Below are 41,160 nucleotides of genomic sequence, written 5' to 3'. Positions count from 1 at the left end.
GGGGGGGGGGCTTGAATATACAAGAACCTGATTTTCCCCTGTCACTCAAAGGAGTTTTCACTGTGAAGAAGATTGCAGCCGCGGCCCTCGCCGCAACCATCACCGTCGGAGCGCTCGCGCCGACAGCGGGCGCCCAAATAACTAACCAAGGGTTTGTATTCCCCGTAACGAATACAATGGTCGGTGGCACCTGTCTGATCAAGGGTGTACCAGGCTCCCCAGCCCCATACACGCCAGATCAAGCAGCTGCACAGATCCCGATATTTGCCGAAGACGCATCCAAAACCGACAACGGCCAATCCACAAGTCCCAGAGAGCTCCGCGCCAAGTTTTTCGCCGGAGTTTTGAGTGGCAACGAGGCAGCCATAAATGAATACAGCGTCGGACTGGCAGAATACGTGCGCGCCCTGGAGGCTTGCGCTGCAAAGAAGGACTACAAATCGGACGCAGTCATCACCCAGTCATCGAAGATGACTCCCTCTGAGCGTGCAGCGGCGTTCTGGACTCCGCTGGCCGTGAGCATCGTTGCTCTCCTCGGCACGGTCGCGTTGCCGGCACTCAAGCCGATGCTGCCAGCCAACATCGCTGCAATGCTGCCGTAACACCATCACGGCCCCGAGCAGCACGAGCCGAATGTGAGTACCTAATCTCCTAAGGTTTCTCGGAATCTGAAAAACCTTGGTAGATTAGGCACCTTTATTCTCGTAATTGCTGGTCAGGGCCATGATTTACCACGGCACCGACGAGCCAGCCGGGACCTCCCAGTGCTTCGGGATCACGCCCTTGATCTCGGGCGGGGTCTGCGGTGGCAGCAGGTCCACGACTCGGCGGCCACCGCTCGGCCCCGGGAGCACCGACGTATCGACGCCGCGCTGCGCATCAACCGTGTTCGCACGCGCATCACCGTAGGTGAGCACCGCGACTGTGAAGCCGTTGCCGTAGCTGACGGTCGCAGTGGAGCTACGGCGGTCATCGGCCCAGCCGAACTTCGTGCCCTGGACGCCGGGCAGCCTCGACGTGCCGTAGTTCTGCGGGAAACCATCCACAGCGACGGGCGCAGCATTCGCCATGCCGCGCAGCAGCGGCGCGGCCACCGGATCATGCCGGATGGCCTGCACAAACCTCGCGACGTCCACCGCCGACGTACTCGCCACTCCCCAGTTCCCGCGCCGTTGAGTAGCGCTCAATTTGAAGTCGCGCGCGATCGCGTCAATCGCCTGCGGGTACGCAGCATCGAGCACGCTCGCGATGCCATCGTTCGAGGTGCGCACCATCTCCCCCACCAGCGCGCGATGCTGCGGCGCCCCATGGTACAGCACCCAATAGCCCAGGTAGAGCTTGCTCAGGCTCAGCGCCGGCCGCGCCTCCCACCCATTTCTCGACGCCTCCACTGCCCCACCCGCATGCACCACAGCAACTGCGGATCGGGGCGAAGCGGCGTCGCCACGCACGGAGATCGCCGAAGCACTCGGCGCTGCCAAGATTGCGAGCACGAACGCCACAAACAGGGCAATGAACTTCTTCACAGGGGCCTCCTGAAAATGCTATTTCCAGGAAGTGTAGCCAGAAGAGTCAGAAAAATGTGAACAGATCTGCATATGCAAATCTGTTCACAAAATCTCTAAGGGCCTTTTGCGGCACCCTCTACCCGTGGGTTAGACGTCGCGGGCGATCAGGTCATCGAGGGCGACCGGGGACAGCAAGTACGGCGGAACCTCCAACACCGTGTAGGCGCCGGACTTCCCGTCCTCCGCGAGGCGGGCAGCCGCACGCGCGTACGCGACGGCGACGGCGCCGGTGAAGTCGGGGTTGCTGGAGAGTTCCAGGGTGTACTCGACAAGCTGGTGGTTCTCGCCGACGCCACCAGTGGTGATCACGTGACCGCCGTGCGGCATGCCGGAATGCTCGCGGACGAAGGTGGCGTCGTCAATAAAGTTGACCTCGACCTCGTAGCCGACGAAGTAGTCCGGCATCGTGCGGATGGTGTGCTCGATGGCGGCGGTGTCGGCGCCATCCTCCGGCACGATGTAAACGACGCGCTTGTGGGCGGACTTGCCGTCGAGACCCTCGGTCTCGCCGCGGCGCGCGCGATCCAACGCATCCGGCGCAGGAATCGTGTACTGCACACCCTTCGCGACGCCCTCAATCCTGCGCACCGCATCCGAATGCCCCTGCGACAAACCCGGGCCCCAGAACGTGTGCTGCTGCGCATTCGGCAGAATTGCCTCCGCCATCGCGCGGTTCAACGAGAACATGCCCGGGTCCCAACCAGTGGAAACGATGGACACCGTGTTGTGTTCGCGCGCGACCTCGTCCATCGCCTTGCGGTGACGTGGGATGTCACGGTGGTTATCGTAGGTGTCCACGGTAGGCACGTACTTCGCGAACTCCGGCGCCTGCTCCGGAATATCCGTCGCCGAACCCAGGCACAGAATCGCGACGTCGATTTCGTCCTTGTACTGGCCAAACTCCGCCACCGGCAACACGCGGGTGTCCGTGTCCAGCTTGCTGCGGCGCGAGAAGATCGCCGACAACTCCATATCCGGCTGCAGCTTCACCAGCTGCTCCACGCTCTTGCCCAAGTTTCCATAGCCGACAATGCCAACACGCATAATGCGCCTCCCTTTCCTCGTGGCCCTTTGGGCTCGTGGCTTCTGGGCTGTTTGCCCATAAATTACGGGCCTACTTTACTCGCACATCGGTTGTGAGGGAATGCGCACGACGGGTTGGTGGCAGGTTGGTGGCTTGCTGGTGGCTTGCTGGTGGCTTGGTCACAGGGAGCGAGTGCCAAAGGACGCAATTTCGGTTTTAGAAACGTGTGTTTTCCCAGGTCGTAAATTTTCGGGTGCGTCCTTTGGCACTGGCTCCGCTGGCGATAGTGTTTCTGGCAGTTTGCTGTGCACCAGAACCCGGGTTTTTGGCGGGGCTGGAGGATAAAAGGCCAGGTCGCTGATTGTGCGAGATGGAATTTGGTGCACCCGGCGCCCTCACACCGAAAGATATAGAAAGAGATAGAAAGATATAGAAACAATTCGTTGACCTGCACGAACGTTCAGAACTACACTTTCCCAGCACCCGATACCTTTCCGATATCTTTCAACTCCCAAAATTGGCTCCGAAAAGAATTACCTGGGGAATGTACAATCTGCCACATGGTCACGGAATCAGCTTGGGACGCGCTCCCCTCGTATGTTCGTTTAGCGCTGGAGGCGATTCATGATGGGGCAACGGCGGACTCGCAAGAGTCGTTGATTTTGGAGTTCAAGGAGGATCCCACTGCTCGTGAGGGGAACGGTGCGAGGGCGAAGCTCGTCGAGAAGCTGTTGAATGAGGCTATTTGTATGGCCAACAGCGAGGCGGCGACGGGACACATTGTTGTCGGCGTTGCGGACCGGACTCCTGGCGCGGGCGCATTCACTGGCACTGAGCTGGGCGAGGAGGACATTGCCCGGCGGATCTTCAATGGCACGAAGCCGAACATGAATGTGCAGGTGACAGCGGTGCATGCGTGGGGTGCTCGGCTTGTAGTGATTCACGTGCCGGAGGCTCGTGCACTGTACACGCGGGGTGATGGTGCGGCGAAAAGGCGGACGGCGGACTCGCAGTTCTCGTGCCAGCCGATGACAGAGGAGCTACGCCGGGCGATCGATGCCGCGCGGCGAGACCCTGACTATTCGAACGACCCAGCCGATATCACTGTCGATGACCTGCAACTTCCCGTCATCGAGGAGGCTCGGCGGATGCTGCGGGAGCATCGCCGCTCGCGGGGCTCGGACGCGGCAATCCCTCAGACCACCACTGGCCTGCTTCGAGAACTCGGACTCATGCGTGACGACGGCCAACTCAAGCGCGCCGCCGAAATCCTCCTCGCCCAACCAAACCCGACAGACGTGGTGGTCCGCCACCTGTGGCGCAGCATCCCAGGGCAAGAACCGCAGGCCACGCTCATTTCAGACCCTCTGCTGCTCGCGTTGCCACGCCTGCGACGACTGATTGCGGAAAATGGTGACCGCGAAATTGAGAGGGTGCAATTCGATGACGGTGAGGAAGTCGCCATCAGTAGGTTCCCGTCGCAGGCAGTCGACGAGGCCGTCTCGAACGCATTCATTCACCGCGACTGGCGCCTGCCCGGCCCAGTCGTGGTCGAGCAAACGAACCGCACGCTCAAGATCACTTCCCCGGGACCTCTCCCACCAGGAGTAACAGTTGACACATTATTATCGACGCCCTCAGTCCCACGAAACAACCGGCTCATGGCAGCGATGCGCACGCTCGGCCTCGCGGAGGAAAGCTCGCGCGGTTTCGACCGCATGTGGGCCACCATGATCCGCACCGGCCGCAGCGCCCCGGAGGTAACCGCAACCGAGGCAAATGTGCAGGTGGTGCTAGCAGCGCAGCAGCCAGATACCAACTTCATCAAGGGCTTGCGGAAGCTTTCGGAGCGTTTCGGCGAGGAGGTCGTCGATAGTGTTGCGGCGCTGATTGTGCTCTGGCACCTCAACTCCGCGCCGCTCATTACAGCAACAACGGCTGCACAGAAAACCCAGCTCACTACCCTCGAGGTACATGAGCTTATGGACGACCTCGTCGCCCGCAGCCTTCTCGACCCCGTCACCGACGCCGACGAGTGGACCCTCAGCAGCGAAGCCCGGAAACTCCTCAACCTGGGACAACCCGGCGACCTCGCCACCGTGAGCGTCCAGGAATGGATCGAGGCCAAACTCCACGACGGTGCCGCACTCCAATCCGCCGACATCGCCGACCAGACCGGTGTCAGCGTCGCCGAAGCAGGCCGGATCCTTCGACACTTACGCAGCCTCGGGCGCGCGAAGATCGACCCGGATGGTCCTCCGCGCGGCCGCGGCACCCGTTGGATTCGGGCGTAGAAAGAGATAGAAAGATATCGAAACAATTCTCTGACCTGCACGAACGGCCAGAATTGCCACTTCTCGGCGCGTGATATCTTTCCGATATCTTTCAGAGCCTTAAAATGGTCCTAAAAAGAATTACCTGGGGTTTTACCTACCGGGGTGGAGGAGCGATTCTGAAACGTCCAGGTCGCAAACAGTCCACAATGGAATTTGCTGCACGGCACCGACCGTGCCCACTATCTTAAAACCGAATCAATAACCGTTGCGAAATTCGGGCAGCCCGAGCGCTCTAGCATTACGACGGTAGTCGACCGGTCCGCCGCTTTGACGCCCTTTACCTTCTCCCAATAAGCCTCGTTTTCCTGCGCTACCCTCTTACAAAGCCCTGGGAACGCCTCAAAAATGTGGCAAAAGAAATCATCCGGAGTCAGCACGTCAAACAGAAACTGCTGTGAGTCGACATAGTCAACGAGTCCCCTGTCGCTGGTGACGACGTACTGGACGTTGCCAGCCACGGCAGCGCTGAGAACGTGATGATCATGAATGTCCGCGTACCCATAATTACCAACAACAAAACCGGAGATTTCCCATTCCGCCAACGCACCGCGAATTCGCTTGGAGCGTTTTGAAATAGCACCCTCGGGAGCGTGTGGGTTATTTCTGCGCAAATGATACTGAGCTTCGGCGATAATATCCTCGGTCCACACTGGAAAGAATGGTGGCTCGACATCTTTATCAGAGCCCAGGAAGAGAAGGAAGCACCAGTCGGTGAGAGTGCGCGAGTACCAGATGTTAGCGTCAAAAAGGACTGGAATACTCACAGGCCTTCGATCTCATTATCGAGCTCTCGAATCGCATCGAACTCGTGCCGTGCGCGCGCACGGCACCGCTGCAAGTATGCGACGACGTCTTCCCTATGAAGCCGCGTGTGCGACCCGACTTTGAAGTAATCGATTTCGCCTTCTCGAATCCGTTTCATCAGAGTCGGCCGAGAGATCCCGAGATACTCAGCGGCCTCAGTGGTGGTGAGTATCTCGGAGGGGCGGGAAAGCGCGACGCTCTCTCCGCGCGCGACCCTGGCCAAGATGGACTCGATAAAAGAGGCTAACGCGGGTGGAAACGTACCGCGCACGGCATCATGAAACGTTTCGGGGTTAGCCACGACCTGGCTGGCCTGCTGCTCGACAGCTTGAGTGACCTCAATTGCCGGATTAGTTTTCGTTGTCACAGCGCTTCACCTCCAGAGGGTTTACACTTATAACTGTAACATCCACACCATAAACGTGCAACCCGCCGTACTACGCCACCATTTGCCAGACCGTGACACAAATAATCACGATGCCCAGACCGAACACGAAGATCGCCTCCGGCTGGTTGGCGTAATGACGGAAGGCCGTCGCATGGCGGAAGAGGAGCATCGGCACGATGTAGACCAGCAAGGTAATGAAGATTCCGCCGACGACCGAGATCAAATCAAGGATTGACGGGTTGAAGATGGCGACCGCGACCGTCGATACGAAAACGAAGATGTAGATGCCCGCGCGGACCACACGCGGATTCCACCGCTCCGTCGCCTTCGGCGCGACCGCGCGTAACAGGTACTGCGTGCCCTCCTCCGTGCCAAGCATGTGCCCAAAGTACGACGACGCAATCGCACACAGCGCGACCACCGGAGTCACCACCGCCATGAACGGAGCATTCGTCGTGTTGGCGAAGTAGGAGAGGACCGGAATGTTCTCCTCGCGCACGGCGGCCATGCCATCCGCGCCGAGGGCGAGCGTGCAGGACCAGACGAAGAACATCGTGAAGCTGACCAGGAGCGTACAAGTGATCAACTCAATTTTCGACACCTCTTTCTCCGTACCGGCAACATCACCGTCATGCGACTTCTGCACATCCAACGCCGACTGCGACACCGCCGCCATATGCGAAAAGGAAAACACCAGCACAGGCAGCACAAACAGCATCGCCTTCCACAGCGGCACATCCGACTTGTACGCCATGAAGCTCTCCAGATCCCAGTACGGAATCAGGTACAGAGAGACGGCAGCGAGCGCCACGATCAGCGGGTACACCAGCAGATTCGCGAACCACAGCGTCGCCTTCTTACCGAGGGCGTACGCGCCCGTCATCACGCCGACGCAAATCGTGGCCAGCAGCCAACGGTCCACGTGCGAGCCACCCATCTGGTTCACAATGAAACTGTCCATGGTGTTCGTCACCGAAACGCCGTAAATCAGCACAATCGGGTAGATCGCCAGCCAGTACATCAGCGCCGTTGCCAGGCCGCGCTTCCGGCCGGCCAGAGACGTGATGACCTGCAGCACGTCCAGGCCCTTCACCGGCGACGCCGACACAATCCTCGAATACATCCGGTGCGAGAAAAACACCATTGGTCCAACCAGGATCGTCGCAAGGAGGAGGGGCCAGAAGCCGAAGGAGCCGGCGTCGATAGGAAGGAAGAGGATTCCGGCGCCGACCGCGGTACCGAACAGCGTAATCGCCCACGACCAGGTACTACCGTCCGGAGACGGGGCTCGCCGCGTGCGGCGGATCTCGCGCTTGTCCGCCGGGGTGAGGTTCTCCAGCTCGAACTCGTCAGCGGCAACCTCCTGGTGCTCGCTGCTGAAAGGTACGGGGTCCGTGGCGCGCTCGCTCATGAAATCCTCTCTCGCTCGACAATAATGTGACCCCACACACCTTAGCCGATGAATGAAATTGAGCTAACTTATCGACGGCCAGCTGCGCGGAGGCTTGGGCGGAAGGTGTCGAAAACTGTCCTTAGCGATTTTGTGAACAGAATTGCGCCTCGCTATCGGAGTGCCTCCGGAACGTGCTGTACCGCCACCACATCCAAGCCAAGCACAGCCAGCACGGCCTCAACCTTATCCAGCCGGACAGAACGTTTTCCCTGCTCAAACTCTCGAATGAACCGTTCCGACACCATCGACAGGTCGGCCACGTCCGCCTGCGTCAGGCGCATGGCACGGCGTTGCTCGCGAGCCTGCTCGCCGAGACTGCGGGGCGTGGGGGACATGGGGGCCTTTCAGTGTTGTGATTCTGGAGGGGTTTCGGCCTTTTGGAGTTTCGGCACGATCGTGCCGTTTTGAAGTATATTGTGCGGAATAGTGGTGCGTAAGAGGCAGTTTCGGCACGATCGTGCCGGTTTCACGGAGTTTGGTCAGCATCGCATTCACGAGGAAAATCCAGAAACATATCGCACGTTTGTTCCATATCGTTTGGGGGTGGCAGGATCCGTTTGTCCTTTGCAAAGTTAAGATAAAGGCATATAGTTCATTTTCAATTTTCACTTGCCCTACTCGAAAGGAGCGATCATGACCGCCCCGCTCGTTGAAAATCTGTCGAAAGAAGCTGCACGTCATGAGCTTGCTGAACTCAAAAAGTCGATCGAATCCCTTTCTGGGGACTCGTTCGAAGAGTTTGAAGAGCGTGCGGACAACTACAATCTCACACCCCGTGAATTCGCCGTGTGGGAGCGTGTTTCGGAACTGCGCTGGCTCCTTGGCGATGACTAAAAACGCTGAGCAATTACAGGCCCTGGTCGCCGAGTTCAGCGCAGACCTCGCCGCTACGGTGGAAGCCTTCACCGGACAGCATTTTGAGTTTAGTAGCAAAATAGTTGAGAACGGCAGCATTTCGATCCGCCTAAAGCAGATAGAGGACCGTGTAGGCATCATTCCTCTATCTTGGAACGGGCACGTAATACTCGGATTGCGTCCGACGTTTAAATGCACCTGGGATTCAACTCACAGTTTCTTGGCCGTGGAGAACTCCAGCTTCGCTGTTCACGCTCAAGCAAAATCAAACGACGAACCGCTTTTCAGAGTTGAGTACGACCGCAACAAAAGCAACAGACCGAGTTCGCACTTCCACGTTCACGCGCATCGGGACGAAGTAGCCCACCTTCTAGGCCTAACAAAGAAGTTGGATTCAACGAACGATCAGAAGATAAAGAAATTTACTTCGGAATTCCCTCGACTCTCAAAAATCCATTTCCCTACTGGTGGGCACCGTTTCCGCCCGTCATTGGAAGATGTCTTAGAGAGCCTCCGCCAGGAGTTCAACCTCGATACCTATCTAGGCAGATGGAAAGCGCACCTAAATAAGTCACGCTTGAAATGGCGAAAGATCCAAACAGCAGCCGTTATACGCGACTGTCCTCAAACGGCATACGAGATACTCGTGAATGAGTTCCAAATGCCCGTGCCCGAAAATTGGGAATGCCCGTCGGATAACGACGCCAAAATCGTTCGAGATTGAACGGAAGAGGTTAGAGGGCGGGGCGCCGGTAGATGAACTCGTGGTCGCGGTGATTGCCGACCTTGAAGAAGTACTCGCCAGCCTTGGAGAAGCCGTAGCGGTGATAGAAACGCTGCGCCCCAAAGTTTTGCGACCAGACCCCAAGCCACGCGGTACGCGGACCAATCCAGTCGAGGACGAGCTCGATGAGGGTGGAGCCAAGGCCGGACTGTTGGTGGTCGGCAAGGAGGTAGAGGCGTTTGAGTTCGCGGTCTTCGGGGAGGACGTCGGGGTGGGGGAGGCTGCAGGGCCCAGCGAGGGCGTAGCCCACGAGGGCGCCGTTGCCCTCGACGACCCAGGTGGCGTGGTCGGGGTCGGCGAGGAGAGTTTTGTGTTTCTGCAGGTCGTAGGCCTCGTTGAGGAAGGCTGCGAGGTCGGTGGGGTCGTAGAGGTGGCCGAAGGTCTGCGTGAACGTGGCGGTGGACAGTTCGACGAGGGCTTCGGCGTCGTCGGGCCTGGCGCGGCGGATCGTAGGCATGGGAACAGGATAGGGGAAGGGATAGGCGTCACGAGCAGAGTCGGGAATTTGTGAACAGAATTGCAGATGGGAGTAATGCGTGCTTAAGGGACATTAGGGCACAGCGGAAGACGTTTGGTTGGACAGTGGGACGTCGATAAGCAAGAGTCCCTGCGGTACCGTGGGCTGCGTGACTGATGCACTTGCGCCGAAGCCTGAAGACCTTTCGATCGACGCGCCGTCGGAGCTGCGCGAACAGGGGTACGACGCGGTGGCCGCTGGCAAGGCTTCGTGATCTAGGAGGATTATGCGAATTTACACACTCGGGTTTTCACACAAGAGCGCGGAGGAGTTCTTCGACATTCTGCGCGAGTCCGGCGTGCGGCGCGTGGTGGATATTCGCCGCTCCAACACGAATCAGCTCGCCGGGTTTACCAAGAAGGACGACCTGCGCTACTTCCTGCGGGTCATCCTGGACATGCCGTACACGCACGAGCTCGCTCTCGCGCCGTCAGCGGATCTGATGCACGCGTATCGGCATGACGAGGTTGGCTTCGATGAGTTTTCGAAGCAGTTGCGCGAGGAGTACGACGCTGGGGAGGTTTCGTCCCTGGACCGCTCGCTTTTTGACGACGCCGTGCTGCTTTGCTCCGAAGCAGACCCCTCCACCTGCCATCGGTTAGTTGCCGCCGAGTACCTCGCCGAAGTTTGGGACGACGTGGAGATCGTGCACCTTTAGGGGCTATGTTTGGGCTTAGCTGTCCTGCTCGCCGTGGCGTTCGCCCGTAAGCATGCTGAGCAGCAAAATGTTGCCCGCCGACAGAGCGTTATCCGGGCAGTACACCGCGTGTGGCACATACGCGCGCAGGTGGACAACTTCTCCCTGCTTGAGCGGGAAACGCTCGCCGCCGCACTCGAACTCGAGGGACCCGTTGAGGCACTGCACGGTGATCGGGTGGGCCGCCTTGTGAGCCGGCAACGTCTGGCCAGGGCAGAAATTGAAGACGATAAGGTTCGCGCCGTCGCCCTGCAGCAGTCGCTTGACCCCTGGCCGCGCGTTGTCTGGCCGCGGAGCAACGGCGTTGATCGTCTGGATGCAGGTGGCGCGGTCGATCGAGCCTGTCGAGTCTGCAGCACCAAACACTTCGGGGCGGTTGACGGGGAGGTCATCTTTTGGCTGAGACATCGTTGATCCAATCTGTGGGGTATCGGGGGTGGTGGTGTCTGGGCGTTTACGCACCATGTTATCGGCTCAGTCCGCAGAGTGTGGCGTACGCAGGATGACTCGTTGGCGGGGCTGACGTTTGGTCAGTGGATGCATCTTCTCCCCAAGCCTCATGCGGGAGAACGCAATGCTCGCGTAATTCTTTGGAATGAGGCGCTTGAACCGAACCTCTCGCCCTATGGCCGAAGCTCCAGTAATCGCAGGCGTTTCCAAAGCCAGGCGCTTGCGGTCAAAGAACTACGCAACCGAGCTACTCATCGACGCCCGCTAGTCAAAATTGAGTCAACACGACCCACCGTAGGTGATGATGGGGCCGAATCGCGCCAACTGCACTGCGATCAACCGGATTCTACGGCGCATGGCGACGACTACGCTCACCCGCCCCAAACCGTGCTCCCCACCGAAGCGATGTGGACTCAAGCGAGTTCACCGGGCGGTGGATCGTTGGCCCCGCTATGTTGCATGCCGCGATTATCGACGGCACGCTCGCCCAGTGGGTGCGGAGACTGGAGGCCTTCTGAAGTAGTTGCCTCCAGCGGAGTCGGGATTTTGTGAACAGAATTGCAGATGGGAGTAATGGGGGTTGAGGCACTACACAGTCGCTGCTCAATTCAGTTCACTAGTATCCCGTTTTCGGTTGGGGCAGGGCAGGGGGTTAGCGGTTCCGGTTCAGGAAGCGCTCCGCGGCACTGCTTCCCTCTACGGCGGTGAAGGCTTTGCCGGGCTCGGAGGAGCACCAGTCGTAAAGGATGGCAGAGGCGGCAGCTAAACCGAAGATCACTGCGGCGACCGTGCCGATACGCTGGACGTTCGGGTCAGAAGCAATCTCCTGGAACCTCCGGTTCGCTTCCTCTAATTGGGCGCGGAGGGCGGCGGAGGGGTCGTCGTTACGCGGAGTGCGACCATTGCGACCGCGATCTGGCGAATCCTGCTGGAACGCTGCCTGAATATCCGCATTGATGCGTGCGAGCTGCTCATTCAGCGCACCGGCGTACGGGCGGGCGAGCTCACCGCCAACCGCCGCGAGCACACCCACCGGCACGAAATAGAACAATGGCGACGCCAACGCGTTAGCGAAGCAGCGCTCGGCAGTCTTGCCAGGCGCGGTCGGGGTCGACGTTGCGGTGACGGTCGGCGTGGGATCCTGCGGGTCCGCCGGAGCAACCGGAGTCGTGGTGACAGTGGTCGTGACGGTCTCCGTGGCCTTTTCGGTCGTTGTGGTGGTCGTCGTAGTGGTCTCGGTTGCTGTGGCCGTTACGGTGGTCGGGGTGGTCTCCTTGGTGGTCACCGTGGTTGTTTCGGTGGTCGGCTCAGGGACCTTCTTCGTAACGGTGGTCGGGGTGATCTCCTTGGTGGTCACCGTGGCGGTTTCGGTGGTCGGCTCAGGGGCCTTCTCCGTCGTCGTCGCGGTCTCAGTCACCGTCGTTGGAGAGCAATCGCAGTCTGCGGTCGTGGTCGCGGTGGTAGTTGCCGTCGTCGTCGCAGTCGTCGTCGCCGTGGTCGTCGCCGTGGTGGTTGCGGTCGTCGTTGCCGTGGTGGTTGCGGTGGTAGTCGCCGTCGTAGTTGCCGTCGTAGTTACGGTGGGCGTTGGCGTCTCGGCAGGCGAGGTCGGGGCTTCCGGCGCTGAGATTTGGGTCTTGGCGGTCTCACGCTTGATTGGGTTCATGATGACGCCGCCGACGTAGCTGCTGTAAATATCCGACGGGTACACCTCCGTCATCGAACAATGACGCTGGTTATCGTATACGGGCTGCTCGATGACTACGCGGCTACCGCTAGGAAGGAACACCTGCCCAAGCGTTTTGTTCAGGTCGGCGCGATTGAGGTTCAAACCCCAGTCGTAAGTTTGCTGCCAAGTCGTGTTTTTATACTGCTCATTGCGCTTCTCCAACGTTCTCGGGTCTGTCAACCGTCCCTCAGCGTCGAACTCACCAGCTTTGCCGGTGACCTTCTTGCCGTCGGCGTCAAAAATGGTAATGGTGGCGTCGCCAAGCTGAACATTGGCTGGGTCGGTGACGCCGAGGAAAAGCTCGGTAAGCCAGGCGCCGTATTCACCAGCGTGGAGTTCGTATTCCGTCTTGGCAATCCAGGTGCACTTGCCGTCAACTTCCTGAGGCGAAACAGTACGCTTACCCGGGACAGCGTCGAAAGAGAACTCCGGATTAATCAGCGCTTGGGCAGCGCCAGAAAACGTCAAAGTCTCACCCGCGGGAGCATCTTTCGTTGCTTTGACGGGGACGGTGATCTGGAAGTTGCCTTTCTCGCCCATAGCGCCACGAAGGTCTACTTCGTACGACCCTGACGGGAGTTGATTAAACGCCAGAGTGCCCAAGGACTGGCCATTGATGTTTACTGCCGCTTGGTCGGCAAGCTCGATGCCGTCTGGCAGCGTTACCTCAACAGTGAAGCCTAAAATGTTGGATTGACCAGGTTGAGCAGCTGCGTCCCCAGCAGGAAACGGCGCCTCCGCTGTTCCCGAAATCGTTATATTAAACGTGTCACCAGCTTTGACCTCGTCCGCCTTATCCGTTTCGACCTTCACGTCCACAGCCGGAATCTTCGCCGCGTCTGTCACATCGGGGCTCGGCTGCATGCCTGCAGTGTCTTGCTTCTCCACATACGCGCCCGCCACCGGGCCACCCACCGCAGTAATTGACCCGCACGCAATAGCGATGGCACCACACAGCGCAACCAGTTTCTTCCGGTTCATTTTCTATTTCTCCACAAATCTGCACAACGCCGAACACAGGCGACTTACACGGATAACAATAACCCTTTGCAGACGGTTTTAATAGAGCTTTAATTATCGACGCCTCTCCGCACCCCGGGTGCCCAGTGCGCTCCGCATGCTACTTCGGTCTCGTCGACCAATGCTGGTCACGGAGTTTTCGGCCCATTCTGAGTATCTGGGCCGATTTCGCGGTTCGGCGATCGGCGAATCGGAGACATGAGGGCAGAAGGGGATTAGGCAGTGGGTGGGGGATGTGCTTCACGCACGGAGTCGGGAATTCGTGAACAGAATTGCAGATGGAGAGCGACGGGAATGGGGAGATAAAAGATGGCCCCGATTGCTCGGGGCCAGAGCCTATTTGCCTTGCAGCTCGAGGTACTCGCCATAGACAAGGATGCCTCGCGGACTCGAGACAGTCCGCAAGCTCTACGAACTCTCGTGTCCGCGTGGCTGTCTCTAAAGCTGGTTTCTTCTAGGAATGAAAGTTCCGATATGAAGGTTCGACCCGGAAAGAACGCCCGTCTTTCCGGCGCTGCAATAGATCTGCGATCGTGTCCACATCGTTCGGCCGCATACCAAGTTCTTTACATTTAGCGCGAACTTGCTCAACCGTTACAGGTTTCCACCTATCAGGACGATTCATCATGTCCGCTTTTAGCTTGTCTACTTCATTCCATTTCAACCCGCTGGAGTAACCGGCTGCCATCCTTGCAACGTACTCCAGAATGCGATCAATCCCATTAGGCAGAGGCTCAGCATGAGTCGTTTCTTCTTCGTCTGGTACGTAGGGCGTTGTTCGATCATGAAGTAGCAAGATGGGCTGATTGTCCTCAATCCACTCTTGGGTTTCCTCTGTGTTCCACTCGATCACAACGAGCGCATCTGCATCGATACCCCACAAGTCATTCAGGTGCTTACGATCAGGCCACGCAAACAGCACTCGTCCTCGCTTCTACAGAGAAGCCTTTGCACCACCGGCCTTCCGGACTCGGGGTTTGTGGCAAAGGGTGCTCTACTGTGGCGATCGGCTTTCCATCCTGAGCCGGAAACTCTAACGAGGTTTTCCCGAAGTTCGGAGCCTTTTTCAGGTGCAGTTTCGTCACTCGAACACATCAGCGCAATCGCATGCAGAGGTGTCAGAAGTGCGCGATACTCTAAAAAGGTATCAATTCTTTCACGTCACTCTAGAAAGGTCTCTCCATGGCCTCCATCTTCCGCACTGTCCCGTGGGACGTGCAGCAACTTGTCAATGATGTTCACTCTGGAAGGATTCAACTTCCAGATCTCCAGAGGCCATTTGTCTGGCCCACGTCGAAGGTTCGTGACCTTTTTGATTCGATGTACCGCGGCTACCCAGTAGGCGAGCTTATGTTTTGGGACGTTGCTGCCGACGGTGAGTCTCGATCAATTTCAGGTGACGCGGATTTCATCGGCCAGCACCAAATTATCGACGGCCAGCAGCGCTTGACCAGTCTTTATGCCGCAATAAAAGGCTTTCCTGTCCGGGACGTTAACTATAACGAGAAGCGGATCCGTATTGCGTTCAATCCATTTAGTGAGAAGTTTGAGGTTCGTACACCACCTATTGCCAAATCCCCGGAGTGGGTCGAAGACATTTCGACCTATTTCGCCAGCTCCTACAAGGCAAGAAAAGCATTCTTCAAGAGGTATGAAGAATCCGGCGGAACTCTCAGCGATGAAGAAGAAGAGGCAGTTCATGATGTCTTTAGCAAACTGTCTGGGCTAGAGAAATACCGGTTCAACGTCGTTCACCTTCAGAGCGAGGCCGACAAGCGCCTCGTTGCTGACGTCTTCGTTCGCATCAACTCAGAAGGAGTTCGACTGAAGGCATACGACTACATTCTGACGTGGCTCAGCGTCTTTTGGCCTGAAGGCCGTGAACAAATCGAGGAGTTTTCACGCAACTCCCGTATGTCCCCAGCTCATGCGAGCTCCGCACTGGGGAAAGAAATTCAGTGGACGGCTCACAACCCCTATATTGCCGTTGAGAACGGCCACCTTGTTCGTGCAATGGTTGCTGTCGGGCAGCGACGAGGCCGACTGCAAGATGCGTACGCCGCTCTTCAAGCAAAGGATCGTCACACCGGCCGCGTGAACTCTGAGCGTCAAGAACACGAATTAGGGCTCCTCAAGGACGCTCTTCCAGTCGTCGTGGATCACACGAACTGGACGGAATTCATTCGTTCGATTCAGGCGGCTGGATTCCGAACCAACCGGAACGTCACCTCGCACATGAACATCATCTACTCTTACGTAATCTTCTTGCTTGGACGCAATGACTTCGACGTCGAGCTCGCTCGCCTTCGGGCACTGGTTGCCCGTTGGCTCTTCATGTCGCAACTCACTGCCCGCTACACGGGCTCATCGGAATCCCAAATCCAGAAGGACCTCGACCAGATTGCTGCGCTGGACAAGGGCGACGCGGAAGGCTTCGAAGAGCTGCTTAACCGTACGATTAGCACTCAACTCACCGAAGACTACTGGCGTTTCAATCTGCCCCAGAACTTGGTTACGTCCGGGGCTGCCCTATCACCGCATTACCAGTGCTACCTCGCTGCGCTGAACATCCTGGATGCAAAGATGTTCATGCTCAACGAGCGCGTCCGTGATTGGATGGATCCCAACCAGCCCGCGGCTAAGGGCACCGAAGGCCACCATCTGTTTCCACGCAAATACCTGGAAAAGGTTTTGGGGATTACGGACTTCAAGCGCATCAACCAGGTGGCTAACTTCGCTCCCACTGATTGGGCTACCAACATCCATATTTCGGATCGCGCTCCCAAGGACTATTGGCAAGAACTCGTCGAGAAGCGCTCGCAAGGCGAGGAGTGGCTGAAACAACAGATGTACTGGCACGCCATTCCAGAAGGTTGGGAAAACATGTCCTACGACGAGTTCCTTTCCAACCGCCGTAGGCTCATTGCCCAGGTTATCCGTGATGCTTTCGCTCACATCACAGCTGACTCTGCACCGGTGATTTCTACGTCTGACGTTGAAGAACGTTCCGGGTCTAGGACCCTGCAGGAGTTCTTTGAGGCCGGACTGCTGAAACCTGGCGACCTTCTCGATCCGGTTGATCCAGATTGGATTGTTGATGCCGTCATTAATGAGGACGGCCACCTTGTCATCGATGGCGTCAATATTTTTGACTCACTGGATGAAGCCACGCACTCCCTCGGCGTAACGAACCTCAAGGGCGAAGAGTTCTGGGCCTTAGAAGATGGCGATGACTTGGTTCCGCTTTCCAAATTATCTGCTAGTTCATAGGAGGTTTTCTTCCTACTCGATTTCCGCAACGGGGTGGAGTGTTAGAAAGCAAAGTTGATGGCTCCTTCCACACCCCCACAAATGGCAACGGCAATGGATGTCGGCATCCTGTTCCCACCTCTACAAGCAGGCTCCTTCGGAAAAATCCGTGCTCAGCCACGGACTGGCGGGATGCGTGGAAGCGTTTGTCCCGTTTCTGCAGTTCCCGCTAGCAGCGAAAAAGGTAGCCCCCTCGCCCAGTGGGTGCGGAGGCTGGAGGCGTTCTGAGGTGGGGTGGGGAAGTGCTTCGCGCGCGGAGTCGGGATTTTGTGAACAGAATTGCGGGTGGGAGTAATCCGAAGCCGCCCGGGAATTACAGCCGACTTCTACACCTCCGGCAGCAGGTCGGAGGGCTCGCCGTGGGTGGTGACGAGGAGAGCGTCGCGGGCGCGGGAGGCAGCGACGTAGAGGAGGGAGCGCTCCTGCTGGAGGGCGTGTGCCACTTCGGCTTCGGCGAGTCCGCGGAGGCGGAAGCGCTGGGGGAGGATGTTGCGGCCGACGCCCATCAGGACGACGTGGGTGAACTCCATGCCTTTGGCTCCGTGCATGGTCATGACGGAGACCTGTTCGTGGGCGGCGGTGTCGGCGTTTTTGGTTTGGATGGCTTCGATGCCGTGGTCGCGAAGTCCGGAGAGGATGCGGGGAATCTGGCCGCGTGTGCGGCACATGACGCCGATGCGGGCGTTGGGGTCCTCCTCTAACCAGGTGCCGATGAAGTGGGCGGCGGCGTCGAATTCCTCGGTGGGGTCGGTGCAGCGCACGAGCGTCGGCTCTGGGCCGGAGCGTGCGGAGCGGTAGCCGAAGGTGTTGTCGGTTTCGCCTTCGCCGTCGATGTAGGCGTTCTCTGAGCCGTCAAGGATGCGGAGAGCGTAGTCGAGGTTTTCGCGGGTGGTGCGGTAGTTGAGGGTGAGGCGTCGAGAAGCGCGGCCGCGGGTGGAGATGCCGAAGCGGCTGAGCACGAGCGGCTGGCCGTAAATGCGCTGGTGGGAGTCCTCGGCGAGGAAGATGTCGTTGGGGCCGGGGGCGACGCTGGCGCGCAGGAAGTGCCAGTGGCCGGCGTTGAAGTCTTGGGCTTCGTCGACGACGACGTGGTCGAAGATTGGGCCGCGCATGGTGAGGACGGCGGCGCCGATGGCGGACATGGTGGGCCAGAGGAGTTTGCCGTCGATAGCTTGGGTTTGCAGGACGGACTCGAGTAGCGGCCAGACCAGTTTGCGCTGCTTGCGGTTCAACGGGGTACCGCGGCCGGTGCGGGCGACGCGGAGATACTCGGCCTGGGTGGTGATGCCGTGGGCAAGCACGATGGTTTCGTACTCGGCGGCGAGGAAGGTCTGGTTCGCGATCTCGGTGGCAAGGGCGTCGTCGGCGGTGAAGAGGATACTGTCCCACACGCTTTGGGCCTGGGCGTCAGTGTAGGGTTTGACGGCTTTCGCGGCGACGCCGAGGACGCTGCGGGTTGCGTGTTCGATTTCGGCGGTGGTGGCGTCGAGAAGAATTTTGCGCACGATGGCGTCGATGTTCTCGATGTAGAGGCCCGGCGCGCCCGGTGAGGCGGCTTCGGGGAAGGTGGGGTTGAGGATGGTCATTTGGGATTTGAGGCCGTCGGCGAGGCCGCGCGTGTAGGTGGTGAGGAGGATGCGGGCCTGCGAGCGGGTGGTGATGAGGTAGTTGGCGCGGTGCAGCGCGACGACGGTTTTGCCGGTGCCGGCGCCGCCGAAGACGCGGGCGGAGCCTTTGTAGTCGCCTTTGGCCATGCGGCGCTGTTCGGGGTGGATGAAGGTGCGCCACTTGTCGAAGTCGCCGGTTTCGATGACGTTGCGCAGGGCGTCGGTGTCGCCGTCGCCGATGTAGGCGAACTCGAGGGCGGCGGCGGTTTGTTTGAGGCCGGCGATGACGCGGGAGTCGTCGGTGGGGTCGGGGGTGTCGGTTTGGGAGGTGACGTCGAGGTCGAGTTGGTCGCGGACTTCGTCGACGCTGAACCCGGCGAGCAGGCCGGTCATGGCCTCGTTTTCCCAGGCGGGGCGGGTGGCGAGGAGGGGGTCGAGGTCGGCGTCGGTGGCCAGGTCGAGGACCTGTTGGGTGAAGTGGGGGTCGATGCCGAGGTCGGTGTAGAGGGAGTCCGGGGTGTAGCCGTGGGCGGTGAGGGCGTCACCGGGGCGCGAGGCCGCGGCAGGCGGAGCCGAAGGGGCAGCAACCGGAGAAGCAACAGGAGCAGCAGGTACTGCAGCATCCAACGCCGGCCCCGTCTCCTGGATGAGGGTGGTGATGCCGTTGATGGGGTTGACGTCCAGGCGGAGTTTGGCCGGGTCGAGGCGGCGGGCTTTGGAGATGCCTTCGTCGTGGGAGTCGACGTCGACAAGGACGAAGTGGTGGGTGGTGGCGTCGCGAAGTTCGAAGAGGACGGCGCGGAACTGTTTGTTGATGCGCCCGGTGCGCACGCGCTTGTCCACCGCGTTGTTGATCGTCTTGATGTTCAGCGACGGGTTGGTGGGGTCCTTCATGAGCTTCTGGCCGAAGTCGAACACTTGGGACTTGAGGCTGCCGTCGACGTTGAGCTTTTCGTAGTAGCTGATGGTGACGGGGATGCTCATGGCATGACCTTTCTCATTGCGTCGTCAGTGATGGTTTCTGGGGTGAGCACGGTCCACCCGGCGCGCCGGAGGGCGGCTTCGGCGGGGGATTCAGCGTCGGCGGCGTCGTACAGGACGACGACGTGGCGTTCGGGCCATTGCACCACAGTCATGAGGCCTTCGAGTTCCTCGCCGACCAGGATGTTGGTGGAGGCACCGGCGGCGGCGAGTTTCTGCAGTGCTTCGGTGACGGCACCTTCGCCTTCGAATTCTTCGATGGCTTCGGCCCACTCGGGTGCGACCTCGCCAGCGACAGGCTTGTCGACGCCCACCTCCGGCCCCGAAGGCACAGCGGGAACGCTGGCGCTGGTGGATTCGCTGGTGGTGACGGTGACGGGCTCGTCGGAGAGGTAGAGCAGGTTGGAAAAGCGCAGGTAGTCGTTCCAGAGTTCGGTAGGGATGCTGTGGCCGGTCACGTCGATGTTGAGCGTGGTGGGCAGCAGCCGGTTGCCGATTTGCTCGAAGGTGAGCTCAATGTCGTTGAGGTAGCGCAACACATTCCCGTCAGGGGCACCAACGGTGCTGAACATCCTGGCCAAGAGCAGCACGGTAAGACCCTCCCCGTAGGAGGCGAACGCTTTGTCGCGTGGGTTGTCCAGGTAGTGCAGCAGCTGGGTAAGTGGGGAGGAAACGATGGTCTCCATGGCCTGGGAGTCCAGGGCTGGCAGGGCACCGCCTTGGGCCATGCCGCGAGAATCGCGCCAGGCGGGAGGATGGGCGGTGCCTTTGGTTTCGGCGTCGAACCAGTTGAGGTCCTGGTGCGTGATGGTCCACGGCAGGTAGTGCTCGGTGGCGAGGCGGGCGCGTTTGTCCATGTCGCTGGCGAAGCGGAACACGTCGGGGGAGGCGTGGTAGGCGTAGCCGTCGGTAAAGAGGGCGACGCTGCGCACCTGGCGGTTACTGCGGTGGCGGAAGAGGAAGTCCGGCCGGGTATAGCCGAAGTCCTCCTGCTCGTTCATCACCCACTGCTCCCCGGAAGGGAAACGGATGTGCCACTCCATACTGGTGGCGGTGGGCCGCTGGGTGATCTCCGCGTTGCGGTCCTCGAGGGCTTGGCGCAGGGTTTCGCGGAAGCGGATTTCCAGCTGGCTGCCCTGGTCGATAATCGGAGCTTCGCGCTGTGGATCCCAGGTGACCGAGGCCGGGTCCGTTGCTGGGTCAGGGTGGTCCTGGTCGGCGAGGATGGACAGCAGCGCACGCTGCGCGGCGGCGCGCGAGGTGACCTCGATTTGCTGCGGGCGCGCGTACGGCAGCAGGCACTGCGGGCAGGCTAGGCGCTCATCGGCCGCGCAGGTGCAGGACACGACGCGCTCGTAGGCGCGCAGCAGCAGGTTACGCACCGATTCCGGGTCCGCGAACTGGGAGAGGTAGCCGGTGCCGCCTGGCACATTATCGTGCAGCATCAGCGCTTCGACTGCGCCGCCGCTTTCCTTCGGCACCTTCACCGGGGTGACGTTCAGGTGGTCCGGATCCCCGCCGAGTACCTCCTTGAACCCGAGGCGGATCGCCGCCGCCAGCGACGGGATAGTGGTGTTGTCACCCGCACTGAAACGCTCTGGGATATGCAGCAGCACGCCCTGGGTACGCAGCGTGCGGGCCAGCGCCACGTTCATCACGTCCTCGTTAAGCTCGTTGCGCTGCGGGCACCACGGCCTGTGGTCCCACTTCGAGTTCTCCCCACGCGCCGAATCCAAGTGACCACAGTGCTTACACACCGTAAACAGCGGCGCCTGGATCTCCCGGCCAGCAAACATGCGCGGCACCGCGTGCCCATTGCCCAGGTTGAACCAGCTCAGGTCCACCACCCGCAAGTATTCGGCACCGAATCCGCCGGAAAGGTACCACGCCCCGCCCTGACCGTGCTCGGGCACGGAGAAGCTCATCGTCGAGTGGAACCAGGTACTCACGCGGTGCTCACTGCGCCCGTCAATCGTGGCCTGGCTACGGTCCACAGAGGCGGACACCTTCCGCAGATGCACCGCATCAATGCACTGACCGTTATCCGCAAACGCCGCCGAGTGACACACCGGACACGCGCCGGGCTCACGCGCGTCCGCAGCCTCGGCATAGGAGCACGCGGGGCACAGCCGCCACGCGGTGACGTCGGAGGCGTCGTCGCCTAGCTCGACGGAGTCGATGCGCGCGGCGATACCCCGGGCGTAGAACGTCGCGCCGGGAGCGAATTCCTGCAGGGCGGATGCCACGCCGCGGGTGAGCTCGAAGGGTTCGGGCTCCAGCTCGAGGGTGGAGGGATTGAGCGTGCTCACGGAGACGGATAGCTCCACCGAATCGTCGAGGAGGGCAAAGTTAGGCAGTAGCCCGTAGCGCTCCATGGCGGAGACCCAGTACTCGTCGAGTGCGAGCTCCTTCAGGTCGCGTCGCACGCGGCGCAGCGCGGACTTCACGGCGCGCAGTTCACGCTCAAGGTCCTCATCCTTGTGGTGTTCGTCCTGGTTGGAGGCGTTGAGCTTCTCGAGTTCTTTCCAACGCGCATCGAGGACGCGCTCGCGTTCCTGGTAGACACGCACGTGCTGCTCCCAGCGTTGTTGCGCGCGCTTCAAGTCCCCCGCCATGGAGTCAGGCCCGCGACCGAGTGCCCAGTTGCGGGCGTGCTCGAGCGTCTGCTTATCGACGTGCTCCGCGTCCAAGGTGCCCAAGAACTCATCCACCCACGCGTTGCTCTCGTGGGCGTCGTGCTGGTGCTCCACGAGGACGTCGACGAGTGGGGCGGGGCGTGCCTTCGGGGAGAACACCGAGGTGGCCTGGCGCAGTTGGATGCCGAGGACGTCGAAGTCGATGGAGTCAATGACGTAGGCGGTGATCTGCCGGTGCAGGATCTCCGTGGCCGACAGGAACGCGGCGGGCGGCTCGACGCTGCCCGCGATGACGGAGAGCGGCTGGTTCAGCTTCGGCAGCGACGCGCCACGCCCACGCACGAAGGCAAGCACCAGCGAGTTACCGGTCAGGCGCCCGGCGCGACCAACGCGCTGCACGTAGTTGGCCACGCTGTTCGGCAGGGAGGAGAGCATGACGGTGGATAGGTCGCCGATATCGATACCCATCTCGAGCGTCGGGGTGGCAACGAGCACGTTCGGGGCGTCCGGGGCTGGGGTTCCGCTTGTAAGGTCCCCGCGGAAGGTGCGCTCGAGGGCAAGGCGCTCGTCTTTGGGGATGAGGCCCGTGTGCTCAGCTGCGACGACGGAGCGCACCTGCTTGGAGGTGTACAGGGTGCGGTAGTAGTTCGCAGGCACCACGCTTTGTTCGAAGGCGCCGGGGCAGCCTTGGGTGGTGCACGCCATGCCAGTGAGCAGCGTGCGGGTGGTGGCGGCGAGCGCCATGTGTGCGTTGCACACGTTGCATTCCAGCACGTGAGGCTGCGCTTCCTGCGTGAGGATGATCTGCTCGGGCTCAAGCGCGTACATGATGCCGCCGCTTTGGGTCTGGATGGCGGTGAGCACGTCGCGGTTGGCCAGCTCGTGGAAGAGGGTGGTTAAGACGGTGGCGGCATCGTGAGGTGTAATCCCCAGGACCTTTTCCGTCCACTGCGCGTAGCGCCCGCGTGGGCTGCCGAGCGGGGTGATGCCGCGGTCTTTGTCGTCGATCTTCTTCCCGGAGCGCGGGAACTCGGGGGCGCCGCCGCGCGGGAAGGAGGGCACGCCGCGGGACTTGGCGTTGCGGTTGTTGACGAACCAGGCGTTGCCGTCATTGGTGAGGTACTGCTTCAGCCACGGGTGGTTGATGGCGCCGCGTTCCCGGACCTGTTCGAGCAGTCCGCGCAGCCACTGCATTCGTAAACGCTTATCCTGCATGGCGGTGGTAGGGCTGGCGACGGCGTCCAGGGCCACTTTGCCTGCGGATTCCAGCACGGCGTCCGGCACGTCCACCGCCACGGACAGCGCGCCCGTCTGCGCAAGGGAGCGCGGCAGGTCCGCGCGCTGGCCGAACTCGAGGGCGACGTCGAATGCGATGCGCTCGAGCGCGCTCGTGCGTGATGCACGCCTGCTTTGCGGGTCAGCGTCCGGGTCCCAGAAGGCGCGGAAGTTCGGGGTGTGCGCAATTTCGGCGGGGAGCAGCTCGTAGCGCGCACGGTACTTCTCCCCGGAGGCGTCGGCGGCCTCCACCATGCGGCGTGGCACGTCCGCCAGCGAGAGCACCTCGTCTCCCACGGCGTTGTACATGAACGTACGCAGGCCGAAGGCGTGGGAGCGCGACTGCACGAACCCGGCGCGGTGCGCCGCATCCTGCACCGTGTCCGCGAACACGAGGGTCTTCTTCTCCCGGCTCTCGAGGTCTGCCATGCCGAAGAGGTTCGACAGTCCCACAGAGAGCAGCGTTGCCACGGCGGAGCCGATGTAGCGGATGGAGTCCGCCTCCCCGCAGGAGGGACAGGTTTGTGCCTGCGCGAGCTCGTCTGCTTCAAGCCCTGCGAAGGTGAGCACCGGTACGGACAGGCCGTCCGCGAGCGCTTCCTCGGAAGGTTGAGTGCGACTCAACTCGCGGGTGCCGGTGTGCAGCCACAGCAACGCGCGGGCGTCCGAACCGCTGCCGCCAGTAGTGAAGTCCGTGCCACGTTTTTGCGCCTGGTGGTATTCGTTCGTGGCGTCCAGCAGCGCGCGTTGCCTGCTGCGATCCTCGATTGAGCCGGCGCGGATCTTGGCCACGTCGAAAACGGGGGAGTCCGTGCCTGGTTCCAGGGACGTCATCCACCCTGCGCGCCCGCACTTGCGGCAGTAGCAGGCGGGCAGCCACACGGCGGAGTCCCCGGTTTCTTCCACTGCGCCGTCGTCTGACCAGCGGAAGATGTGACCGTCCTCAACTGGAGTAACGGCGCGGTCCACGCGGGAGACTTCGCGGACCCACAGGTGCGTTTCCACACCGGGCAGGCGTTTGCCTTCGAAGCCGTAGGCGTCCCCTGCGAGCGCGCGCAGGTAGGACACCACGGTGAGCGCATGGGTGGTGAACTCCGCCGCGGTCTCCTCCCCGACGGCGCGAACGAGGTACTGGTCTTGGCTGTCGAGCACCCGGTGCGGCAGCGTGTCCTGCGCGCTGCCTTCGCGCTGCGTGAGCGGGATCGCGTGCGCGGAGGCCTGCAGCACGGCCTTGGTCAGCGGGTGCGCGGCGAAGGCGGCGATGGTTGCGTCCAGGTTGTCCGCGCAGTGCAGGAGCTCGCCACGAAATACTGCCAGGCAGGTTGCTGCGTACTCTTCACCTGCTTCCACGCGCGCAGCCACCTTTTCGACGACCCCACGAATCACATCCGCATCCACCTGCACGAACGCGTCCGTGTGCGCCTGCCCGTAGGCCTGCGCGATCTCTTCACACCACTGCCCGTAGGAGAGCACTGTCTCCCCGACAAGCGCGTCCTCGTTGAAGGTCTCGCCGAAGATCGTCTTTGCGAACCCCAGTACCTTGTGTGCCTCATCCTCCCCGCCCAGCGTCGCAGAGGTGGCCACCGGCGTGACCTGCCCGAGCGGCCGCGCGGCTGCCTCGGAGGAGAGGAACCCTACCGGCTGGTGCTTCTTCAACTGGAGACCAAGCCTGCGCAGCAGGAGCGCGACGTCAGTGCCTTGGGCGCCGTCGTAGGTGTGGAACTCGTCGAGCACAATGTATTGCAGGCTGGTGGCGGAGTTGCGCCAGATTTCCCTGTCCGCCGGGCGGAGCAGCAACTGGTCCAACATTTTGTAGTTCGTCAGCAGGATGTCTGGCGGGTCCTGCTGGATCTGTTGGCGCGACGTGATGAGGGACTTCTTGGACACCTTGGTCACGTTGCTTCCGGCTTGCTCACCGGTGTAGATGCCAGCCGTCACCCCGGCGAGGGCTGCTTCCTCGGTGAGCAGCGTTGCAAGACGGTTCGCCTGGTCATTCGCCAGCGCGTTCATGGGGTAGAGCAACAGCGCTTTCACCCCGCGTTGCCCTTGCGCGCGCATGCGCCGCGCATGGTCCAGCACGGGGTAGAGGAAGGCTTCCGTTTTACCGGAGCCGGTTCCCGTGATCACCAGTGTCGGTTCTGGACGACGCTGCCCGCCTTCGTCCAGGGAGCGGAGCCGACGAAACGCTTGTGCCTGGTGGTGGTAGGGCTTGAACCAGTCCGGCAGCCACCCGAGCAGCCCTTCCCACCCTGTTGCTCGCGCGTACGGCAGGCGCGTGCGCACGTATGGCCCGTGGAACATGCCTTGCTTGGAGTCTTCGAGGAACGCTTTGAGCGCCGCCGACGTGTCCTGACTGGCCAGCGAGAACGTAGTGGCCAGGTACTCACTGACGCCTTCAAGCACATGGTTGGAGGCGTGAACGGGGATCAACGTGGACATGCGGGCTCCCTGGTGACGTAGCTGGTTCGGGTCTTAGGGTATCGCAACCCGTGAATGGTTTTAACACGTACTGCCCGTCGACGTACTCGAAGACCGTTATGCAGATTCCCTAACTAGATCTCTTTTTCAACCGATCCTTTATAAGACTCAAACATGCCGCGGCTTCCCAGCTTGGAGTAGTCGGCTTTCGCATAACATGGTTGCTCGCTCTCGGTGAATTGAATCACATAAGCATTCTTATGACTCACATTCGGGTGGCACCCTCCTGGCACACCTAGGCCAGACCTCCCCCATCCGTTCGGATGGCACAACTCGGAATCACATTCCTCAGGGTGGCTATCATTCTGAAAGGCAAAGACTTTCTCGATGGACTTTCCCGTTAATACGTTCTTACCGACGTATGACCGACTATCCGCCACAGCCTCGATCTGAATGTCGTAGACATAACCAGGAGGCATGCTGATCATTGCTTCAATTGTCTTCTCTTCACCCTCAGCGAGGAAAAAGTCGTATTCCTCAAAGAACCGTCGCTCTTCACCGGGAGACTCTGCAATATCAAGCACCTGCGCGTAATAGTCACCAGGCGTTGCGCTTAATCTAAAAAGCATCTTTCCGATAGGCGTAATGCTCTGCCCTTTTCGGATAATCAAGGTTCCGCCGTCTCCGACTGGCTTTACGGAGAGCACTGTTATTCGGATCTCTTTTATGGTGACAGCTCGACTAGCTACGATTGTGAGCCTTGCTTGCATCTTCGGAAGGTCTCGTATCGATCTTGGGCAGTCCTTGACACCAACGCTTTCGGGCTCTGGAATGTATACGCGGAAGAAACCCTCTTCATACGGATATCTGTTTAGCGGTTCGCCAACGGGTACACCATTTTCGTCAAAAGCTGAATCAAAATTCGGATTACTAGCCAGTTTTCCCTCTAAATCGATCTCTTCACAGTTATATGATGGCAGTATTTGATTTAGACCAATCTGATATGTCAATGAAAGCGGAGCCTTCATTTTCGGAAGTAGTTTTTCTCCCCAGCCAATAATCTTGCCCAGCATTTGACCAGTCTCGAGCATCTAAATCAACGCCTCCTTCCATTCCCACAAGTAGTTTTTCCTGAGACATTCATTCCTGCTTAGCTTCCTGATCGTAACGGTGCATAACTGGGAATTGCGTGCGGTAGATCATCATTAATTCGTCGCTGGTGACGCCGAAGCTCTCGGCGACGATATGGTCGATCTCCCACTGGACTTCGCGTCGCTCCTTCGCCTCACGGATGGGTGTTTCTAGTGTCCAAGACTCTCCAGTAATTTCTTCCCATAAAGGTGCATAGGCACGAGTCAAGCAGTTGAGCTTGAGAAATAGGCGAACCAACCGATCCTCCTTTTCAGGTTTAACCCTGAATGGGAGGTTTTCTATTGTCGACGAGTACAAGTTTGCTAACCCAGTTGCTCTCACCTGGAAGTCGCAAAGTATTGACGACATCACTGCAGCAACAGCAACGGTGGTCCGATTGCTTTCAACGCATGCTCCAGTGATAACTGAACCTGTAATTGCTGCGCCGCGTGGTATCAGAGCTGAATACAAAGTTCTATAACCGGTAGTAGCGGCCATCTTTCTCCAAGCCAACCGGAAATAGTCACGATCAGGGACCAAAACACCGCGCACTTCATGATGCGTGTAATTAGCATCGTAACTCTCTTCGCGGTTCGGCTGATATGCAGTTGCTGGAATGAAGTCTTCCGGCATCGCTTCTAAGTCCGTGAAACTCCAGTCTTGGTTGTGTTTCAGCGTAGGATTCGGTTCTTTGATCATCGGCGTCGAAATACCGATATGCGGACCCTGAAGAATTACGTCGCTCCAAGAATTTGGGCGTGCCCAACCGGTATCGAAATAGCCCTTCTTCTTATCAATCGTTTCGTCCCAGCCACGTGAAAACTGCAGACCAAGCTCACCAATTCGTGGCTGCGCAGCTAGCTTTTCCAACACCTTCGCGGCTTCGGTGTTCACGGTGTACACCATGCGCGATTCAAGTGGGTCGGCTTCAGAGTCGCCCAGGATAGAGGCCCACAGCTTGAGCTCGTCAATATCGATGTGTTCTATGCGGTCCTTGTGGGGACGTTGGTCCCAGTTGTAGTTGTCGTCCTTCAAACCGGGTAAAGGGCCCTCGCCGTTGTGTTGTAGTGACTCTTCGACGGTGCGTGGGTGGTAAAGATGTGCTGCCTGGATGAAATCAGGTGAATCGTGCGCCGGGCCGTATGTATGAATGCCGTAGGCATTGTGGTGATCGATGTCGAACAGCATTAGCTCATTAATAAACTGCCAGTGCCTCCGCAGCCGCAGGTACGCACCCCGGCGTAGGGGAGCGGCTTTCTTCTCGGTGAAGTGGGACTCAGGGTGGATGAGCGACACCACGCCGCGCGGGGATGCGTTCGACCAGGTGCGTTCCATGAACGCGCGGTAGAGGTCTGGCTGCTGGTTGGCCAGGTGCGGGTAGTCGGACACGTTGCCGAGTATGCTCGCGGTGGCGACGATATCGCCGGTGCCTTTGAATACGATGTCGCGCATGCGGGCGTCGTCGTTCCAGTGGGCGCGGCGTTCGTTCTTCACGGCCTGCGTCGGTTTGTGGGCGAGGGAGAACCACGGGTCCAGCTCTGAGTAGAGCCCGTCCAGGTCACCGCGGGGACGCACCCACGGCGGGTTACCCACTTGCAGGTCAAAGCCGCCTTCGGCGAAGACGGCGGCGAAGTCCAGGTCCCAGTGAAAGAAGCCTTGCTCCTCGGCGACGTCGCGAACGGTGGCGATCCATGGGTGGGCGCTCAGGATGCGCTCCATGGACAGGGCACCAGACAGGCCGAGGTCGGTGGTTTCCAGCTCGTGCAGCTCGTCCCAGTCCGTGGCACGGCCGACGACCATCTGGGCCGCATCGCGGGCTTCGGCCTCTTTACCCAGGATGTCCTGCAGGGTGTCGAGCCACTCGTCCCAGTCGGGAAGCTCGGTGTCCAGTACCTCATTGAGTGGCCAGAACTTCAGGGCGTTCCAGGCGTCCATCACCAGCCGGAGACGGCGGTAGGCGCCTTCCTCGTTGTGCAGGAGCTCGCGCTCGATCTGCTCGCGGGTGACCACACCGCTGGCGGGTTCGGACTCGCGACCCCACAGGTCAATGTCGCGGCGGATTTGTGATTCCGCAATCTGTATCTTGGCAAGGGCCACAGACCACAGGAACTCAACGCGTTGAGCGAGGTTCAACAGGCGTTTGATTTGCGGGTTCGTCGGCTTGACCAACATGGAGCGGCGCCACGCCTTCAACGCCTTCTGTTCCTCGGTGGCAAGCTTCTTCAGGTCCTTCGCGTCCGCTGCGGCACCCCAGCTCTCAGAGGGGAGGAGGAAGTGATGGATGCGGCCCGGCGCGTACTCCCGGCGCGGCACGGACTTCAGCCACGCCTTCTTGTTCAGCTGCTCCTTGCTAAAGGTGGCGCGCAATGCGCCGACCAGGGAGTTTCCGCGCCGCAGGTGCAGGCCGAACCACGGCGCCTTCAGGCCGGCCGTCATAGTGTCCAGCCAGAGGGAAATCTCGGCAAGCTCGACGGCGGTGGGGTTAAGATCCACGCCGTACACGCGGTGCAGCGCCAGGTAGGCCTTCACTTTTTGCAATTCGACGGCGCGCTCTTCGGCGGGGACGCGTTCGCCGAGTTCTTGTTCTTTCAGGTCCAGGTAGCACTCTGCGAGCTGGCGGACGGCTTCGACAGCGAAGGCGCCGGAGCCCATCGCAGGCTCGCAAATGCTCAGCGTGAGCACGTCATCTGCGCAGCTAATGCGGCCTTCCTCCTGCAGCACCTCGACAGCCTGGGAGACGCTGAACTCCGTGAGCACCTGCGGGGTGTAGAAGGACGCGGAGCGTTCACGGTCGCGGCTGGACTGGCGGTACACGAAGGAGCCACGCGGGTACCTGCGGCGGCGCTTGAATACGCCACCGGCGGGGTCTTCGACGTCCTCCATGACGAAGCTGTCCTCGGGGACCTCCCCGCTACGAGAGACTGGGATGACCCAGGAGCCTTTCTCAGCCTTGCCCTTCGGGGCGACCTCGTAAAGCTCTTCCTGTGCGATGAACCCGTGGTAGGACATCAACCCCTCATACACCTGGCCTAACTCGGTGACACCGAGCGTTGCGTAGGAGATGAACCCGCGGTCCTTCCCGGCCGTCTCACGGGAGAGCAGCAGGTTGCGCAGCACGTGCGTGAGCGCCTCGTTGGACAGGGAAGTGCGGTCAATCAGCGCGGTGGCCTCCGGCTTGAACAGGTCTGCGTCCAAGTTGCGGAAGGTCAGGCCGTGGTTCTGCGCGTCCTCATCCGCATGTGGTGCTGCGAACGGGTCGTGGCCGTGGTTGACCTGGTCAAACAGCACCTGCAGGGACTCGTAGAGGTGCGTGCCGTGACGTGCCTGCTCGGTGACCGGTGGCGTCAGAATCTGATCCCGCAGCCGGTCCAGGCCGTAGCCAGCCACGTACTCAGGGCTACCCGTGGGCAAAATACCCAACTCGGGTGAAGCCTCCGCGAACAACAAAAACAGAATGCGGTACAAGTACCGGAGCGCCTGGCGGGCAAGCTCGTTGCCGTCGACCTCCTCAAGCGGGAGACCCTGCTCCCGGCGGCGCTGCAGCACATCGTTGCCAATCAACTCAATCGATTCACGCACCGCATCACGCAGATCACCAGACACCTTCACCGCATGCTGGCGCGACTCCTCCAACGTGTCCGTCCACCACGTCGTGCCATCCGCAGCGCGCTCAATATCCTCGCGCGCCAACATCACCGCGGCACGCGCCAGCTCACCCGACTTCGTGGTGTCATTGCGCTCCACCACCAGCTGCACATCCACAGCCAAATAGCGGCCCAGCGGCCACAACTCACGCTCCGCAAGCACCACCCAGTTCCCGGCGATGATCACGATGAAGGCCGGAGGGGCGTCGCTAAGAAAAATATCCCCCACAACCTTGCTGGCCTGCGCAACCTCCTCAACACTGTCCACTGGATCAACCTCAAGCACCACCAGCGTGCCCGCATGGCCAACCCAGCCCACGAACTCCACCGGCTCCCCCGCGCGCGTAAACGTCAACTCCTGCGGCTCACCGTAACCGAAGGCCTCGCGGATCAACGCCGACGTCGGCGCACCCTGCGCAAACGCCGACTGCAACGCGCCACGCACACGCTTCAACCGCTCCACAGGCGTCTCCGACAGCGACGCCTCCTTCGCCCACTGATTCGTCCGCGCCTTCACACGCTTCGTAAACGACTCACCCTTCGACTCGTCCGTAGTGAGGTAGTAATCACTAATCCACTCCTCAACATTGACAATCGAATCAAACACAGCCATCGAACTTAGGCCTCCCTCGGCAACACAAGAACAAGCGGACGCACCAACTCACGATCAGGATGCAACGACGCCACCAACGCCTTCTCCTGCTCCAACAACCTCGCCGTCTTCGCAGCCCGCACCGAACGCGCCGAACCAGCAGCCTTCTCCGCCTCCCACGCATTCGCCTGCTGCAACCAACGCTCAATCCTTCTCGACGCATCCGCCTTCGCCCCAGCCATCATCGGCTGCAACTGGCCCTTCGCCTGCTCAACCGCCGAACGGATCATCTCCTGCGCCCCCTCCGGCACCACAACCGTGCCCGGATTAATCGCATCCACCGTCAACCCGACCCCCTGCAGCCACGCCACCGGATCCTCAATCGTCGCCGGGAAGGACTCCGGACCCGCCGTCACAAACGCACGCGACACCACCTGGCCACGCTTGTTCGTCAACGTGCCCATCAGCAACACCGTCGGCGCATCCACCTCGCCCTGCATCGCAGGAATCCTGCCATTCGACAACTGCGCCAACGCACGATCCGTCGCCCAATCCGTCACCGGATGCAACGGGCCCAAAAAGTGCGCCGCCGGCCACGTCGACCCCTCATCACCCGTACGAGCACGCTGCAACAACTCCTCCCCAAGCAGCCGCGTCGTGGCTAACTGGAACGACTCCTTCACCCTCCGCGCCGCCAAATAATCCTGCGGCAACACATCCAACCTCCGCCGCAAATCAACCGGCGGCGCCAACTCCGCCACCCCATTCCCATGCACGTGAAACGCCACCCCGTTCGCCTCCAACGGCTTCTCCGGCGCACCATGAAACGCCTCACTCAACGCATCCTGCAAATACCCCACCTCAGCCGGATACAACGAACGACGCTGCGCCCCCACATCAGCCACGCCCTCATCAGGCATCGCAGCTAACGACGCCAACATCTGCGCCACCAAATCCCCCGCCGAGCCATCCTGCACCGCCTCCGGTGCCAACGCGACGTCATCAAGCTCCTTCTGGCGTTCCAACACCTTCCGGATCTCATCCGCCTCAGCCGACTCACTGTATTTACCCATCAGCGAGCCCACATCCCCCAAAATCCGGTTCGCCTCAAACTCACGCTCCACCAACCGCGCGAGCACCTTCACTTCACCAACATCGCCCCCACCCTCAGTATCCAGCAACAACGTCGCAATCTGCGGCGCATGCTCCTGCCCATACCGATCCACACGACCATTGCGCTGTTGAATCCTGATCAACGACCACGGAATATCAAAATGCACCAAATCATGACACAACGTATGCAAGTTCACTCCCTCAGACGCCACATCGCCCGTCACCAACACACGCAACTTCGAATCAGCACGCTTAAACTCATCCACAAGCTGCATCTGCTCCTGATCCGACAACTGCCCATGCATCACCGCAACAGCGCCCTTCGGCATCTTCAAATCCCGCTCCAAATGCTCCCGCAGCCAATGCAACGTAGCCACACGCTCCGAAAACACCACCACACGAGTCGCCTTCCGCGGCCCAACCCCCACCTCACGCAAATACTCCAACAACCGCCGATACTTATTCGACGCCCCCGCCGACACCCCCGCATTCAACCCACGCAACCGCTCCAACGCCAACGCCTCCGCCGACCCCGACGGCACATTCTTCAACCTATTCACCAGCGTCTCCTCCAACGCCGCCGGCGACGACAAAAACGCCTTCACCAACGTCCACGGAAACAGCCGATCCCCAGCAGGATTCCCTGACTTTGGATGCACCCACACCTCATCCAACTCACGCGCAACCGCATTCTCGTCCGGAGACGCCGCCACCAAAATATTCCGCGGCTCCGCACGCTCAGCCCACTTCGCCCCCACAACACTCGCCACCTCAGGCGAATGACGATGCCGCCGAATAATCAACCGCTCCGCCGCCGACACATCAATCGAACCATCCGGACGCACCGACATCGGATCCAACAACTGCAAAATCTCACGGAACGAATCCGACGAACCATTATGCGGCGTCGCCGACGCCAACAACAACGCCTCCGTCGTCGGCGCCAACGTACGCACCAACTCATTATTCTGCGTCCCCGCATTCGTCGCGTTATGGATCTCATCCACCACGACAGCATCCCAACGCACACGCTCCAACTGCGCCCGATACTTCGGAGACTTCAACGTATCCATCGACACAATCACACGATTGAAATACGTAAACGGATTCCGGCTACCAGGCAACTTCTGACGCACACGCTGAATCCCCAACGAATCCAACCGCACCAACGGAATCGCAAACCTCGACCACAACTCCTGCTGGAACTGCTCCAAAATATGCTTCGGCGTCACCACCAAAATACGATCCCCACGCCCACGCCGAATCAACTCCGACAAAATCAACCCGACCTCAAGCGTCTTCCCCAAACCAACCGCATCCGCAATCAACACACGCGGACGCAAATTCTCACTACTCAACGCCTTACGAGCAGCCGCCAACTGATAATCCAACGGATCCAACAACATCTGACCCGCCACCGACAACTGCTCCTGGAACAACGGCACCGGCGTACGACGCAACGTCGTCTCCAACCACAACCTCGACGTACGGAACCCCGGCGAACGATCCGGAATCACCCGCACATCCGCCGGATCCACCACCTCAACACGGTCAATCGCCGTATAAAACGCCGCCGAAGCATCCCTCACGAAATCCGACAAGCCGCGCACCGACAACAAAAACCCGTCCGCCGACTGCGTCACGTTCGTGATCAGCCACAACTCGTCCCGGACCCGGACCGTAAGGCCGGGAGCGAACGTTTGGGATTGCTTGGCTGCGGGCTTGGCGGCGTTGGTTGCAGTCGCGTCAGGGCACATGACTGTTGATTCTATGTGGGTGGGGGTGGGCTTCGTGCGATTAGTCGGGATTTTGTGAACAGAATTGCAGATGGGAGTGGCGGGGGCGGAGCTGGCGTCGATAAGCGAACCTACGGGTTTGACACGCAACACACAGTCGACCCCAACCTGAGGCACAGTTACCCCCAAACTACCCCCGATCTTCACGGCGTTTACGTTAAGGGGCGCCTGGTACACGAAATTGAACTATATAAAGAAGAGTCATTTCCTCCACCCCTAGATTAGGAATTCATAATGAACAAACGCTCCATAGCCACACTGTGTGCGCTCGGTCTCGCAGGATCGCTTCTCGTATCGCCTTCGGCGCTGGCGAAAGATGTACAGCTAGACACGCGAAACAACAAAGAGATTTGCACTGTCACGCTCGACTCGGCAGAGCAAGAGATTGCTAAGAAACTCTTCACGCTGAAGATTGAAGAGCAGACCAAGGTGCAAAACCGGATGCGTAAAGAATTCCCTGAATACAAGAGCCTATTCGAGGCATGGGACAACCACCCGGAGGTGCAGAAAAACTCACTCTTAAACACGCCTTCAATATCCGATGCCGATTTAGAGGCCAAGGGCTTCGAATCCCTCGACAACCAATACATGTTTTTCACCAACTCAGATATAGAAGCTGAACTCAAAGAGTGGGCGTCCACCGGCTACCCTTACGACCTCGAAGTGGCCCGGAACTGGTCAAGCGAGGAAATGGGCGACTACCCATTTACAGAAAAGCCCGTCATCTTTGCACAAGACGGCAACGCCGTTACGTCCGCGCTTGACACCGCCCACCAGCTGCCTACCGTATATCGTGGCCTGCAAATGGGATTTCCTCCTTCGCCGCGTCTCAAGGCAATGCTTTCTCCAGGAGAGATGCGGCTCAAGACCCTCGAGGATGAGTTCGAAGCTGTAGCCGGTTACGGATCACTCGTTAACCTCCTAGGCAACACAAAAACCCCCGCTCTGCTGTGCGAAAACGCATACTTGCAGAAAGAATCCGAGGAAGCAGCTGCACGCGAAGCCGCCGAAGCGAAGCGCAAGGCCGAGGAAGCCGCGAAGAAGGCTGAAGAGGAAAAGCGAAAGGCAGAAGAGGCTGCCAAGAAGGCTGCCGAAGAGGAAGCTGCACGCCAAGCAGCTGAAGAGGAACAACGTAAGGCCGAAGAAGCTGCCAAGAAGGCTGAAGAGGAAAAACGCAAGGCTGAGGAAGCCGCCAAGAAGGCAGCCGAAGAAGAAGCAGCACGCCAAGCAGCTGAAGAAGCCGAAAAGAAGGCCGCCGAAGCCAAGCGCAAGGCAGAAGAGGCTGCCCAGAAGGCTGAAGAAGAAAAGCGCAAGGCCGAGGAAGCCGCTAAGAAGGCAGCCGAAGAAGAAGCAGCACGCCAAGCAGCTGAAGAAGCCGAAAAGAAGGCAGCTGAAGCAAAGCGCAAGGCAGAAGAAGCCGCCAAGAAAGCTGAAGAAGAAAAGCGCAAGGCCGAAGAAGCAAAGAAGCCGAAGCCAAGCACATCAGACAACAATGCCAAGCCAGCGAAGGAAGGCTCGTCCACAGCCGGCATTGTTGGGATCGTTCTCGGAGTCCTTGCATTGGTAGGCGGTGCGGCATTCGCACTGCTTCCACAGCTCCGTGGGGCCCTGAACCTTAAGTTCTAAGGTCGCTGAGCTATGTCCTGAGGGAACCGGATTCCCTCAGGACATCATTGTTTTCGCAGGTGTCAAAGTGAAAGAAGGTCTGACCCCTTCCGCGCCTGATTCGGTGCGCAAGAACCGAGAGAGGTTCGCCGACCGCATCGAAGGCAACGAACTCAATCGAGACACGTTGTTCGCCTCTCCGTCCGCAGCATCAAGCTTCCTAATGGGTGCATCAACCTCGGGCAACCGCTACTGGGAAGCACCCGAAGGCGTCACCCTAGGTGATCTCGAGGCGGCAGAGCTCAAAGCGGCTGCTGACGAAGTGTAGGAGATGGCGGAAGTGGTTTGCTGCTGCCTGCGCTGTTGCGGGGAACTGGCCGAGCGATGAGACCGGCACGGTCAGGAGGGATAGGCGTCGCGCGAAGAGTCGGGAATTTGTGAACAGAATTGCGGGTGGGGTGGAGGGGTGGAACTGGCGTCGAGAAGCTGACGCCCTAGACAGTGGCAACGTGATTAACGGCGGTTCCCGTATTCGGATTCAAATCTTGCTAAAACCTGTATCAGCGACAAGGCGAGGCGCTTCGCTGTCAAGGTCTCACCGATTGCCAGAAACCCCTCCGTTTCCAATTGCAATGCTGATACCCATTCCAGGGTGACCGGGGTCAGTTCTGGGGATAGCTCTTCGCGCGTCAATTTCAGCAGTGCAAGGAATTCTTCATCTGACGGATATTTGGAGGAATCCACAAGAAACACCTTTCGAATCATGTCCAACCGACACGTAACTGCTCATGACCGGTGCTCTCACCGAAACATACTTTTACCTGTACTCCCATTCCTCTTTTAGAGGCGCTCTCTACGAGATACAACGGGAATCGATCACACGATAGCTGCTACTTGAGGTCAGCGTCATTTCCCGAGGCGCCCACCGCATGGCCTCTACTCGTGGAGACAGAAAGCCCCTCCGAGCTTCCCGTCAGAACAGCGTCATACGAGAGGGGGGCTTTTATTTTTGGCGAAGTCACCGAGCCGCGGCGCAGGCGCGGGCGGAGCCGCCGTCGACAAGCAGTCGACCGTTGACCGGCAAAAATACGGCGCGTCGCGATAAGGGTTCCACTGACTATCAATGCCTGGCGCACCAAAATCCGGGTTTCCTGTTTGCCGACGTTCTATTTGCCCAGGTCACTGCTGTCACGTCGGGGATTGTGGTGCACAGCTAATGTTCAGGAAGCCCTCTTAGCCACTCTGGTACTTCGGGTGCCCCTCGAGCCGGGTTAAAAGCGTGCGCTTTAAGGAGTGCGATGCAGGTCAGCGGAAATCGGCCGAGCTGGGTGAGAAAGCGCGACCTGCATGGCACGCTTCTAATCGAACGCTTTGAATGCACAGAGGGCGGGCCGTTCGTGTTTGTGGGGTTGCCGGGGTGAGCTGCCAGGGGTGAGCTACCCCTTGAACGCCCGCACCGCGTCGGCGAGTACTGCTGCCGACCAGGCGCGGATGCGGGTAGTCAGGCTCAGGCTGATGCCCGGGGTGAGCTCGCGACGAAACACTTCCAGGTTCCGCGGCACAGGACGGCCGAATGGCTGCGCATACGTACAAGCCACGATGTATTCGGGACGGTCGGTAGCCTGCGGGTTGGCAAACACGCTGAAGTTTGCGGTCACTTGGGAGCCGGAAGATGAAGTCGGCGTGAGGGAGAAGGAAAAGCCGTCAGCGTCGGTGCAGGTTGGGGTGGTGCAGGTGCGGGCGATGGTGGCGTCGAAAAGTGGGTGGTGCTGGAGTGCACCGAACTGGCGCTCGAGCTCCGTGAACACCATGTCCGCGAGGCGGAGCGCGGAGGCATCGCCGAGGTCAGCGAGGGCGGAATCGACGTCGTCCGTGCCGCCGAGTTCGAGCATCGCGACGTTCATCGTGTCAATCGCCCGCTGCTCAATGAAGTCAATGAACGGGCGGAACACACCCGCATCGGCGCTCTCGAGGGCGTCGTAGTAGTGGTGCTTTTGGTCGTCGAAAATTACAAGGGGGATACCCGGATCCCGGTACAAAAACACCGACGCCAACGCGCGCGCCACACGCCCATTGCCATCAGCAAACGGGTGCACGCACACGAACGCATAATGCACATACGATGCCTGCACCACCGGATGCGCCGCCACAAACTCATCCAAACGGCACTGCTCCACCAGGCGCTGCATCTCACTCGGCGTCTCCTCCGGGGACGCGTACACGTGCTGCGAACCATCCGGACGCACCGGGGAATTCTGCTGCGACTTATACACGCCACGCTGCAGCGGCTGCTTCTGGCTCGCCATGATCGTTTCGTGCAGGCGACGGATCAACGCCTCCGTCAACGGCCAACGGCCCGTAGCCACATCAAGCGCCAGGTTGTAGCCGTCCATCGCCGCTTCAAACGACGGCCGCACATGGACACCGCGCTCCTCCATCGCCGATTCCCAACCATGCGCCTGCTTCGCCACGGAATACGTAAAACCACGATCCGAACGAAACACCCCCTCAATCGCATTCGTATCGACGGCAGCAAAGCGCGTCGACTCACGCGAATAGCGGGCACGCTGCTCCGCCCCAAAACACCGAAACTCGGCAGCAAGTCGCTCAAACGCCCCATGCCCATTCGCCTGGTTGGACCACTCAGCAAACGTCGGAAAAGGAACGTACGCAGCGGAATCGTTCACGGTGCACCTCCCCAACCTCGGCGTGTCCTCATTGGCACAGACTCTAACACGAACACACCCCCACGCCAGCCCCCAGAAGGTGAACAACGGGCGGACAAGCTGGGAAAAGGCCTGGTGGGAGGTGAACAATAGGTAAAAAGTGGAAAAGAGTTTCATTCCCGGCGGGGGAGGAGAATAATGCCAGGTTGTGAGTATCACTATCCTTCTGATTCTGATTATCGCTGTGGCACTGTTCTTCGACTTCACGAACGGTTTTCACGACACGGCGAACGCGATGGCCACATCCATCGCGACGGGGGCGCTCAAGCCGAAAACGGCGGTGGCGCTCGCGGGCGTCCTTAATTTAATAGGTGCGTTCCTGTCGGTGGCGGTGGCGAAGACGGTGGCGAGTGGCATCGTGAAGTTGGACGGGTTCGATCTGTCCAACACCATCGAATCCGAAAAGCTGCTGCTCGTGGTGTTCGCCGGGCTGACCGGCGCTATCATGTGGAACCTGTTCACGTGGCTATACGGGATTCCATCATCGTCCTCGCATGCGCTGTTCGGTGGGCTGATTGGTGCTGCGATCGCGGCAATCGGGTGGGGAGGCGTCGTGTGGGAAGGCGTCCTGGACAAAATCATCCTGCCGGCCGTGTTCGCGCCGTTCGTCGCGGGGATCATCGCGGCCGTCGCGACGTGGCTGGTCTACCGACTCACCGCCAACGCCGAACACGAACACCGCGACACCTACTTCCGCTGGGGGCAGGTCGGCACCGCGTCGCTCGTCGCGCTCGCGCACGGCACGTCCGACGCCCAAAAAACCATGGGCGTCATCTTCCTCGCCATGGTCGCCGCCGGGCAATTCGACGCCGACCACACCATGCCCTTCTGGATCCAAGCAGCGTGCGCCCTGGCCATCGCCATCGGCACCTACTCGGGCGGGTTCCGCGTCATCCGCACGCTGGGCAAAGGGCTCGTCGAGATCCACCCGCCGCAGGGCCTCGCCGCCGAAACATCCTCCGCAGCAATCATCCTGACCTCCTCCCACCTCGGCATGGCACTATCGACGACCCACGTCGCCACCGGATCCATCATGGGCTCAGGCCTGACGGGCCCGAAAGGTGAAGTGCGCTGGGGAGTCGCCGGAAGGATGGCACTCGCCTGGATCACCACACTGCCGATCGCGGCGGCCATCTCCTTCGTCACGTGGTGGGTGGCGAAGTGGGCGTCGACAATTGGGGGCGACCTCGTCTGGGGCGGCATCCTCCTCACCGTCATCCTCGCAATCGGCGGCGGCTACATGTTCTACCGTGCGCAACTGCAGCCCGTACACCGCGACAACGTCAACGACGACTGGGACCCAATCGACGGCCCCGAAGGCCCCCAAACCGGACCGACCGGGCCCGCGCACATCGTCGACACCACCCACGGACTCAACCACCACCTGGGCAAATAGGAGACACCAATGCTGAAATCACTACTCATGGTCCTCGGCGTAGGCATGCTCCTCGGCGCCGGGCTGCCCACCCTGTTTTCGTTGAGCATCCACTTCCTGTCCCCAGCCGAAGACGGCACGGCGGCGAGCGGAGTGCGGCGGGTCGTTGGCTGGGTCTTTTTGGCGATCGTGCTGGTCGCCGTGGTCGCCGCCATTTTGCTGATCGCGCGCGAACGGATCGAATACTTCACCGGGTGGGACCCGTACCCGTTCCTGTAGGTTTTTCGGGTTGTTTTCGTTCCGGTGTTTTCGTTGAGTTTCGTTGGTTTTCATTCCGGTCGAGGTGTTAAAGGAGTGCGACGCTGGTCGCCAGAAATCATCCTTGGCCAGTGCGAATGTGCGACCTGCATCGCACGCTTCTAATCCCACGCTTTGAATGGATCGGGGTATTTCTGCGGTTCAGCCGTGGGCGAGAATCGGGAAAGCGGCTGTGTAAGCTTTGGAATAGCGCTTTATCGAAGCGCTCCCTTTTCTAGCGGTGCGAGTCTCCACCGCTGGTGTGGTGGATCCAGGCTTGCCCTGGCTAGTTGGGGCCACCTCTCCGTGGGAAAGGGGGTGAGACGAGATGCCTAAACCTGGTGTCGGCGATAAGCCGGAAAAGGGGAAGGTCCGGATAGCAATCGGTGCGATTACGATCCGGACCTTTGTGGCGTTAGTGGCCAAACTGCTCGCGGATGTTATCCGCGAGCTGACCGGTTGGCCAACTAACTAGTCTCACGAAGCCCTTCACTTAGCTTGCCGGCGGGTGAGGGGCTTCGCCTTTACGGTGACATGGAGGCGTTGGGTGGCTTCATGTCATATCCCACTATAGACGAGTTGTTGCCCTTTACCTCAAGCCTGGGGAAATTAGTGTGCTGGCCACCGGGACTCGTTCCAGAAATACCTGCGACACGCCAATAGTGGGTGTTGACAAACTAATTTTGTGGCCCTAGAGTTACCTCAACGTGAACAGAAGGTTAACAACCTTCACACTTTGAAAGGAGGGACCCACATGATGCAGTTGATCAACCAAATCCGCACGTGGTTCCGCGACGAGAACAACGGCGTTGCCACCGGCATCGACGTGCTACCGCTCGCAGTCCTTCCACGGGCATAATTGCAAATGGGTTTGAGCCCGCACCCCTAGCTTTCGTGGCTGGGGGTGCGGGTTTTTGCGTTGGTGAGGGAGTGCGCACCAGATTCCAGGATTTCGGGAAGGTGCCGAGGCAAAAGACCAGGTCGCAGGTTGGGCGGGAAGGAATGTGGTGTCCCTCCCAACCGAGTGAGTGCC

Annotated in this window: 28 protein-coding genes; 11 read left to right on the top strand and 17 right to left on the bottom strand. The window is 59.9% G+C overall.

Going from position 1 to position 41,160, the window contains the following annotated elements:
• The first annotated feature begins 62 nt into the window (after positions 1–62).
• Positions 63–602 carry a hypothetical protein gene (locus HMPREF3170_RS06860; RefSeq protein WP_070478721.1) on the top strand — a complete coding sequence of 180 codons (540 nt, stop codon included), beginning with the start codon at positions 63–65 and terminating at the stop codon, positions 600–602.
• Positions 603–728: 126 nt separating this feature from the next.
• Here the strand turns inward: HMPREF3170_RS06860 and HMPREF3170_RS06855 are convergent, their stop codons facing one another.
• Entirely contained in the window at positions 729–1,526 is a 798-nt protein-coding gene (locus HMPREF3170_RS06855) for a hypothetical protein (RefSeq protein WP_246814936.1), read from the bottom strand.
• A 129-nt stretch (positions 1,527–1,655) separates the two neighbouring features.
• Positions 1,656–2,612: a diaminopimelate dehydrogenase gene (locus HMPREF3170_RS06850; protein ID WP_070478719.1), complete on the bottom strand. Its 957-nt coding sequence runs from the start codon at positions 2,610–2,612 to the stop codon at positions 1,656–1,658.
• Between the two features lie 540 nt (positions 2,613–3,152).
• On the opposite strand from HMPREF3170_RS06850, the gene HMPREF3170_RS06845 reads away from it, so the two are divergent.
• On the top strand, positions 3,153–4,886 hold the full coding sequence (locus tag HMPREF3170_RS06845) for an ATP-binding protein (RefSeq protein WP_070478717.1): 1,734 nt from the start codon (positions 3,153–3,155) through the stop codon (positions 4,884–4,886).
• 221 nt (positions 4,887–5,107) lie between these two features.
• Here the strand turns inward: HMPREF3170_RS06845 and HMPREF3170_RS06840 are convergent, their stop codons facing one another.
• From HMPREF3170_RS06840 to HMPREF3170_RS06825, 4 genes are all read right to left on the bottom strand, one after another.
• A complete protein-coding gene (locus HMPREF3170_RS06840; RefSeq protein ID WP_070478716.1) occupies positions 5,108–5,692 on the bottom strand; it encodes a PIN domain-containing protein in 585 nt (194 codons plus the stop codon).
• Positions 5,689–6,099: a helix-turn-helix domain-containing protein gene (locus HMPREF3170_RS06835; protein WP_070478714.1), complete on the bottom strand. Its 411-nt coding sequence runs from the start codon at positions 6,097–6,099 to the stop codon at positions 5,689–5,691. Before HMPREF3170_RS06835 ends, HMPREF3170_RS06840 begins: the two co-directional genes overlap by 4 nt.
• A gap of 70 nt (positions 6,100–6,169) precedes the next feature.
• The gene (locus tag HMPREF3170_RS06830) at positions 6,170–7,531 is read right to left on the bottom strand and encodes an amino acid permease (RefSeq protein WP_070478713.1); all 1,362 of its coding nucleotides are present in this window, start codon (positions 7,529–7,531) and stop codon (positions 6,170–6,172) included.
• Positions 7,532–7,683: 152 nt separating this feature from the next.
• Positions 7,684–7,908, bottom strand: a complete 225-nt coding sequence (locus HMPREF3170_RS06825) for a helix-turn-helix domain-containing protein (protein ID WP_070361682.1) — start codon at positions 7,906–7,908, stop codon at positions 7,684–7,686.
• A gap of 298 nt (positions 7,909–8,206) precedes the next feature.
• Here HMPREF3170_RS06825 and HMPREF3170_RS06820 point away from each other — a divergent pair, with 298 nt between their 5' ends.
• Complete coding sequence (locus tag HMPREF3170_RS06820) at positions 8,207–8,407, top strand: hypothetical protein (RefSeq protein WP_070361681.1); 201 nt, start codon at positions 8,207–8,209, stop codon at positions 8,405–8,407.
• Positions 8,400–9,152 (top strand): hypothetical protein, encoded by a 753-nt coding sequence (locus HMPREF3170_RS06815; protein WP_070478711.1) that lies wholly within the window; start codon positions 8,400–8,402, stop codon positions 9,150–9,152. The genes HMPREF3170_RS06820 and HMPREF3170_RS06815 overlap by 8 nt, the downstream gene beginning before the upstream one ends.
• Positions 9,153–9,162: 10 nt before the next feature.
• On the opposite strand, the gene HMPREF3170_RS06810 is transcribed toward HMPREF3170_RS06815, so the two are convergent.
• Positions 9,163–9,669: a GNAT family N-acetyltransferase gene (locus HMPREF3170_RS06810; RefSeq protein ID WP_070478709.1), complete on the bottom strand. Its 507-nt coding sequence runs from the start codon at positions 9,667–9,669 to the stop codon at positions 9,163–9,165.
• A 286-nt stretch (positions 9,670–9,955) separates the two neighbouring features.
• Between HMPREF3170_RS06810 and HMPREF3170_RS06805 the strand changes: the two genes are divergently transcribed.
• On the top strand, positions 9,956–10,387 hold the full coding sequence (locus HMPREF3170_RS06805; protein WP_070361678.1) for a DUF488 domain-containing protein: 432 nt from the start codon (positions 9,956–9,958) through the stop codon (positions 10,385–10,387).
• 15 nt (positions 10,388–10,402) lie between these two features.
• Here the strand turns inward: HMPREF3170_RS06805 and HMPREF3170_RS06800 are convergent, their stop codons facing one another.
• The 3 genes from HMPREF3170_RS06800 to HMPREF3170_RS06790 all read right to left on the bottom strand — a co-directional run bounded on the left by HMPREF3170_RS06800 (position 10,403) and on the right by HMPREF3170_RS06790 (position 14,544).
• On the bottom strand, positions 10,403–10,834 hold the full coding sequence (locus tag HMPREF3170_RS06800) for a cupin domain-containing protein (RefSeq protein WP_246814935.1): 432 nt from the start codon (positions 10,832–10,834) through the stop codon (positions 10,403–10,405).
• Positions 10,835–11,528: 694 nt separating this feature from the next.
• Entirely contained in the window at positions 11,529–13,583 is a 2,055-nt protein-coding gene (locus HMPREF3170_RS06795) for a hypothetical protein (RefSeq protein ID WP_070478707.1), read from the bottom strand.
• Positions 13,584–14,076: 493 nt separating this feature from the next.
• The gene (locus HMPREF3170_RS06790; RefSeq protein ID WP_083290909.1) at positions 14,077–14,544 is read right to left on the bottom strand and encodes a hypothetical protein; all 468 of its coding nucleotides are present in this window, start codon (positions 14,542–14,544) and stop codon (positions 14,077–14,079) included.
• Between the two features lie 260 nt (positions 14,545–14,804).
• On the opposite strand from HMPREF3170_RS06790, the gene HMPREF3170_RS06785 reads away from it, so the two are divergent.
• The gene (locus HMPREF3170_RS06785) at positions 14,805–16,892 is read left to right on the top strand and encodes a GmrSD restriction endonuclease domain-containing protein (protein ID WP_070478705.1); all 2,088 of its coding nucleotides are present in this window, start codon (positions 14,805–14,807) and stop codon (positions 16,890–16,892) included.
• 365 nt (positions 16,893–17,257) lie between these two features.
• On the opposite strand, the gene HMPREF3170_RS06780 is transcribed toward HMPREF3170_RS06785, so the two are convergent.
• From HMPREF3170_RS06780 to HMPREF3170_RS06760, 5 genes are all read right to left on the bottom strand, one after another.
• On the bottom strand, positions 17,258–19,522 hold the full coding sequence (locus tag HMPREF3170_RS06780) for a 3'-5' exonuclease (RefSeq protein ID WP_070478704.1): 2,265 nt from the start codon (positions 19,520–19,522) through the stop codon (positions 17,258–17,260).
• On the bottom strand, positions 19,519–25,869 hold the full coding sequence (locus HMPREF3170_RS06775; protein ID WP_070478702.1) for a DEAD/DEAH box helicase: 6,351 nt from the start codon (positions 25,867–25,869) through the stop codon (positions 19,519–19,521). Before HMPREF3170_RS06775 ends, HMPREF3170_RS06780 begins: the two co-directional genes overlap by 4 nt.
• 113 nt (positions 25,870–25,982) lie before the next feature.
• Entirely contained in the window at positions 25,983–26,939 is a 957-nt protein-coding gene (locus HMPREF3170_RS06770; protein ID WP_070478701.1) for a hypothetical protein, read from the bottom strand.
• 49 nt (positions 26,940–26,988) lie between these two features.
• Positions 26,989–31,236, bottom strand: a complete 4,248-nt coding sequence (locus HMPREF3170_RS06765; RefSeq protein WP_070478699.1) for a class I SAM-dependent DNA methyltransferase — start codon at positions 31,234–31,236, stop codon at positions 26,989–26,991.
• Between the two features lie 5 nt (positions 31,237–31,241).
• A complete protein-coding gene (locus HMPREF3170_RS06760; RefSeq protein ID WP_083290908.1) occupies positions 31,242–34,085 on the bottom strand; it encodes a DEAD/DEAH box helicase in 2,844 nt (947 codons plus the stop codon).
• 273 nt (positions 34,086–34,358) lie between these two features.
• On the opposite strand from HMPREF3170_RS06760, the gene HMPREF3170_RS11845 reads away from it, so the two are divergent.
• Both HMPREF3170_RS11845 and HMPREF3170_RS06750 read left to right on the top strand, forming a co-directional pair.
• A complete protein-coding gene (locus HMPREF3170_RS11845) occupies positions 34,359–35,750 on the top strand; it encodes a hypothetical protein (RefSeq protein WP_070478697.1) in 1,392 nt (463 codons plus the stop codon).
• Between the two features lie 67 nt (positions 35,751–35,817).
• Positions 35,818–36,057 (top strand): DUF4357 domain-containing protein, encoded by a 240-nt coding sequence (locus tag HMPREF3170_RS06750; protein ID WP_070478695.1) that lies wholly within the window; start codon positions 35,818–35,820, stop codon positions 36,055–36,057.
• Positions 36,058–36,242: 185 nt separating this feature from the next.
• Here HMPREF3170_RS06750 and HMPREF3170_RS06745 read toward each other — a convergent pair whose 3' ends face one another.
• The gene (locus HMPREF3170_RS06745; protein WP_070478693.1) at positions 36,243–36,473 is read right to left on the bottom strand and encodes a hypothetical protein; all 231 of its coding nucleotides are present in this window, start codon (positions 36,471–36,473) and stop codon (positions 36,243–36,245) included.
• A 692-nt stretch (positions 36,474–37,165) separates the two neighbouring features.
• Positions 37,166–38,416, bottom strand: coding sequence for a Fic family protein (locus HMPREF3170_RS06740; protein ID WP_070478692.1), 1,251 nt, complete (start codon positions 38,414–38,416; stop codon positions 37,166–37,168).
• A 187-nt stretch (positions 38,417–38,603) separates the two neighbouring features.
• Between HMPREF3170_RS06740 and HMPREF3170_RS06735 the strand changes: the two genes are divergently transcribed.
• The 3 genes from HMPREF3170_RS06735 (at position 38,604) to HMPREF3170_RS11735 (ending at position 40,602) form a co-directional block, all read left to right on the top strand.
• Positions 38,604–39,851, top strand: a complete 1,248-nt coding sequence (locus HMPREF3170_RS06735; protein ID WP_070478690.1) for an inorganic phosphate transporter — start codon at positions 38,604–38,606, stop codon at positions 39,849–39,851.
• Positions 39,852–39,860: 9 nt separating this feature from the next.
• Entirely contained in the window at positions 39,861–40,109 is a 249-nt protein-coding gene (locus HMPREF3170_RS06730) for a hypothetical protein (RefSeq protein WP_070478688.1), read from the top strand.
• Between the two features lie 346 nt (positions 40,110–40,455).
• Entirely contained in the window at positions 40,456–40,602 is a 147-nt protein-coding gene (locus HMPREF3170_RS11735) for a hypothetical protein (protein ID WP_168161632.1), read from the top strand.
• Positions 40,603–41,160: the final 558 nt, after the last annotated feature.

Origin of the sequence: Corynebacterium sp. HMSC08D02 (assembly GCF_001807505.1) — a bacterium.
Taxonomy (GTDB): Bacteria; Actinomycetota; Actinomycetes; order Mycobacteriales; family Mycobacteriaceae; genus Corynebacterium; species Corynebacterium pseudogenitalium.
This window is presented reverse-complemented; position numbering and strand designations above follow the sequence as displayed.

Coding starts and splice junctions, on each gene's coding strand:
- HMPREF3170_RS06850 (WP_070478719.1), bottom strand. CDS start 2,612: ATGCGTGTTGGCATTGTCGGCTATGGAAACTTGGGCAAGAGCGTGGAG.
- HMPREF3170_RS11735 (WP_168161632.1), top strand. CDS start 40,456: ATGCCTAAACCTGGTGTCGGCGATAAGCCGGAAAAGGGGAAGGTCCGG.
- HMPREF3170_RS06770 (WP_070478701.1), bottom strand. CDS start 26,939: ATGCTCGAGACTGGTCAAATGCTGGGCAAGATTATTGGCTGGGGAGAA.
- HMPREF3170_RS06810 (WP_070478709.1), bottom strand. CDS start 9,669: ATGCCTACGATCCGCCGCGCCAGGCCCGACGACGCCGAAGCCCTCGTC.
- HMPREF3170_RS06845 (WP_070478717.1), top strand. CDS start 3,153: ATGGTCACGGAATCAGCTTGGGACGCGCTCCCCTCGTATGTTCGTTTA.
- HMPREF3170_RS06800 (WP_246814935.1), bottom strand. CDS start 10,834: ATGTCTCAGCCAAAAGATGACCTCCCCGTCAACCGCCCCGAAGTGTTT.
- HMPREF3170_RS06805 (WP_070361678.1), top strand. CDS start 9,956: ATGCGAATTTACACACTCGGGTTTTCACACAAGAGCGCGGAGGAGTTC.
- HMPREF3170_RS06730 (WP_070478688.1), top strand. CDS start 39,861: ATGCTGAAATCACTACTCATGGTCCTCGGCGTAGGCATGCTCCTCGGC.
- HMPREF3170_RS06785 (WP_070478705.1), top strand. CDS start 14,805: ATGGCCTCCATCTTCCGCACTGTCCCGTGGGACGTGCAGCAACTTGTC.
- HMPREF3170_RS06765 (WP_070478699.1), bottom strand. CDS start 31,236: ATGGCTGTGTTTGATTCGATTGTCAATGTTGAGGAGTGGATTAGTGAT.
- HMPREF3170_RS06780 (WP_070478704.1), bottom strand. CDS start 19,522: ATGAGCATCCCCGTCACCATCAGCTACTACGAAAAGCTCAACGTCGAC.
- HMPREF3170_RS06775 (WP_070478702.1), bottom strand. CDS start 25,869: ATGTCCACGTTGATCCCCGTTCACGCCTCCAACCATGTGCTTGAAGGC.
- HMPREF3170_RS06825 (WP_070361682.1), bottom strand. CDS start 7,908: ATGTCCCCCACGCCCCGCAGTCTCGGCGAGCAGGCTCGCGAGCAACGC.
- HMPREF3170_RS11845 (WP_070478697.1), top strand. CDS start 34,359: ATGAACAAACGCTCCATAGCCACACTGTGTGCGCTCGGTCTCGCAGGA.
- HMPREF3170_RS06795 (WP_070478707.1), bottom strand. CDS start 13,583: ATGAACCGGAAGAAACTGGTTGCGCTGTGTGGTGCCATCGCTATTGCG.
- HMPREF3170_RS06815 (WP_070478711.1), top strand. CDS start 8,400: ATGACTAAAAACGCTGAGCAATTACAGGCCCTGGTCGCCGAGTTCAGC.
- HMPREF3170_RS06760 (WP_083290908.1), bottom strand. CDS start 34,085: ATGTGCCCTGACGCGACTGCAACCAACGCCGCCAAGCCCGCAGCCAAG.
- HMPREF3170_RS06820 (WP_070361681.1), top strand. CDS start 8,207: ATGACCGCCCCGCTCGTTGAAAATCTGTCGAAAGAAGCTGCACGTCAT.
- HMPREF3170_RS06830 (WP_070478713.1), bottom strand. CDS start 7,531: ATGAGCGAGCGCGCCACGGACCCCGTACCTTTCAGCAGCGAGCACCAG.